At 70.3% G+C, this 55924-nt stretch carries 54 protein-coding genes and 2 pseudogenes (1 of these 56 cut by a window edge); 7 read left to right on the top strand and 49 right to left on the bottom strand.

The annotated features are described in order from the left end of the window. The 7 genes from ACIRSS_RS05690 to ACIRSS_RS05660 all read right to left on the bottom strand — a co-directional run. Positions 1–510, bottom strand: the 5' portion of a protein-coding gene (locus tag ACIRSS_RS05690; RefSeq protein WP_400890958.1) for an ABC transporter ATP-binding protein. It extends 276 nt beyond the left edge of the window; only the first 510 of its 786 coding nucleotides appear in the window; its start codon is at positions 508–510; its stop codon lies beyond the left edge, outside the window. 129 nt (positions 511–639) lie between these two features. Continuing rightward, entirely contained in the window at positions 640–1557 is a 918-nt protein-coding gene (locus tag ACIRSS_RS05685) for a M48 family metalloprotease (RefSeq protein WP_400890955.1), read from the bottom strand. Next, on the bottom strand, positions 1554–1925 hold the full coding sequence (locus ACIRSS_RS05680) for a BlaI/MecI/CopY family transcriptional regulator (protein WP_400890953.1): 372 nt from the start codon (positions 1923–1925) through the stop codon (positions 1554–1556). The genes ACIRSS_RS05685 and ACIRSS_RS05680 overlap by 4 nt, the downstream gene beginning before the upstream one ends. 61 nt (positions 1926–1986) lie before the next feature. Further along, positions 1987–3183, bottom strand: coding sequence for an MFS transporter (locus tag ACIRSS_RS05675; RefSeq protein ID WP_400890951.1), 1197 nt, complete (start codon positions 3181–3183; stop codon positions 1987–1989). Then, positions 3180–3821 (bottom strand): DedA family protein, encoded by a 642-nt coding sequence (locus ACIRSS_RS05670; protein WP_400890949.1) that lies wholly within the window; start codon positions 3819–3821, stop codon positions 3180–3182. The genes ACIRSS_RS05675 and ACIRSS_RS05670 overlap by 4 nt, the downstream gene beginning before the upstream one ends. A gap of 1 nt (position 3822) precedes the next feature. Beyond that, a complete protein-coding gene (locus tag ACIRSS_RS05665; protein ID WP_400890947.1) occupies positions 3823–4431 on the bottom strand; it encodes a phosphatase PAP2 family protein in 609 nt (202 codons plus the stop codon). A gap of 13 nt (positions 4432–4444) precedes the next feature. After that, positions 4445–4990 carry a Chromate resistance protein ChrB gene (locus ACIRSS_RS05660; RefSeq protein ID WP_400890945.1) on the bottom strand — a complete coding sequence of 182 codons (546 nt, stop codon included), beginning with the start codon at positions 4988–4990 and terminating at the stop codon, positions 4445–4447. Between the two features lie 55 nt (positions 4991–5045). On the opposite strand from ACIRSS_RS05660, the gene ACIRSS_RS05655 reads away from it, so the two are divergent. Then, positions 5046–5717: a hypothetical protein gene (locus ACIRSS_RS05655; protein WP_400890942.1), complete on the top strand. Its 672-nt coding sequence runs from the start codon at positions 5046–5048 to the stop codon at positions 5715–5717. Positions 5718–5869: 152 nt separating this feature from the next. On the opposite strand, the gene ACIRSS_RS05650 is transcribed toward ACIRSS_RS05655, so the two are convergent. The 7 genes from ACIRSS_RS05650 to ACIRSS_RS05620 are packed head-to-tail and all read right to left on the bottom strand — an operon-like array spanning position 5870 to position 15495. Next, the gene (locus ACIRSS_RS05650) at positions 5870–7681 is read right to left on the bottom strand and encodes an acyclic terpene utilization AtuA family protein (RefSeq protein WP_400890940.1); all 1812 of its coding nucleotides are present in this window, start codon (positions 7679–7681) and stop codon (positions 5870–5872) included. After that, positions 7678–8469 (bottom strand): TIGR03084 family metal-binding protein, encoded by a 792-nt coding sequence (locus ACIRSS_RS05645; protein WP_400890938.1) that lies wholly within the window; start codon positions 8467–8469, stop codon positions 7678–7680. The genes ACIRSS_RS05650 and ACIRSS_RS05645 overlap by 4 nt, the downstream gene beginning before the upstream one ends. A 1-nt stretch (position 8470) precedes the next feature. Further along, the gene (locus ACIRSS_RS05640) at positions 8471–9214 is read right to left on the bottom strand and encodes an enoyl-CoA hydratase/isomerase family protein (RefSeq protein WP_400890935.1); all 744 of its coding nucleotides are present in this window, start codon (positions 9212–9214) and stop codon (positions 8471–8473) included. Continuing rightward, a complete protein-coding gene (locus ACIRSS_RS05635; RefSeq protein WP_400890933.1) occupies positions 9211–11169 on the bottom strand; it encodes an acetyl/propionyl/methylcrotonyl-CoA carboxylase subunit alpha in 1959 nt (652 codons plus the stop codon). Before ACIRSS_RS05635 ends, ACIRSS_RS05640 begins: the two co-directional genes overlap by 4 nt. Positions 11170–11174: 5 nt before the next feature. Beyond that, complete coding sequence (locus ACIRSS_RS05630; RefSeq protein ID WP_400890930.1) at positions 11175–12773, bottom strand: acyl-CoA carboxylase subunit beta; 1599 nt, start codon at positions 12771–12773, stop codon at positions 11175–11177. After that, positions 12770–14335 carry an AMP-binding protein gene (locus ACIRSS_RS05625; protein WP_400890927.1) on the bottom strand — a complete coding sequence of 522 codons (1566 nt, stop codon included), beginning with the start codon at positions 14333–14335 and terminating at the stop codon, positions 12770–12772. The genes ACIRSS_RS05630 and ACIRSS_RS05625 overlap by 4 nt, the downstream gene beginning before the upstream one ends. Positions 14336–14343: 8 nt before the next feature. Further along, positions 14344–15495 (bottom strand): acyl-CoA dehydrogenase family protein, encoded by a 1152-nt coding sequence (locus ACIRSS_RS05620; RefSeq protein WP_400890924.1) that lies wholly within the window; start codon positions 15493–15495, stop codon positions 14344–14346. A 69-nt stretch (positions 15496–15564) separates the two neighbouring features. Between ACIRSS_RS05620 and ACIRSS_RS05615 the strand changes: the two genes are divergently transcribed. After that, positions 15565–16185, top strand: a complete 621-nt coding sequence (locus ACIRSS_RS05615) for a TetR/AcrR family transcriptional regulator (RefSeq protein WP_400890922.1) — start codon at positions 15565–15567, stop codon at positions 16183–16185. Positions 16186–16256: 71 nt separating this feature from the next. Beyond that, a complete protein-coding gene (locus ACIRSS_RS05610) occupies positions 16257–17921 on the top strand; it encodes a class I adenylate-forming enzyme family protein (RefSeq protein WP_400890919.1) in 1665 nt (554 codons plus the stop codon). 546 nt (positions 17922–18467) lie between these two features. Here the strand turns inward: ACIRSS_RS05610 and ACIRSS_RS05605 are convergent. The 5 genes from ACIRSS_RS05605 to ACIRSS_RS05585 form a co-directional block, all read right to left on the bottom strand. Continuing rightward, a complete protein-coding gene (locus ACIRSS_RS05605) occupies positions 18468–19301 on the bottom strand; it encodes a mycofactocin-coupled SDR family oxidoreductase (RefSeq protein ID WP_400890917.1) in 834 nt (277 codons plus the stop codon). An 83-nt stretch (positions 19302–19384) separates the two neighbouring features. Continuing rightward, a complete protein-coding gene (locus ACIRSS_RS05600; protein WP_400890914.1) occupies positions 19385–20278 on the bottom strand; it encodes an SMP-30/gluconolactonase/LRE family protein in 894 nt (297 codons plus the stop codon). An 86-nt stretch (positions 20279–20364) separates the two neighbouring features. Next, positions 20365–20892 carry a flavin reductase family protein gene (locus ACIRSS_RS05595; RefSeq protein ID WP_400890911.1) on the bottom strand — a complete coding sequence of 176 codons (528 nt, stop codon included), beginning with the start codon at positions 20890–20892 and terminating at the stop codon, positions 20365–20367. Next, on the bottom strand, positions 20889–21797 hold the full coding sequence (locus ACIRSS_RS05590; RefSeq protein ID WP_400890909.1) for an alpha/beta hydrolase: 909 nt from the start codon (positions 21795–21797) through the stop codon (positions 20889–20891). The genes ACIRSS_RS05595 and ACIRSS_RS05590 overlap by 4 nt, the downstream gene beginning before the upstream one ends. A 5-nt stretch (positions 21798–21802) precedes the next feature. Further along, on the bottom strand, positions 21803–22870 hold the full coding sequence (locus tag ACIRSS_RS05585) for an LLM class flavin-dependent oxidoreductase (protein ID WP_400890906.1): 1068 nt from the start codon (positions 22868–22870) through the stop codon (positions 21803–21805). 199 nt (positions 22871–23069) lie between these two features. On the opposite strand from ACIRSS_RS05585, the gene ACIRSS_RS05580 reads away from it, so the two are divergent. Both ACIRSS_RS05580 and ACIRSS_RS05575 read left to right on the top strand, forming a co-directional pair. Continuing rightward, positions 23070–23843 carry a 3-hydroxybutyrate dehydrogenase gene (locus tag ACIRSS_RS05580; protein WP_400890903.1) on the top strand — a complete coding sequence of 258 codons (774 nt, stop codon included), beginning with the start codon at positions 23070–23072 and terminating at the stop codon, positions 23841–23843. Positions 23844–23886: 43 nt separating this feature from the next. Continuing rightward, complete coding sequence (locus ACIRSS_RS05575) at positions 23887–24738, top strand: alpha/beta fold hydrolase (protein WP_400890900.1); 852 nt, start codon at positions 23887–23889, stop codon at positions 24736–24738. A gap of 114 nt (positions 24739–24852) precedes the next feature. Here ACIRSS_RS05575 and ACIRSS_RS05570 read toward each other — a convergent pair whose 3' ends face one another. The 4 genes from ACIRSS_RS05570 to ACIRSS_RS05555 form a co-directional block, all read right to left on the bottom strand. Next, the gene (locus ACIRSS_RS05570) at positions 24853–26718 is read right to left on the bottom strand and encodes a sigma-54-dependent Fis family transcriptional regulator (protein ID WP_400890897.1); all 1866 of its coding nucleotides are present in this window, start codon (positions 26716–26718) and stop codon (positions 24853–24855) included. A 100-nt stretch (positions 26719–26818) separates the two neighbouring features. Next, positions 26819–28759, bottom strand: a complete 1941-nt coding sequence (locus ACIRSS_RS05565; RefSeq protein ID WP_400890894.1) for a propionyl-CoA synthetase — start codon at positions 28757–28759, stop codon at positions 26819–26821. A gap of 94 nt (positions 28760–28853) precedes the next feature. Beyond that, positions 28854–29129: a hypothetical protein gene (locus ACIRSS_RS05560; RefSeq protein WP_400890891.1), complete on the bottom strand. Its 276-nt coding sequence runs from the start codon at positions 29127–29129 to the stop codon at positions 28854–28856. Between the two features lie 505 nt (positions 29130–29634). Beyond that, complete coding sequence (locus ACIRSS_RS05555; RefSeq protein ID WP_400890888.1) at positions 29635–30618, bottom strand: MDR family oxidoreductase; 984 nt, start codon at positions 30616–30618, stop codon at positions 29635–29637. Positions 30619–31290: 672 nt separating this feature from the next. On the opposite strand from ACIRSS_RS05555, the gene ACIRSS_RS05550 reads away from it, so the two are divergent. Then, positions 31291–32562 (top strand): bifunctional 3,4-dihydroxy-2-butanone-4-phosphate synthase/GTP cyclohydrolase II, encoded by a 1272-nt coding sequence (locus ACIRSS_RS05550; protein ID WP_400890885.1) that lies wholly within the window; start codon positions 31291–31293, stop codon positions 32560–32562. Positions 32563–32737: 175 nt separating this feature from the next. Here ACIRSS_RS05550 and ACIRSS_RS05545 read toward each other — a convergent pair. The 12 genes and pseudogenes from ACIRSS_RS05545 to ACIRSS_RS05490 form a co-directional block, all read right to left on the bottom strand. Beyond that, a pseudogene (locus tag ACIRSS_RS05545) lies at positions 32738–32879 on the bottom strand (IS701 family transposase); the annotation flags it as partial. Positions 32880–33235: 356 nt separating this feature from the next. After that, positions 33236–33499: an SDR family NAD(P)-dependent oxidoreductase gene (locus ACIRSS_RS05540; RefSeq protein ID WP_400890882.1), complete on the bottom strand. Its 264-nt coding sequence runs from the start codon at positions 33497–33499 to the stop codon at positions 33236–33238. A 207-nt stretch (positions 33500–33706) separates the two neighbouring features. Continuing rightward, positions 33707–34813 (bottom strand): AraC family transcriptional regulator, encoded by a 1107-nt coding sequence (locus ACIRSS_RS05535; protein ID WP_400890879.1) that lies wholly within the window; start codon positions 34811–34813, stop codon positions 33707–33709. 316 nt (positions 34814–35129) lie between these two features. Further along, positions 35130–35363, bottom strand: coding sequence for a hypothetical protein (locus tag ACIRSS_RS05530; protein WP_400890876.1), 234 nt, complete (start codon positions 35361–35363; stop codon positions 35130–35132). 155 nt (positions 35364–35518) lie between these two features. Continuing rightward, a pseudogene (locus ACIRSS_RS05525) lies at positions 35519–35974 on the bottom strand (3,4-dihydroxy-2-butanone-4-phosphate synthase); the annotation flags it as partial. Next, a complete protein-coding gene (locus tag ACIRSS_RS05520) occupies positions 35868–36365 on the bottom strand; it encodes a flavin reductase family protein (RefSeq protein WP_400890873.1) in 498 nt (165 codons plus the stop codon). The pseudogene ACIRSS_RS05525 and the gene ACIRSS_RS05520, both read right to left, overlap by 107 nt. A 108-nt stretch (positions 36366–36473) precedes the next feature. Next, positions 36474–37235 (bottom strand): 2-keto-4-pentenoate hydratase, encoded by a 762-nt coding sequence (locus ACIRSS_RS05515; RefSeq protein ID WP_400890870.1) that lies wholly within the window; start codon positions 37233–37235, stop codon positions 36474–36476. Then, entirely contained in the window at positions 37232–37591 is a 360-nt protein-coding gene (locus ACIRSS_RS05510) for a hypothetical protein (protein ID WP_400890867.1), read from the bottom strand. Before ACIRSS_RS05510 ends, ACIRSS_RS05515 begins: the two co-directional genes overlap by 4 nt. Before the next feature lie 84 nt (positions 37592–37675). Further along, the gene (locus tag ACIRSS_RS05505; RefSeq protein WP_400890864.1) at positions 37676–38506 is read right to left on the bottom strand and encodes an alpha/beta fold hydrolase; all 831 of its coding nucleotides are present in this window, start codon (positions 38504–38506) and stop codon (positions 37676–37678) included. Positions 38507–38523: 17 nt separating this feature from the next. Beyond that, on the bottom strand, positions 38524–39276 hold the full coding sequence (locus ACIRSS_RS05500) for a dienelactone hydrolase family protein (protein ID WP_400890861.1): 753 nt from the start codon (positions 39274–39276) through the stop codon (positions 38524–38526). Positions 39277–39281: 5 nt separating this feature from the next. Then, entirely contained in the window at positions 39282–40235 is a 954-nt protein-coding gene (locus tag ACIRSS_RS05495) for a 3-carboxyethylcatechol 2,3-dioxygenase (protein WP_400890858.1), read from the bottom strand. A 2-nt stretch (positions 40236–40237) separates the two neighbouring features. Continuing rightward, a complete protein-coding gene (locus ACIRSS_RS05490; protein ID WP_400890855.1) occupies positions 40238–41323 on the bottom strand; it encodes an LLM class flavin-dependent oxidoreductase in 1086 nt (361 codons plus the stop codon). Positions 41324–41340: 17 nt separating this feature from the next. Here ACIRSS_RS05490 and ACIRSS_RS05485 point away from each other — a divergent pair, with 17 nt between their 5' ends. Then, positions 41341–41790, top strand: a complete 450-nt coding sequence (locus ACIRSS_RS05485; RefSeq protein WP_400893389.1) for a GGDEF domain-containing protein — start codon at positions 41341–41343, stop codon at positions 41788–41790. A 318-nt stretch (positions 41791–42108) separates the two neighbouring features. Here ACIRSS_RS05485 and ACIRSS_RS05480 read toward each other — a convergent pair whose 3' ends face one another. From ACIRSS_RS05480 to ACIRSS_RS05415, 14 genes are all read right to left on the bottom strand, one after another. Further along, positions 42109–42513, bottom strand: coding sequence for a hypothetical protein (locus ACIRSS_RS05480; RefSeq protein WP_400890852.1), 405 nt, complete (start codon positions 42511–42513; stop codon positions 42109–42111). A gap of 139 nt (positions 42514–42652) precedes the next feature. Next, a complete protein-coding gene (locus ACIRSS_RS05475) occupies positions 42653–43099 on the bottom strand; it encodes an LLM class flavin-dependent oxidoreductase (RefSeq protein WP_400890849.1) in 447 nt (148 codons plus the stop codon). Beyond that, complete coding sequence (locus tag ACIRSS_RS05470) at positions 43096–43578, bottom strand: (2Fe-2S)-binding protein (protein WP_400890846.1); 483 nt, start codon at positions 43576–43578, stop codon at positions 43096–43098. Before ACIRSS_RS05470 ends, ACIRSS_RS05475 begins: the two co-directional genes overlap by 4 nt. After that, positions 43575–44393, bottom strand: coding sequence for an FAD binding domain-containing protein (locus ACIRSS_RS05465; protein ID WP_400890843.1), 819 nt, complete (start codon positions 44391–44393; stop codon positions 43575–43577). Before ACIRSS_RS05465 ends, ACIRSS_RS05470 begins: the two co-directional genes overlap by 4 nt. Positions 44394–44403: 10 nt before the next feature. Further along, a complete protein-coding gene (locus ACIRSS_RS05460) occupies positions 44404–45129 on the bottom strand; it encodes an enoyl-CoA hydratase (protein ID WP_400890840.1) in 726 nt (241 codons plus the stop codon). After that, on the bottom strand, positions 45126–47459 hold the full coding sequence (locus tag ACIRSS_RS05455; RefSeq protein ID WP_400890837.1) for a xanthine dehydrogenase family protein molybdopterin-binding subunit: 2334 nt from the start codon (positions 47457–47459) through the stop codon (positions 45126–45128). The genes ACIRSS_RS05460 and ACIRSS_RS05455 overlap by 4 nt, the downstream gene beginning before the upstream one ends. Next, entirely contained in the window at positions 47456–48220 is a 765-nt protein-coding gene (locus ACIRSS_RS05450) for an SDR family NAD(P)-dependent oxidoreductase (protein ID WP_400890834.1), read from the bottom strand. Before ACIRSS_RS05450 ends, ACIRSS_RS05455 begins: the two co-directional genes overlap by 4 nt. 2 nt (positions 48221–48222) lie before the next feature. Further along, positions 48223–49017 carry an MBL fold metallo-hydrolase gene (locus ACIRSS_RS05445; protein ID WP_400890831.1) on the bottom strand — a complete coding sequence of 265 codons (795 nt, stop codon included), beginning with the start codon at positions 49015–49017 and terminating at the stop codon, positions 48223–48225. Beyond that, positions 49014–50126 (bottom strand): zinc-binding dehydrogenase, encoded by a 1113-nt coding sequence (locus ACIRSS_RS05440; protein WP_400890828.1) that lies wholly within the window; start codon positions 50124–50126, stop codon positions 49014–49016. Before ACIRSS_RS05440 ends, ACIRSS_RS05445 begins: the two co-directional genes overlap by 4 nt. Then, positions 50123–51523, bottom strand: coding sequence for an aldehyde dehydrogenase family protein (locus tag ACIRSS_RS05435; RefSeq protein ID WP_400890825.1), 1401 nt, complete (start codon positions 51521–51523; stop codon positions 50123–50125). The genes ACIRSS_RS05440 and ACIRSS_RS05435 overlap by 4 nt, the downstream gene beginning before the upstream one ends. Further along, positions 51520–52248: an SRPBCC family protein gene (locus ACIRSS_RS05430; protein WP_400890822.1), complete on the bottom strand. Its 729-nt coding sequence runs from the start codon at positions 52246–52248 to the stop codon at positions 51520–51522. Before ACIRSS_RS05430 ends, ACIRSS_RS05435 begins: the two co-directional genes overlap by 4 nt. A gap of 75 nt (positions 52249–52323) precedes the next feature. Further along, positions 52324–53868, bottom strand: coding sequence for a class I adenylate-forming enzyme family protein (locus ACIRSS_RS05425; RefSeq protein WP_400890819.1), 1545 nt, complete (start codon positions 53866–53868; stop codon positions 52324–52326). 100 nt (positions 53869–53968) lie between these two features. Beyond that, positions 53969–54577: a TetR/AcrR family transcriptional regulator gene (locus ACIRSS_RS05420; RefSeq protein WP_400890816.1), complete on the bottom strand. Its 609-nt coding sequence runs from the start codon at positions 54575–54577 to the stop codon at positions 53969–53971. 583 nt (positions 54578–55160) lie between these two features. Then, entirely contained in the window at positions 55161–55871 is a 711-nt protein-coding gene (locus tag ACIRSS_RS05415; RefSeq protein WP_400890813.1) for an AMP-binding protein, read from the bottom strand. Positions 55872–55924: the final 53 nt, after the last annotated feature.

Raw genomic sequence — 55924 nt, 5'->3', positions numbered from 1 at the left:
GCGAGCGCAGGCGACGCGCTGCTGCTGGCCGCCGGACAGCTCGGCCGGGCGGTGCGCGAGGCGGTCGGCCAGTCCGACGGTGTCGATCACGTGATCCAGCCACGTCTTGTCCGGGGTGCGGCCGGCGAGGTTCATCGGCAGGGTGATGTTCTCCAGCGCGGTCAGCGTGGGCAGCAGGTTGAACGCCTGGAAGATGAACCCGATCTTGTCCCGCCGCAACCGGGTCAGGCGCTTGTCGGACAGCCGGGTGATCTCGGTGTCCCCGATCCAGACCTCTCCGGCCGTGGTGGTGTCGAGGCCGGCGACGCAGTGCATCAGGGTGGACTTGCCCGAACCCGACGGCCCCATGATCGCGGTGAACCGGCCCCGGTCGAACGCGACGTCCACGGCGTCCAGGGCGGTCACGCGGGTTTCGCCGGAGCCGTAGACCTTGACCAGCCCGGTCGCGCGGGCAGCCGTGGCCGAGCCGATCTCGCCGTCCGCGGACGTTTCCGCTGTCGCTGTACTCACGCACATCCTCCTGGAACGCCGGTGGGGACACCTTGATCTACTACAGATTCAGTAGTAGCAAACTCTACTACTCATCGTGTAGTAGAAGGCGGCCGGGTGTCCCGGAGCCGTGCGTGAGCCGTGCGGTAGCTAGTCGTGCTGCTGGGAGATGTCGGCGTGGGCGAACAGCTCCCGGCCGCGCTCGGAGACCAGCGCACTGCCGCCGGCCAGAACCAGCAGCAGCACGGCGAGCAGCACCACGTGGCGCAGACGCCGTTCGGGCGCGGGTTCCAGCAGGGCGGCGACCCGGTCGGGCACGTTCCCGCCGACCGCCGAGGGCGTGGGTGCGGGTGCGGGCGGGAATCGCCGGCGGAGCAGGGCAGCCCGGCCGACCGCGCGGGCCACCAGCCTCCGGTCGGCGACCTCCGCGGCGGCGTCTTCGTCGGCCCAGCGCTCCACGGCATGGGCCACCGTCCGCGCGGTCGGGGTGAGGAGCGGGTTCGCGGCGGCGGCGAGATCCGCCGCCAGGATCCACCAGGCGTGCCGGTGGATCACGTGGGAGCGTTCGTGAGCCAGCACCACCTGCCGCTGCCGGCGGTCCAGCGCACGGAGCAGCCCGGTGGTGACCACGATCCGGGCGCGCCAGCCGGCGGTGGCGAACGCATCGGGCCGGTCGTCGTCGAGGACGATCAGCGTGCCGCCGCGGTGATCCCGGCAGGCCGCCTGAACCCGGGTGAACGCCACCACCCGGCGCACGAGCAGGACGATCGCCCGGCCGGCCGCGTACAGCACGAGCAGCCCGCAGACCACCGCGATCACCGCGGGCACCGGGTCGGCGTCCCGGACCACCTGCGCGGACCACCGGCCCGCCTCGGCGATCTGCGGGACCTGCCCGATCAGCGTGAACGCCGCGATACCCAGCACCGCTCCCGTCGCCATCGCCACGGCCACCGCGGCCGGAACCAGCACGCGGGTGGCCATGGCGGGCGGAAGCCGCCGGCCCAGCGGCGGTCCCAGGACAGCGACCAGCACCGCCACCGCCAGCACGAGCACGCCCGCGCCGATCACCGCTCGTCCTCTCTTTCCGCGCGGTGCAGCAGCGAGGCCAGCAGCTGCTCGTCCTCGTCGGTCAGCTCGCCCATGAACCGGGTCAGCACTCCCGCCCGATCGCCCTCGCTGTCGAGCAGCTGCCGCATCCGGTGCGCGGTCACCGCGGTCGGATCGGCGACCTGGTAGGCGTAGGCACGACCGGCCCGTTGCCGGGTCAGGGCCCCTTTGTCGTACAGCCGGGCCAGCACGGTCATCACCGTCGTGTAGGCCAGGTTCGCACCCATCTCGGCGCGCACCTCGGCCGGAGTCAACGGCCTTGCGGCGGCGGCCAGCGCCCTCAGCACGTCCTGCTCCAGGCTGCCCGGTGTCTTGCGATGCCCTGCCACGAGGCCGCCCCTCTTCCCTCGACTACTACATGAACGGTAGTACATCGCGGTCAAGGGACGGTCATGCGCGCGCCCCGTTTCCCGCGGTCCGCGCGCCGAGCACGGCCAGAGCAGCGACGACGAGCAGCGCGGCCAGGCCGAGGAACCCGGTGCCGAGGGTGGCCGCGGTGGCGATCGCGCCGACCAGCAGCGGGCCGCCGGCGTCGCCGAGTTCCCGGCCGACCTCGGCGGCGCCCATGGTCTGCCCGAGCCGTTCTTGCGGGGTGACGGCGGCGAGGTGGGCGAACCCGAGCGGCGTCGCCAGCCCCACCCCCGCTCCGATCGCCACCGCTGCCACGAGCACCCCGGCGGCCCCGGGAACCACGGCGGCCAGCGCCATCCCGGCGGCGGCGAGGGCAAGCCCGCCGGCCATGCCGATCCCGTCGCGCAGCCGTCCGGCGTCGCGGGCTCGTCCGGACCACGGCTGCACCAGCGCCGAGCAGAGCGCCAGCAGCGAAACGGCCGCGCCGGTCACCAGCGGGGTCAGGCCGGCGGCGGCGCCCGTCACCGGCAGGAAGCCCACCCCGACCGCCAGCGCCGCGGTCGTGGCGGCGAGCGTCGCGGTCGGGCGCAGGAAGGCCGGCGCGGTCAGGCGGCGGGCCAGATCCAGCACGGTCTGGCGCGTGCGCGGCAGCGGGGGCGCCGCGGGTACGACCACCGCGGCCCAGCCGGTGACCGCCAGCGCGAGCACGGCGAGGGTGCCGAACAACAGCGGGAATCCGCCGAGGGTGATCAGGATGCCGCCAAGCAGCGGGCCGGCCGTGTAGCCGACGCTCTTCCACGCACCGTAGCCGCCGAAGGCGCGTCCCTGCCGTTTCGCCGGGGACAACCGGGCGACGAGCACGCCGGCGGCCGGGGAGAACGCCGCCGCGGCCGCGCCCTGGCCCAGCCGGGCCAGTCCCACCGCGGCCGGGTTCCCGGCGAGGACGAACGCGGCGGACGCGACGGTGAACGCGAGCAGCCCGCCCAGCAGCACCGGCCGGGGCCCGATCCGGTCGGCCAGCGACCCGAAGACCGGTTTCAGGATCACCTCGGCGCCGTCGTACACCGCGAGCAGCAGGCCGAGGGTGAGCAGCGAGGCGTGTTCGCCGTGGGTGTACGCGCCGAGGCTGGCGGCGATGCTGTGCGCGCCGAACGCCGTCACGAACCCCGCCGCGTACAACGGCCGCAGCGCGGCGGCCGATCCGGCCGTGGTGTGCTCGGAAGACTCGGTGCTCACCCGCGCGGTTCCTCTCCGGTACGCCGGCGCCGCAGCAGGTGCCGGACGATCAGCGCGGCCAGCCCCACCGCGATCGCGATCAGGACGTAGAGCTGGTAGCGGTGGATCTGCTCGTAGATGACTGTGATGTGGGTGCCGGCGAGATCGCCCAGCGCGGCCCAGACACCGACCCACAGCGCGGCCCCGATCGCGTTGAACGCGAGGAACCGCCGCCACGGCATCCCGGTGACACCGGCGATGATCCCGTTGGCCTGCCGCAGTCCCTCGACAAACCGGGCGACCACGACGATCTTCCCGCCGTGGCGGGTGAAGAACCGCTCTGCCGTGTCGAGGCGTCGTTCGGTCAGGAAGACGTAGCGGCCGAACCGCAGCACCAGCCGGCGGCCACCGAACCGGCCGATCGCGTACCCGATGTTGTCGCCGGCGATCGCCGCGGCGATCGCGACCAGGACGACGGCTGCGATGTCGAGGTGGCCCGCGCCGGCGTAGACCGCGGCGGCGATCAGCACCGTCTCACCGGGTGCCGGGACACCGAAGTCCTCCAGCACGATGAGCCCGGCGACCGCCAGGTAACCGTAGTGGTCCAGCAGCGGCGCCAGGCTTCCCAGCACCCCCGGCAGCTCCGGTGTGGCGGTCATGTCAGCCCGACACCGGGACGACCGGACGTGGTGCGCTGGTCAGCACCGGCCGCAGCGGGGTGCGCTCGACCCGTTCGACCAGCCACACCAGCACGCGGCGGACCAGCCAGAACCCGGCCAGGCTGACCGCGGCACCCACCACGAGCCCGGCTACCACGTCCTGGGGGTAGTGCGCGGCGATGTACACGCGCGAGAAGGCCATCACCGCCGCGGCGAGAGCCGCGAGCACACCGAGTCGCCGATCGACCAGGAACAGCCCGGCGGCGACCGCGCCGGCCATCACCGCGTGATCGCTCGGGAACGACGGATCAAGGCTGCGCTGCGCGAGAACGACGATGTTCGGCAGCGTCGTGTACGGACGGGGTTCTCCCACGAGCGCGGAGAGCGGCTGGTTGACGCCCAGTGCGAGCAGCATGCCCAGCGGCGCCCACAGTGCCGCCGCCACCCGGACCGGGTTCGCTTGACGGCGCGCCGACCACCACCCGGCCAGCAGCAAGGCGGCGAACAACACCAGACCGTACGTGGCGTAGGTGGAGACGATCGTGTGCAGCCACGGGGTCGTCCGCACGAAATCGTTGATCAAGAGGAACAGCTGGGTATCGGCGTTCATGTCGACTCTCGGCTCACATCTGGTGCAGGGCTTGGAAAACCAGCTCGGTGTACTCGGCGAGCCGGTCGGCGCAGTGTTTGAGCTGAACCTCGGCCTCGGCCGCCGACGGAGCGCCGAACACGTCGCGGACCTTCAGCTCCCGATGCCAGCGGCGCAGCCGCTCCAGGCTCTGCTCCTCCTCTTCCAGTTCGGCCATGGTGAACTTCTCGACGCGGATCTCCTTGTCGATCTCGGCGTCGAACTTGCCGCAATCGGCCAGGAACTCACGCCATTCGTCCTCGCGATCGGCGGTGAACAGCTCCTCCAGCCGCGCGCCGTCGCGGTCGCTGCGCCCGGCCGCGTCGAGCACCACCACCTCACCGTCGCCGCGCTCGGCGAGGGCGACCACCCGGTGCAGGCCCTCGGCGAACCCGGGCACGTCCGGCACCGTCCAGGTGCCCTGGCCGAGCGACAGAGCCCCGATCCGGCGCAGCTCCCGCCACACCGCGACCCGATGCCGCGACGGCGCCGCCGGCACCCGCACCACCAGCACCTGCCACTTGCCCGATCTCTCCGCCACGAGCGTCAGTGTATCACCTGTTACATTCCACCTTGTGCGAACGAAAGGGAGTGAGATGGGAACCCGTCCCCTGTCGCGGCGGACACTGCTCGGCGCCGCCGCCGGATCGACGGCTTTGCTGGCCGGCGGCTGCGGTAACGCTCAGCAGGTCCAGCCCGCCGCGCTACCGCCCGCACCGGCGAGCGGCGCCCTGATCATGATCATCAGGCACGCCGAGAAGCCGGCGGGCTCAGGCGCACCACGAGGCATCGACGCCGAAGGCAACGCCGACCCGCATTCCCTGACGATCGGCGGCGGGACCCGCGCGGGCGCACTGGTGGAACTGTTCGCCCCCGGCGCCGGGAGCGTCCGCCGCGGCCTCGCCCGTCCCACGGCGATCTACGCCGCCGGCGGCACCGGCGGGGAAGGCCAGCGCCCCCGCGAAACCGTCAGCCCCCTGGCGGCGCGGCTCGGCCTCCCGGTCACCACCACCTTCGCCAAAGGAGGCGAGGCCGCGTTGGCGGCGGAAGTCACCCGCCGCGGCGGCGTCACCTTGATCAGCTGGCAACACGAAGAAATCCCCGCGCTGGCCGCGGCGGTCGGGACGATCGATCCCGCGCCGCCCAAGAGCTGGCCGGACAACAGATTCGACGTCGTGTGGGTCCTGGCGCCAACCGGGGCGGGCTGGTCTTTCGCCCAAGTCCCCCAGCTGCTCCTTGCGGGCGACAGCGCGGATCCGATCGGCTGAACAAGACGCTCATAATCCGGCCGGACTTCGAGGGCTGCTCGGCGAACCGATCAGCGTCGCGTTTCCGGCGGCACGGCACCAGGCCGCAGCAGCCGCTCGCCGGCTGCGCCTTGCGCGGATCGATCCGGGCCGAGCACGCGACCAGTGTGTCGTCACCGACTGGCGATTCGTCCATCAGGGCATGCCCGACGAGGCGATCGCCGACACCGGCGGAGGAGGTCCTCCGGCACGTCGACCGCACGACTGCGCAGGTACTCACCAAGACCCTTGGCCTGCGGATCCGGACGGACCGACGCCGCGACGCCCGCGCCGAGGAGCCCGACCACCACGAAGTTGAGCGCGCGCAGGTTCGGCAGTTCGAAGCGCCGGACTTCGAGCGCGGCCGCTTCGGGCAGCAGCGCCCGGAATCGGTCTTCGTCCAGGTGGTGCCGGAGCCAGTCGTACTCCTCGTCGGTCCGGGTCCAGAGCCCGATGTTCGCGTTGCCGCCCTTGTCGCCGGACCGGGCGCCGGCCACCTCGCCCAACGGCACCCTGCGGGTCGGGCCGTCGTACACCCGGGGTTCGGCCGCGACGGAGTGCGTCACGATCGGCACCGGCCCGGACGGCGGGTGCGGGATCACCCGCCGGGTGCCGTCGGGCAGGGTCACGCGGTGCTCGACCTCGGTGGCCGGAACCAGCGTCGGCCAGTAGACGCCGAATCCACTCTCTGCGGACGGCGGGGTCGTCGTGTGGAACCCCGGGTAGCCGCCGAGCGCCAGCTCCATCGTCGTGTTCGAGAAGCGCCGGCCCACCTTCGCCTTGTCCGGGTCTTTGACCGTGACCCGCAGGTGGGCGGTGGCTTCGGCGTTCACGGGCGCGTCCGGGTGGTCGAACCGCAACAGCGTCACGTCGACCTCGGCGAACTGCTCCCTGCCGCCCAGCAGCTCGAACAGTTGCTGCTCGGCCCACGCGGCCTTCTCCTCGATCCGCGTGCCGGTGAGCACCAGCGTCATCGTGTTCCGGTAGCCGCCGTCGTGGTTGAGGGCCACCTTCAGCCGGTCGCCGGGCGCGCTGCCGCGGGTGCCGCTGATCCGCACGCGGTCGGGCCCGATCTGGTCGAGCCGCACGGTGTCGAAGTGCGCGACCGCGTCGGGTCCGGCGTAGGCCGGTTCGGCGATCTCGTACAGCAGCTGCGCGGTGACCGTGCCGACCGAGACCAGGCCGCCGCTGTCGTCGTGCTTGGTGATCACGCTCGAGCCGTCGGCCTCGACCTCGGCGATCGGGAAGCCCGGGTAGCGGCGGTCGGTGATCTCTTCGAAGAAGGCGTAGTTCCCGCCGGTGGCCTGCGGGCCGCACTCGATCACGTGCCCCGCGGCCATCGCGCCCGCGATCGCGTCGAAGTCCGTGGACGCCCAGCCGTGCCACCAGGCCGCCGGGCCGACCACCAGCGACGCGTCAGTGACGCGGCCGGTGACGACGACGTCGGCCTCGGCCGCCAGCGCTTCGGCGATGCCCCAGCCACCTAGGTAGGCGTTGGCCGTCACCGGGGCCACCCCGGCCTCGGCGAGCTTGCGCCCGGTGTCGAGGTGGGCCAGGTCGTGTCCGGCCGCCCGCAGCTCCCCGAGCCGGTCGACGAGGTCGTCGCCGTCCACGTGGGCGATCTTCGGGTGCAGGCCCAGCCGTTCGGCGAGCGCGCCGATCTCGGCGGCCAGCCCCGGCGGGTTCAGGCCGCCGGCGTTGGAGACGATCCGGATGCCGCGGTCCAGGCAGGTGCCGAGAACCTCCTCGAGCTGGCCGAGGAACGTCTTGGCGTAGCCCGCGGACGGGTCCTTCCGCCGGGCTTTCCAGAGGATCAGCATGGTCAGCTCGGCGAGGTAGTCGCCGGTAAGGACGTCGATCGGGCCGCCCGCGACCATCTCCCTCGCCGCGGCGAAGCGGTCGCCGTAGAACCCGGAGCAGTTCGCGATCCGGACCGGGCGGCTCATGCGTGGCTCCGTTCGCGGCCGGGCCCGGGCGCTCCGGCGAAGGCCTGCGCGATCCCGATCCACTCGTGGGCCACCGGTCCGGTCACGACGAGCCCGGTGTCGTCGACGTGGCGGCGCTGGGTGACCGCCAGGCAGAAGTCGAGCGCGGTGCCTTCGACGCGGTCGGCGGCGTCCGCGTCACCCCAGGTCCACAGTGGACCGGACGGGGCGCGCAGCTCCACGCGGATCGGCGTCGTCGGCACCGCACGGCCGTTGAGCCGGAAGCTGAACGCGGTCGTCGAGACGCCGAGGTGGGCGACGTGCCGCAACCGGTCGGTGGGTGTGCGCCGCACGCCGAGGGCGTCGGCGATGTCCTGGCCGTGCGCCCAGGTTTCCATGATCCGCGCGGTGACCGAAGAGGCCACGCTCATGTCGGGGCCGTACCACGGCAGGCGGGCCCGCGGGTCGCGCCCGCGGAACGCCGTGACGAACGCGGCACGGGCCCGCGTGAACCACGCCCGGGCCTCGTCCGCGGTCAGCCCCGCGTGCTGCGCGGCGACGCGGTCGGGGAAGTCCGTGCCGCCGGCCATCAGCGCCGACGCCGCCTGCCCGAAACCCTCGGGGTCGACGGCGGCTCGCGTCGCGGCTTCGTCGAAGAACGCGAGATGCGTGACCTGGTCCCGGATGGTCCACCCGGCCGCGGGCGTCGGCCGGGCGATCCCGCCGTCGTCCAGCGAGCCGATCATCGCTTCGACGTCGGCGGCTTCCGCCAGCAGGTCGTCGAGGAGCGCGTCCAGGGAGACGGCCATGTCAGCGTCCTTCCCACACGGGCCGGCGCTTCTCGCGAAACGCCGCCGGGCCTTCCTGCGCGTCCCTCGAGCGGTACACCGGGGCCCAGATCTCCTCGGCGCGCTCGTAGACGTCGGCGCGGGACAGATAAGCGGTCCGCTTGGCCGCGCGTACCGAGAGCGGCGCGTTGGCCGCGATCCGCTCGGCGAGCGCCTGCGTCCGGGACCGCAGCTCGGCCGCCGGGACGACGTCGTTGACCAGCCCGACCTCCCGCGCCCGGTGCGCGTCGACCGGGTCGCCGGTCAGCAGGATCTCCATGGCGATCCGCGGTGGCACCAGCCAGGACAGCGGGGCCGCCCACGGCGCGCCCCGGCCCACCTTCACCTCGGTCACCGCGAACCGCGCGTGTTCGGCCGCGACGACGAGGTCGCACTGCTGGGCCAGCAGGAACCCACCGGCGTAGGCGACGCCGTTGACGGCGGCGATCGTGGGCTTCGGCACGTCGATGTTCCGGCCGAACTGCGGCAGGAAGTCCGGCGGCGGTACTTCGAGGGCCGTCTCGGCCATCTCCTTGAGGTCACCGCCGGCGCAGAACGCCTTGTCGCCGGCCCCGGTCAGCACGAGCACCGCGGCCGACTCGTCGGCGACGAACCGCCGGGTGCCCGCCCACAGGCCGTCCCGGACCTCTTTGGACAGTGCGTTGCGCGCTTCGGGACGGTCGATCGTCAGCCAGGCGACCCCGTTGCGGACCTCGTAGGAAATCACTCCTCCACCACCGCCAGCACCTGGCCGGTGTCGACCTGGTCGCCTTGGCGCACCCGCAGTTCGGCGACCGAGCCGTCGATCGGCGCGGTGACGGTGTGCTCCATCTTCATCGCCTCCAGGACCACCAGCGCCTGCCCGGCCACGACGCGGTCCCCGGCGTCGACGAGGACCCGCACCACGGCGCCGGGCATCGCGGCGAGCAGCGACCCGGCGGCCGCGGCGGCGTCCGGGTCGGCGAAGCGCGGGACTTCGGCCAGCGCCGCCGACCCGTCCGGTCCGTCCACATAGGACGTTCCGGCGCGGGTGTGCACCCGGTAAGCGCGGTGGACGCCGTCGATCTCCAGCTCGACGAGGTCGGGATCGGCGGAGATCAGCCGCACCGACTCGCCGAGCGGCATGCCGTCGACCGTGAGCCGGAGACCGGTCCGGCGGACCGAGTAGGCGACGTCCAGGGTTTCGCCGCCGCTGAGGTAGGCGACCCGTTGCGGGACCCCGCCGACGTTGCGCCAGCCGGAGGGCATCTCGGGCACCACCCGCGCGTCCCGGCGGTGGCGGGCCTGCCGGGCCAGCGCCGCCGCGGCCGCCTGCCGGGCGCCGCCACCTTCGGACGCGCCGAGGGCGACGGGGTCGTGCCGGGTCAGGTATCCCGTGTCCGTGTGGCCGGCCAGGAACTCCGGCTCGCCCAGAATGCCGACGAGGAGGTCCCGGTTCGTGGTCACGCCGTGGAGTTCGGCGTGCCGCAACGCGCGGGCCAGGGTTCGGGCGGCTTCGCGGCGGGTGCGGCCGTGGGCGATCACCTTGGCGAGCATCGGGTCGTAGTGCGGGCCGACCACCGAGCCGTCGACGACCCCGGAGTCGACCCGGACGCCGCGCGGCCCGGGTACGCGGAACCGGTGCAGCGTCCCGGTGGCGGGCAGGAAGCCGGCCGGGACGTCCTCGGCGTAGAGCCGGACCTCGATGGCGTGCCCGTCGATCCGCGCCCCGGTGACCTCGGGTGGCAGCGGCTCCCCCTCGGCGACGCGCAGCTGCAGTTCGACCAGGTCCAGGCCGGTGACCAGCTCGGTCACCGGGTGCTCGACCTGCAGGCGCGTGTTGACCTCCAGGAAGAAGAACCGGCCGTCCGCGTCCAGGACGAACTCGACGGTGCCGGCACCGGTGTAGCCGATCGCCTTCCCGGCGGCGACGGCCGCGGCGCCGAGCTCGGCGCGCAGGGCGTCGTCGACCGCCGGGGACGGGCATTCCTCGACGATCTTCTGGTAGCGGCGCTGGATCGAGCACTCGCGCTCGAACAGGTGCACCACTTCCCCGTGCGTGTCCCCGAGGATCTGGACCTCGACGTGCCGCGGGTCGACGACGAACCGTTCGAGGAACACCGTTCCGTCACCGAACGCCGACGCGGCTTCGCGGCGGGCACCCTCGACGGCCTCGGCGAGCGCGGCGGAGTCGTGGACGACGCGCATGCCCCGGCCGCCGCCGCCGAACGCGGCCTTCACGAGCACCGGGAAGCCGATGGACGCGGCCACCGCGGCGAGGTCGGTGTCGTCGGTGACGGTCGCCCCCGGCAGGACCGGGACCCCGGCGGCGTCCATCAGGGCCTTGGCTTCGATCTTCGACCCCATCGAGGCGATGGCCTCCGGAGGAGGGCCGACGAACGTCAGCCCGGCCGCGGCGCAGTCGCGGGCGAACCCCGCGTTCTCCGACAGGAACCCGTACCCGGGGTGGACCGCCTCGGCGCCGGTGGCCCGCGCTGCGGCGATGACGAGATCGCCGCGGAGGTACGTCTCGGCCGGGGATGAACCGGGGAGCCGGACGGCCTCGTCGGCGAGCCGGGCGAAGGGCGCTCCCGCGTCCGGGTCGGAGTACACGGCGACGGTGGCGATGCCGAGGTCGTGCGCGGTGCGCATGACCCGCGCGGCGATCTCCCCGCGGTTGGCGACCAGCAGTTTCGTGATCATCGGCCTCACATCCGGAAGACGCCGAAGCCACGCCGGCCCTCGACGCGGTTGGAGTGGACGGCGGACAGCGACATCCCCAGCACGTCGCGGGTGTCGCGGGGGTCGACGATGCCGTCGTCGTAGAGCCGCGCGGTGACGGCGAAGGCGTGCGACTCGCTTTCGATCTGGCTCTCGATCGCCGCCGTGCGCTTCCGGTCGGCTTCTTCGTCGAACTCACGGCCCTGCGAGGCCGCCGAAGCGCGCCCGACGATCGACATCACCCCGGCGAGCTGGGCCGCGCCCATCACCGCGAGCTTCGCGCCGGGCCACGCGAACATCAGCCGCGGGTCGTAGGCCCGGCCGGACATGCCGTAGTTGCCCGCGCCGAACGAAGACGCCATGTTGACCGTCAGGTGCGGCACCGTGCTGTTGGTGACGGCGTTGATCATCTTGGCGCCGTCCTTGATGATCCCGCCCTGCTCGTACCGCGTGCCGACCATGTAGCCGGTCGTGTTCTGCAGGAACACCAGCGGCACGTCGGTCTGGTTGGCGAGCAGGATGAACTCGCTGGCCTTCTTCGCCTCCTCGCTGAACAGCACGCCGCGGTGGTTGGCGAGCACGCCGACCGGATACCCGTGGATGCTCGCCCAGCCGGTGACCAGCGAGGTGCCGTAGAGCGGCTTGTACTCGTCGAAGTCGGAGCCGTCGACGGTACGGGCGAGGATCTCGCGCGGGTCGAAGGGCACCTTGGTGTCCGGCGGCACGATGCCGAGGATCTCCTCGGGGTCGTAGCGCGGCGGCTCGGGATTCCGGCGGGGAGCCGGGCCGAGCTTGCGCCAGTTGATCCGGGAGATGACCCGCCGGCCCAGCCGGATCGCGTCGAGCTCGTCCACCGCGAAGTAGTCCGAGAGGCCCGAGACGCGGGAATGCATCTCCGCGCCGCCGAGGGACTCGTCGTCGGCTTCCTCCCCGGTGGCCATCTTTACCAGGGGCGGACCGCCGAGGAACACCTTGGCTTGGCGGTCGACGAGCACCGCGTAGTCGCACATGCCGGGCACGTACGCGCCGCCCGCCGTCGAGTTGCCGAACACGATCGCCAGCGTCGGGACGCCCATCGAGGACAGCTCGGTCAGCTCGTGGAAGATCCGCCCGGCGGGCACGAACAGGTCGGCCTGCGTGGGCAGGTCGGCGCCGCCGGACTCGACGAGGTTGATCACCGGGAGCCGGTTGACGCGCGCGATCTCCAACGCGCGCAACGTCTTCCGCAGTGAGTACGGGTTCATCGCCCCGCCGCGGACGGTCGGGTCGTGGCCGATGACCACACACTCCACATCGGACACCACGCCGATGCCGGTGAGCACCGAGGCGCCGACCGTGAAGTCGGTGCCCCACGCGGCGAGCGCGGAGAGCTCGAGGAACGGGCTGTCCGGGTCGAGCAGCAGCTCGAGCCGTTCGCGGACCGGGAGCTTCCCGCGGTCGCGGTGCCGCTGGACGTAACGCTCGCCCCCACCTCCGATGGCCAGCTCCAGCTGCTCCTCCAGCCGGTCCAGGGCTTCCAGCTGCGCTTTGCGGTTGCTCGCGTAGCTCTCGGCGGAGACGTCGAGCAGGGACTTGAGGACGGTCATGCGGTTCCCCCGTAGTGCCCGGCGTGCCGCTCCCGGACCAGGTTCTTCTGGATCTTCCCCGTCGAAGTGCGCGGCAGCTCGTCGGCGACGATCACGGCCTTGGGGACCTTGTAGCCGTCGAGCCGGTCCTTCAGCCGCAGCCGCAGGTCGTCGGCGTCGATCCGCTCCCCCGGCTTCGGCACGACCACCGCCGTGATGGCCTCGGTCCACCGTTCGTGGGGCAGTCCGACCACGACGACCTCGGCGACGTTCGGCTCGGCGTCGTAGACCGCGCGCTCGACCTCGATCGAGGCGACGTTCTCACCGCCGGTCTTGATGACGTCCTTGTACCGGTCGGCGAACCACAGCACCCCGTCCGGCCCGAACCACCCGACGTCACCGGAGTGGAACCAGCCGTGCCGGAAGGCCTCCGCCGTCGCCTCGGGGTTGCGCAGGTACTCCTGCATGGTCGACGGCGCCCGGTAGACGATCTCGCCCTGCTCGCCGCGCGGCAGCAGGCTCCCGTCCGGGTCCATGATCCCGACCTGGACGCCGGTCAGCGGCGTGCCGACCGCGCCGACGTGCGAAAGCTGGTGCTCGGGCCGGAACAACGTCGTGATCGGGCTCATCTCGGTCTGGCCGAACAACAGCGCGAAGTCGCAGCGGAAGCCGTCGAGGCACGCTTTGATCTGCGCTTCGGGCATCGGAGCCATCGCGTAGACCGCGCGCCGCAACGAGGAGAGGTCGCGGCCGGCGAAGGACGGGTGCTCGAGGGCCGCGCGGTACATCATCGGCAGGCCGAAGACCTGGGTGATCCGCTCGCGTTCGATCGTGGCCAGGAACCGCTCCGGATCGAACCCGCGGTGGACGAAGATCGTCGCACCGACGACGACCGCGGGCGTGCAGAAAGCGTTCAGCTGCGCGGTGTGGAACATCGGCATCATCGCGATGAACCGGTCCGCGGCGGACCAGCCGGAGTCGAGCGCGGCCGACATCGACTCCAGGTGGATCGCCAGGTGCGTCCCGACGACACCCTTCGGGGCCGCCGTGGTGCCCGATGTGTACAAATAGGACAGTGGGGCACGGTCCTCGACGACGACTTCGGGCGAGGTCGTGTCGTCGGCGAGCACGTCGTCGAACTCGAGCCCGTCAGCCTCACCGCCGGTGCCGGGCGCGAGGATCACGTCGGCCACCGCGGGCACCTGCGCCACCGCGGGCGCGATGGCGCCGGCAAGCTGGCGCTCCACGACGATGCCGCGAGCCTGCGAATGGCCGAGCACGTAGGCGACTTCGTCGCCGCGCCAGCCCAGGTTGATCGGGACGCAGACGAGCCCGAGCTTCGCGCAGGCGTAGTAGACGGCGAGGAACTCGGCGCTGTTGGCCGAGGCGAGGGCGAGCACGTCACCGGTGGCGTAGCCGCGGGCGGTGAGGCCGTGGGCGAGCCGGTTGACCCACGCGTCGAACTCGCCGTAGGTCCAGCGGCGGTCGCCGTCCACGACCGCCAGGGTTTCCGGCCGGGCGAACGCGACGCGGGTCAGCGCGTCACCGACGTTGACCCGGTGGACGAGGTTGTGGTCCGTCATCAGTCCTCCTAATAGGACCGGGGCAGCCCGAGGCTGTGCTGCGCGACGAAGTTGAGGATCATTTCGCGGTTCACCGGGGCGATCCGGAGCAACCGGGCCAGCCCCCAGTACGGCAGCAGCCCGAAGTCCGCCGAGACGCCGTTGCCGCCGTGGGTCTGGATCGCGGCGTCGACGGCGGCCAGCGCGGCCTCCGCGGCGGCGTACTTGGCCATGTTCGACGCTTCGCCCGCGGGCAGCCCGCGGTCGTGCAGGGCGGCCGCGCGGTGCGTCATCAGGGCGGCCAGCTCGGTTTCGATCTTCGCCTTGGCGAGGCTGTGGGCGACTCCTTGGTGCGCGCCGATCGGCCGGTCCCACACCGTGCGGTCCTTCGCGTACCGGCTCGCGACGTCGAGGGCGTAGCGCGCGATGCCGACGCAGAGCGCGGCGCCGGTGATGCGTTCGGGGTTGAGGCCGTGGAAGACCTGCCGGAACCCCGCGCCTTCGTCGCCGACGAGCGCCGTCGAGGGCAGCCGCACGCCGTCGAAGCGCAGGGTGAACTGCTTCTCCGGGAGCATGACGTCGACCGGCAGCGGCGTCACCGTGAGGCCGGGCGCGTCCACCGGCACCAGGAACAGCGAGAGCCGGGCCGTGCCGTCGGGATCGCGTCCGGTGCGGGCCACGAGCAGCAGCGCGTCGGCGGTGTCGACGCCGGAGATGTAGTACTTCTCGCCGTCGACCACCCACTCGTCGCCGTCGCGGCGGCCGGTGGTGGCCAGTTTGTGGGTGTTGGAACCGGCGTCGGGCTCGGTGATGGCGAAGACGACCTTCCGACGGCCGCTCGCCAGGCCCGGGAGCCACTCCTTGCGCTGCTCCGGCGTGCCGAACTCGGTGAGCACCTCGGCTGAAATCGCTTCGGTGACCAGCAGGAGCAGGATCGGCGCGCCCTGCGCCGCGCTTTCTTCGATGACGACGGTCAGCTCGGCCAGGCCGCCGCCGCCCCCGCCGTACTCCTCGGGGATGTTGACGCCGATGAACCCCGCGTCGCCCAGCGCGTGCCACAGCTCCGTGCATTCCCGGCCTTCGCGGGCGTGCTCGACGTAGTAGCGGCCGCCGAAGGGCGCCGCGACGGCGGCCACCGCGGCCCGGAGGTCACGGGTCTCATCGCTCTCGAGCACGTCCACACCGACGCTCCTTAGTGATTTGCTATTCACTAATAGCGCACCGTAGCGCCCGTCTGCGAGGATGACAAGATGACGGCACCCTCACCGGCCACGCGCCGCAAGCGCGACCCCGAACGGCGGGAGCGGATCCTGACCGCCGCCGCCGAGCTCACCGCCCGGCGGGGGTTCCACGCGATCGGCATGGCCGACATCGGGGCGGAGGCCGGCATCGTCGGCTCCGGCGTCTACCGGCACTTCGAGAACAAGGACGCCATCCTGGTCGCGCTGCTCGACCGCGTGATGGGCCGCCTGCAGGACGGGGCCGCGGCGATCCTCGCGGCCGGGCCGGACGACCGGACCGCCCTGTCCGGCCTGATCCGGGACCACGTCCGGGTCGCCATCGAAGACCGCACCGTGCTCGCGGTCTACCACCGCGAGATCCACAACCTCCCCGAAGACGAGCGGCGACGGCTGCGGAGGCTGCAGCGCCACTACATCGAGGACTGGGTCCACGTGCTCGCCCCGCTGCGGCCCGAGCTCGCCGACGGCGAGCTGCGGCTGGCCGTGCACGCCGCGATCGGCGCGGTGCAGTCCACGCTCTTCTTCCGCAGCGGACTCGCGCCCGAGCGGCTCGCCGAACTGCTGGACGAGATGGCGCACGCCTGCCTGGGCGTCTCAGGGGCACCGACGACGTCAGTGAATGGCGAATAACTATCTTCTTGCGTCGGTGACCTGGGTCACGGCATGCTGGTCGGCGGGATCGACGGCGAAGGAGCATCGGCATGACCGCGACCGAGCACACCGCAACCCAGATCGACGTCGAGACGCTGCGCGGCCGCCGCGCTGTGCACCGCTGGGAGCGGACGTCGATCGGCGACGTCTTCGAACGCCTCACCTGGAGCCGCCCGGACCAGGTCGCGCTCGCCTCGGCCGACGGTGCCCACGGTGAAAAGCGATTCGCGACGGTCACCTACCGGCAGGCCGACGAGGCCGCCAACCAGCTCGCCCACGCGCTGGCCGCGGCGGGCCTGGCTCCCGGCGACCGCGTGCTGCTGTTCTGCGAGAACACCGTCGAGGCGTTCCTGGCCAAGATCGGGATCGCCAAGGCGGGCATGGTCGCCGTCCCGCTGAACCCGGGCCTCGCCCCCGACGTCCTCGCCCACCTCGTCCGCCTGACCGAGCCACGGCTGGCGATCGTCGACGCGGAACTCTGGCCACGGCTGGAAGGCGTCACGGACCTGCGCGTCGGCGCCACCATCACGGTCGGCGGCGGCCCGGTCGCGGGCAGCCCCGCGTTCGGCGACTTCCTCGACGGGCAGCCGAAGTCCGAGCCGGACGTCGAGATCCACGGCGACGACATCTTCCAGCTGCTGTTCACGTCCGGCACCACCGCGCTGCCGAAGGGCGTGATGCTGTCGCACAGCTACGTCCACCTGGCCGGGCTCAACTTCGCGCTCTCGCTCACGCGCGGCCTGCGCCACGAGGCCGACCTGCGAGTCTGCACGTTCCTGCCGATGATCTACCACGTCGGCGACGCGCTGTTCACGTACTCGACGTTCTTCGCCGGCGGCACGCTCACGCTCGGCCGCCGTCCCGCTCCCCGCCCGGTCGCCGCGGCGCTCGCCCGGTCCGGCGCCACCGCGGTCTGGGCCGGCTCGCCGCAGTTCGTGGCCGCGCTGGCCGACGAGTTCGACGCGAACCCGGACCTGGACCTGACTTCGCTGACGGCGCTCGTCTACGGCTGGGGCGCCCTGTCCCCGGCACTCATGCGGCGGCTCGAAGCCCGGACCGCGCCGGGGTTCGTCGCGGTCGGGATCTTCGGCCAGACCGAAGCCATCGCCTGCCACCGGTTCTGGCCGAGCGCGTGGCCCGAGGTGCACGCCCGCACGGCGCCCGCGATGAACTACGTCGGTGTGCCGAGCGGCCTGCTCGCCTCGGACGTCGTCGACGAAGTCGGCGAGCCGGTCCGCGGCACGCCGGGTGAAGCGGTCTACCGGTCACCGGTGATGACCGCGGGCTACTACCGCGACGCCGCCGCGACCCGGGAAGCCTTCCGCGACGGGTGGTTCCACTCCGGCGACTCGGCGGTGGTGGACGACGACGGCCTGCGCGTGATGGTCGACCGCTACAAGGACATCGTGAAGACCGGCGGGGAGAACGTCTCCAGCATGCGCGTCGAAGCGGTGCTGCACGAACACCCGGCGGTCCTGCGGGCGGCCGTGATCGGCCTGCCGCACGAGCACTGGGGCGAGGCGGTCACGGCCGTCGTCGTCCCGCGGCCGGGCACCGAACCCGTCGAGGCCGAGCTGATTTCGTACTGCCGCGAACGCCTCGCGGGCTACGAGACCCCGAAAGCGATCGTCCTAGCCGAAGCACTCCCCGAAACCGTCGGCGGCAAGATCCTCAAGTACAAGCTCCGCGCCCGGCACGCGGAGCTGTACCGCTAGCCGGGCCCGCTGAGGACTTTCCCGCCCACGGTCGCGCCGCGGATCACGGGCTCGGCATCCGCGTCCGGCGATAGCTCAGCCGGCACTCCTCGGCCAGGGTGGCTGCGACGACCAGGCCCCACATGACCTCCGCCGCCGGTTCCGGTTGCTGCGCGAAGGCACGCAGGCCAGGCCGCGGTGTGATTCAGCCGGCCCGAGGAAGCCCGCGGCCTGGGTCGATTCGGCCGGCCAACCGCCAGCCGCGACTCACGTCTCAGGCTCGGCGCGCGCTGCATTGCCGATGGGTAGCCACGGGAAGCATCACGCGACATGAATGGGAGGCCCCGCCGGCCGGTCGGCGGAGACCACCCCGTCGAACTCATGCCCGCGCGCCGTCAGCAACGCCATGCCCGCACCGCAGCAGCGCCTCACGGGTGTCGCCGTGCTCACGGACCACCTTGGGCGCCCGCCTGCGGGACACGGACTGTGACAAGCACGCGCCCTTCGATCAGTAGAACGCACCCAGAGCCGGGCGCGCACGCGCCGTCCGAGGAGCATCGCCTCGGGTCAGAGCAAAGAACTGCCAGCGTCGACGACGAGGGCCGTCCCGGTGATGAAGCGAGCCTCGTCGCTGGCCAAGAAGAGAACGGCATTGGAGATATCGATCGACTCGACCCAAGGCACCGGCAGGAGCTGCAGGCGACTGGACGCTTCAGCGAACTCCTCCCCGGTGGCGCCAGGCTTGCCGGCGAAGAGGTCATAGATAGGTTGGTTGTGGATCATGTCGGTGTCAACCTGAGTGGGGTGGACGCTGTTGACCCTGATGCTCTCCGGCGCCAACTCGATCGCCAACGTGCGGGTCAGACCGACCACCGCATGTTTCGCCGACACGTAGTGCGCCATGTTGGCGTAGCCGCGGATTCCCGCGACCGAGCTGGTCAGGATGATCGAGCCTCCGTTGCCGCCGGCCTTGAGGTGCGGAATCGCCGCCTTGACCGTGTGCCAGACCCCGGTGAGGTTGATGTCGATCATCGTGCGCCACTCATCCTCGGTCAGGACGTCCGTCGCCGTCGGGGTGCCGACGACCCCCGCGTTCGCGCTGACGATGTCCAACGCTCCCAGTTCGGCGACCCCTTGCTCGAGGGCGGACCGCAGCGCGTCGTAGTCACGAACATCCGCCGTCTGCGCCACGATCCGACGCCCCAGTTTTTCGACCTGCCGTGCGGTCTCGGCGAGGTCGTCCGGTGTCGTAGCGCTACTCACCTCGTACGGCACCGGCTCACAGATGTCGACGGCGATGATGTCAGCGCCCTCCTGTGCAAGCCTCAGTGCATGTGACCGGCCCTGCCCACGTGCGGCTCCGGTGATGAAGGCGACCTTGCCTTCGACCCTTCCAGTCATCTTTGACTCCTGTGTTGCAGTGGGTTTGCTTCGCCCGTCCAAGGGCGCTGGGGATGTATTTCCGCGGCCGGGCCGGAATGAGATCAGGGGCGGCCGCCGTGCGGCACGCTGACGCGCGTCGCGAGCACCTGCGACTCCCGGGCGGCGCTGCGCGCTGCCGGATCGAAGTCGGGCGCCGTGCACAGGAACAGCGTCCGGCCGTCATCGCCGCCGAGCATGCAGGCGAACACCCCACTGTCGGCCTGGACCTCGTCGATCACCGCACCGCCCTCCCGGACCCGGATTGCCTTGCCGTGCAGGGCGTCTGCGATCCATAGGGCGCCCTCGGCGTCCAGGCAGCCGCCGTCCGGGGCCACGTCCGCGCCGGTGATCATCGTGACGATGTCGTCGCCGGCCGGCACGTCGCCGAACTTGGCCCAGACGCGACGGTTCCGCAGGTCGCCGTGGGCGTCGATGTCGAAAGCGGAGACCCGGTTGCCGAGGGTCTCATTGACCAGGAGCACGCCGTCGTCGGTTACCACGGCGCCGTTGGGGAACCACAGGTCGTCGGCGACCTGCTCGACGCCTCCCTCGGCATCGACCCGGATCAGGTTGGTGGTGGCAGGCTTCGCTCCGCCGGCGAGGTCGAAGCCGAAGTTGCCGACGTACGCCCGTCCGCGGCTGTCGACGACCATGTCGTTGAGGTTGCCGCCGGGGACGTGCTCGCTCAGGTCGGCGTGCACCACCACGTTGCCGGCCGGCTCCCGGCGCAGAATGCGGTGATCCTGCGCTGAGACCACCAGCAGGCGGCCGTCGGGCAGCCAGCCGATGCCACCCGGCTGCTGCGGCACCTCGAGCTCGGTTCGCAAGCCCGAGCCGTCGGCGGCCGCCGAGAGCACCTGGTTGGTGTAGAAGTCCGAAAGCCAGAGACGTCCGTCGTGCCACCGCGGGCACTCCGTGAACGACAAGCCCGAGAGGACCGTTGTCAGTTCCGACATGTTGTTCATTCCTTCCGCGTGCCGCGGGCAGCACGGACTCCGTTGTCAGTGAATGAGCGAGGACGTACGTCCCGTACGGGGGCTGGTCAGCCTCGGGTGGGGCTGACCAGTGGGTCGAGCCGGTGGAACCGCGAGCCGTGGAAGACCAGCGGCTCGGTGTCGCTCGAGGTCGCCATCCGCTCCACACGCAGCAGTACGACGTTGTGGTCGCCGCCGGGCAGCTCGGTTTCGACCGTGCAGTCGAGCCAGGCAGGGGCACCCGAGAGGAACAGCGCCCCGTCCTCGCTGCTCTCGATCTCCAGGTCGGCGAACCTGTCGCCGCGACGCGAGGAGAGCTTGCGCGCCGCGTCGGCGTGCGAGACCCCGAGCACGCTCACCCCGAGCCGGGTGGCCGCCCGCAAGGTGGGCCAGGTCTCGGAGCTGTGCGCGGCGCAGATCGACACCAGCGGCGGGTCGAGGGAGACCGACGTGAACGAGCTGTAAGCCGTGCCGACGGGCTCACCATCGACCAGCGCGCACACCGAGACCACCCCGCTGGGGAAGGCCCCGAACACGCGGCGCAGATCGCTGGTGTCGACCGGCTGCGCGAGCTCGATCTGAAGCGCAGCACTCACGACGCGCCCCACACCGAGGTCAGCCATGCGGCCGCGTTGGCCACAGTCGCGTCAGCCTCGGGAGCCCGACCGACCATGAGGATGTACACGTGCTGCATCCCCTCCGCGAGCTCGGTGGTGACGTCGACGCCTGCGGCCCGCGCCCGCTCGGCCAGTCGCTCGCTGTCGCTCTGCAGCGTTTCCTGGTCGCCATAGGCCACGAAGAGGGGCGGAAGCCCGGTCAGGTCGGCGTGCAGCGGGTTCGCCGCCGGATCAGTGGTGGCGACGTCGCCGAGGTACTGCGCCGCCATGTTCTCAGTGACGGGGCGCTGGACGAAAGCGTCCTTTGCCGCGTTCGACTCGAACGTCTCCCCCACGCACGCCAGGTCGATCCACGGGGAGAAGGCGACGATGCCGGCGGCTCGGGTCTCGCCCTCGTCGCGGAGCCGGAGCGCGAGGGACACGGCCAGGTTGCCGCCGGCGGAGTCGCCCGCCAGGGCGATGCTCTCCCGTGCGTATCCCTGGCCCTCCAGCCACTTCAGCGCGGCAGCCGCGTCATCGAGCGGGGCGGGGAACTGTGCCTCCGGCGCCAGCCGGTAGTCGAGCACCACCACGGGGGCTCCCAGCAGGCGGGCCAGATGGCCGCCGAGCTTGCGGTGCGTGTGCATCGAGCTGCCGATGAAGCCGCCACCGTGGAGGTAGAGGACGGCGCCGGTCGCGGAGCGCCGGGTCGGGGTGCAGAGGATGGCCGGCCGGTCGCCGGCCACCACCTCCTCGTAGGTGACCTGGGTCGGCTCGGCGCTGCGCACCTGCAGCTCGTCGAGCATGCGGCGGATCGTGGCGAGGTCGGCGTCCGGGTTGGCGGCGAGCCGCTCGGTGAAGGAGTTGAAGTGCAGACGCAGGGCGTCCGACTCGGCGCTGGGCACGAGGATCAGAGCTCCTTGAGGGCCGGGATGACCTTCTCGGCGAACAGGCGCATGCTCGCCTCGGCCTTGTCGTGCGGCAAGCCGGCGTAGGCGAAGGCGCAGTTGAGGTGGTAGTCGCCGATGACGGCGCGGCGCGCCTTGACCTTCTCGATGATCTGCTCGGGCGTGCCCCAGGTCTGGGCGTCCACGTACGCCGCGGCCGATGCCTCCTGGCCGGCGTCGCGGATGATCTCGGCCACCGCGCTGTACGACTCATAACCGGCGGTCCCCGAGAAGTGCGTGCCGCCGAACTCGTAGTGCCGCATGACCTGGATGAAGTAGCGCGAGATGTATTCGATGGCGGTCTGCTTGGCCTCCTCCGGGTCCTCGGCGCAGTAGACGAACTCGGTCAGCGTCGGCGCGGGCGCCTCGCGGCCCTGCTTCTGGCGGAAGGCCTCGCGGTACTTCTCGATCAGCGGCGCGTGCTTCTCGATCGGGAACTGTACGAACGTCGCCATGGCGGCGCCGAGCTCGGCCGCCACGTCCAACGAGTCGGGCGACATGGCGATGCAGACCGTACGGTCACGGAACCCGCGCGGCGGAGCGGGAGCGATCGTGGCCTCGGGCTGCGGGAACAACGGACCGTCGCCTGAGATCACGCCGGTGTCGAGGGCGCGCAGCACCATCTCGGCGGACTCGTCGAACCGCTCGCGGGCCTCGTTCATGTCCATGCCGAGCGAGGCGTACTCCATGCGGGACAGGCCCCGCCCCAGGCCGAGGCGGACGCGGCCACCCGCGAGGATGTCGAGCATCGCGACCTTCTCCGCGACGCGGAGGGGTTGCGTCCACCACGGGAGGATGATCGCCGCCGGCACGAGTTCGATCGAGTTGGTGCGCGCCGCGAGGTAGGACAGCAGCTGCACGTTGTCGGGGCACATGGAGTACTCGGCGTCGAAGTGGTGCTCCACGCACCAGATGGCCGAGAAGCCGAGGGGCTCCGCGAGCTCGGCGAGGTGGAGATCCTTGCGGTACAGCTCGGCGTCGCTCTGGTCGGGGTCGGAATTCTGGAACAGGAGTTGGACGCTCGGAATCATTGCGGTGTGCCCTTCCGGTGAACAAGGAATGCGAATTCGGCGAAGTTTCGAGCCGATGTCGCGCTGTTTTCGACTTCTGGAAGCCTGCCACGATGATCGCGCTGCCGGTTGTCGCATTCTGAGACGGAAGTGAGAGCCGCCACGGCAGCTGTAGCGAAGTGCGACAACCGATCTCTGACTTCCTCCATACGCTTCGGCCATGGCAACGCTCCAGGACACACCCGCGCTCGAGGGCCGCGTCGCCGCCGTCACGGGTGCGGCCAGCGGCCTTGGCCGCGCCATCGCCGAGCGGCTGGCCGCTGACGGAGCCCGTGTCATCGCTCTGGACCTCGACCGGGCGGGCGCCGAGCGCGCGGCCGAAGAGGTCGGCGGCGAAGCGCTCGCGGTCGACCTCAGCGATCCCGCAGCGATCGAGGCGCTCGGCCTGCGGGACCGCGCTGTCGACATCCTGATCAACTGCGCCGGCATTCAGCACGTTGCTCCGGTGGAGGAGTTCGAACCCGCGCGCTTCGAACTGATCCACCGGCTCATGCTGCACGCCCCCTTCCTGCTCGCACGCAGCGTCCTACCGGGGATGTACGAGCGGCGCTGGGGCCGGCTGGTGCACGTGACGTCCGCCCACGGCCATCGCGCGTCCGCCTTCAAGTCGGCATACGTAAGCGCCAAGCACGGACTCGAGGGTCTGTCGAAAGTCCTCGCGGTCGAGGGTGCCGAGCGGGGGGTCACCAGCAATACCGTCGCACCGGGGTACGTGCGTACGCCCCTGGTCGAGGGCCAGATCGCCGATCAGGCATCGCGCCACGGGGTGGCCGAGGACCAGGTCGTATCCGACGTGCTGCTGGCTCGGACACCCGTAAAGCGGCTGATCGAACCCGAAGAGGTCGCCGGTCTCGTCGGCTTCCTGTGCGGCCCTGGCACCGACTCGATCAACGGCGCCTCCTATGTCCTCGACGGCGGCTGGACCGCGACCTGAGGGCTCCGTCCGCCGACCGCGCCAGCCGTACGAGAGGAACCCGATGACCGGCAGCGACGCCAGCAACCCTGAGATCGGGACAACGCTCGACGCCGGCGGGACAGCGACGAACGTGCACGACGTCGCGCCGACCCACGGCCGGCCGGTGGCGGGCACCGTCCTGCTGCTGCACGGGTCTGGGCCCGGCGCCACGGCGTGGGGCACGTGGCGCCCCACGATCCCCGCCCTGGCGAGCGGCCTGCGCGTCGTGGCTCCCGACATCCCGGGCTTCGGTGACACGCAGCGTCCCGCCGACGGGGTCTACACACCGTCGCACTGGGTCGAGCACCTCGTCGCGCTGCTCGACGCCCTCGGGCTGGACCGGGTCAGCGTCGTGGGAAACAGCTTCGGCGGCGCGCTGGCCCTCCGCCTGGCCACCGAGCACCCCGACCGTGTCGACAGGCTCGCCCTCATGGGCAGTGCCGGACTATCGCTCCCCGTCACGCCGAGCCTGGGGAAAGTGTGGGGCTACCGGCCATCGTTCGACGCCATGCGCGGCCTGGTCGACCTGCTCGCCCACGACACCTCCCTCGTCACCGACGACCTGGTTCGGCTGCGATTCGAGGCGTCAACCCTTCCGGGTCGGCAGGAGGCGTACGAGCAGATGTTCCCCCACCCCCACCAGGAGGTGCTGGATCGCCTGGCGGTGCCGGAGGAGCGCATCGCCACGCTGCCACACGAGACGCTGGTGATCCATGGTCGCGAGGACAGCGTGATCCCGCTGAGCTCGGCTGTCCGGCTCCTGGAGCTCATCGGGCGCGCCGAACTGCACGTCTTCGGCCAGTGCGGCCACTGGACGCAGTTCGAGCACCCCGAGCGCTTCAACACGCTGCTCTCGGCCTTCTTGAATCGCTAGTCAGCGCGCGGTCCGGCGATATCGAAGAATGGTCGCATTGGACTATTCCGGTTTGACTGGATATCCCCCGGTGAATAGTGGGCGCAGCGTTGCGGATAACGTGCACTTGTCGGATCAGTAGGTGCTGGCCGAGAGATCCAGACCCAGCGCGCGGATCTTGCGGTACAACGTGGAGCGCGCGATGCCGAGCGCCAATGCCGCCTGGTGCTTGTTGCCCCCCGCCTCTCGCAGCGCCCGAACGATCGTCTGCGCCTCGATCTGTTCCAGCGTGGCCAGTTGGCGTCGCGCGGCGCGCGCGACGCACTCCGGCGGGAGGTCGGCGGTGCCGATCCGGCCGGCGGAGCGGCCAGTGAGCGTACGACGCACCAATGCCCGCAGGGAGGCCAGGTTGCCCGGCCAGTCGAGCCGGGTCAGTGCCTGCACCGCCTCCGGGGACCACGTGACGGGCAGTCCGCCGCGCGCCGCCTCCGCGGAGAAGCGGGCCAGCAGATCAGGGAAGTCGTCGGGGCGCTCGCGCAGCGGCGGCACCTCGAGGACCGACTCGAAGGAGTCGAGCAGCGGGTTGTGGACGGCCGGCTCACCGGCACCGATGCGGGCGGTCGCCAGCACTCGGGCCGGCGGCGTGCGCCGCACCGCAGCCAGGGTCGCAAGCGCAGCCGAAGGCGAGAGCAAGTCGGCGTGGCGTACGACCAGAGCGGTGTCGGGGTCCCCGAGTTGCGAGGCCACCAGGCCGCACCAGCCGTCGTCGCCGAGTGTGACGGCCTCGACGGCGTCGACGACACGGACGTCCGGCAGGTCCTGCAGCGCCCGAGCCACCGCCAATCGGCCCGTGCCGGGCTCGCCCAGCACGAGCACAGCCTCGGGACCGTTGCGCACGGACGCCGCCCGGCGGCACAGCGCCCGCCACTTCTCGCTGCGTCCGACCAGACCCGGCAACGCGGCCGGGGCGTCGGCAACGGGCAGACCGACGGGGGCAGGCCCAAGGCTCCCCGCGGCCGCGGAGTCCTCAGCGGCGGATCCGGAGGAGCCCTGCGCGAGCGCGGTCGCGGGCCGCTGCGCCCGGGCTGTCGGGTCCCTGCGCAGGATCAGGATGGCGCCGGCATCGGCGTCGTCATGGGCCAGTGGGCGACAGTCCACCTTGAGCACCTGACCGTCGGGCAGGGTCAGGCTGCTCGGGCCGCGGTCGCCTTCGCGCAGGCTGCGCCGTGCGTGCTCCCACAGCAGGGTCTGGTCGACGCCGCCGAGCAGGCGGGCCGCCGCCGCGTTGGTGATGATGGTCGTGACGTCGAGGGCGACGATCGGGTGGCGTATGTCGCGGTTGTAGGTCGTGTAGGCGTCGAAGAGCCGTTGCTCGCGTTCCGAGGCGCGGAGCAAGAGCGCCTCCTGGACGGCCATCACCAGCTCCGTGACCCACGAGAGCATGAGCGGGGTGGTGTCGGCGACGCGGCAGATGAGCGAGACACTGCCCAGCAGGACCCGGCGCACCGGGTGGAAGATCGGGGCGCTCGCGCAGCTGTACTGCTTGAACAGCTCCGAGAAGTGCTCTGGACCCCGAATCAGTTCCGGGCTGCCGGTGAGCAACGTGACCAGCCCGGTCGTGCCGACCGTGGACTCGTCCATCATGAACCCGGCCGCCACGCCCTTGGCGTCCAGGCCGGCGGCCATATCGGCGTCGCGCACCCAGCGCCGCAGCAGTCGGCCCTCACGGTCGGTGAGCACCAGCGCACAGGCACTCTGGTCGAGCGCGGCGGCGCGCTTCTCGACGATCCGAGTGACCATACGCGGCAGATATCCGTCGAACTCCACCTCGGCCAGTGGCGCCGGAGAGACGGCCTCGGGCGCCAGGCCCTGCAAGCGCGAGCGGCGCCATGACTCGTACACAGTGGGCCGCAGGTCCACCGCCGCGCCGACCCGTGCATCCAGCGCGTTGGAGAAGACGTCGTCGCGCGCCCTGCTGGCGGTGCGCAGCCAGTCATTCATCCCACGGCCTCCAGACTCCAATGTCCAGTGTCCAGTCGGGGGTGCGGTCGACGGCTCGGGCCGCCGGGTGCCACCCCGCGCTTACGCGATGTTACCTACGTCACTGCGCGTCGGATTGTCGCGTAACGAGACACTTCGCGGCTGCCGAGCGGCTCCCGAGGACACCTCGGGGCCGCAGGACGGCGGCCACGGCGTCCAGCGCCGAAGGGTCGTCGATTGTCGCCGGCACTGCCTCGTCGTTCCCGGCAGCGATGCCCCGCATCGTGCGGCGCAGGATCTTGCCCGAGCGGGTCTTGGGCAGGGCCTCAACGACGGCGACGTCGCGGAACGCCGCAACCGGTCCGATCTCACGGCGCACGGAGGCGACCAGCTCGTCGCGCAGCACGCCCTCTTCGATCCGAACGCCGGCTTTGAGTACGACCAAGCCGCGCGGGACCTGTCCTTTGAGGCCATCGTGAACACCGATCACGGCGCACTCGGCGACCGCAGGGTGGGCGGCGAGCACCTCCTCCATGGCGCCGGTGGAGAGCCGGTGACCGGCGACGTTGATGACGTCGTCCATACGCCCCATGACGAACAGGTAGCCGTCCTCGTCAAAGTAGCCCGAGTCCCCGGTGAGGTAGCTGCCCGGGTAAGTGCTCAGGTACGAGTCGATGTAGCGTTCGTCGTCGTTCCACAGCGTCAGCAGCGCGCCCGGCGGCAGCGGCAGGCGGATCACGATCGCGCCCTCGGTTCCCGTCGGGACGGGCTCACCGCCCTCGTCGACGACGTGGACGTCGAAGCCCGGCACCGGCACCGTCGCGGAGCCGGCCTTCACCGGCATCGGCTCGATTCCGCGCAGGTTCGCCGCGATAGCCCACCCGGTCTCGGTCTGCCACCAGTGGTCGAGCACGGGCACGTCCAGCAGGTCGTTGGCCCAGCGCAGGGTCTCGGGGTCGAGCCGCTCTCCAGCCACGAACAGCGTGGTGAAGCGCGACAGGTCGTGGCCCGCCAGTAGCGCACCGTACGGGTCCTCCCGCTTGATCACGCGCAGCGCCGTCGGCGCGGTGAAGAGCGCCTTCACCCGGTGCTCGGCGATCACGCGCCAGAACGCACCAGCGTCGGGCGTCCCGACCGGTTTGCCCTCGTAGACCACCGTGGTCGCCCCGACGAGTAACGGTGCGTACACGATGTAGGAGTGGCCGACGACCCAACCGATGTCGGAGGCGGCCCACCACACGTCCCCCACGCGGATGTCGTAGACGTGGCGCATCGACCAGGCCAGGGCGACCGCGTGACCGCCGTTGTCGCGGACCACGCCCTTGGGCTGCCCGGTCGTGCCGGAGGTGTAGAGGATGTAGAGCGGGTCACCGGAGGCCACCGGCACGGGGTCTGCCGGCTCGGCTGCGGCCATCAGCTCCACCCAGTCGCGGTCGCGGGGCGTGAGCTGCGCGCGGGACTGCTCGCGCTGCAGCACCACGACGCTCTCCGGCTGGTGACGGGTCGTACGTAGCGCCTCGTCGATGATCGGTTTGTACTCCACGAGCCGGTTCGGCTCGATGCCGCAGGACGCGGTGACAACGATCTTCGGCTCGGAGTCGTCGATCCGAACGGCCAGCTCCTTCGGCGCGAACCCGCCGAAAACCACGGAGTGGACCGCGCCCAGCCGGGCACAGGCGAGCATGGCGATCACCGCCTCCGGCACCATCGGCATGTAGACGACGACACGGTCGCCCTTGACCACGCCGAGGCCGGCCAAGGCACCGGCGCACCGGGCGACCTCGTCGCGCAGATCGGCATAGGTGTACGTACGGCTCGACCCCGTCACCGGCGAGTCGTAGACGAGCGCGGCCACGCCGCCCCGGCCGGCCTCCACGTGCCGGTCCAGCGCGTTGTAAGAGGTGTTGAGCTCCCCGTCGGGGAACCAGCCGTAGAACGGCGCCCGCTCCGCGTCCAGCGCGGTTGTGGGCGGACGGTGCCAGCTGATGGCCTCCGCAGCCTCAAGCCAGAAGCCGCTGGGGTCGCGCCGGCTGCGCTCAAGGACCGCCCGATACTCACCCATGCATCGTCTCCGTTCGATAATTCGATGGATACTTCAGCTCCATCCGGAAGCTGCGCAGCCGCAGGGCCGAGTGGCCGCCGCTGCGCAACGGGTCTCAAGCCGCTGATGGGCCCACCTGAATCATGTCCACGCCATCGGCGGTAAGCGTCGCCGTGACCAGATCGCCGACGCCTCCGGGCCTGGCAGGGCAGATCAAGCCGAGGTGGTGGAGCGAATGCGCCGTGGCTTGATCGCAGCAGGCGAGGCCATCGATGAAGAGGTCGGGTTCACACCCGAGCACCATCCGCACCCGCCCGGCGGCGACTGCTCGCAGGATTGCCTGTGCTCGATAGGTGGCCGCAAGTGGCGGAACCGGCTGCTTCGTGGACATCGTTGTTCCTCGGGTACCGGAGGCTGTCCTCTCTCGGACGGGGCCGCTGCTGTAAGTAGACGCTGCTTGTGACCGCTGCTGCTGTCGCAAATCGCGACAGGGTCATTTATCTGAGGGTGATACGGCTGCAGCGGTCGCGGGAGCGGAGAGCCCGCTCCTTCATCGCATCAGCTGCGGACTCCAACTCCCACACCCTGGATGGGGATGAGCCGGCAATACCCTTGGAGAATTCAGGGCAACGGATGTCGGCGGCCGTCATCAGAAGCCAAGCCCAGCCAGGGTGAACCCGAACAGGGTGGCACTGACGCAGGCCAGCTGCTGATCGACGGCGCGGCCCCTATCGCGTCGACGTTCACGAGGATGCAGTACAAGGCGCCCCGCGGGACCTCGAGGTGATCGCCATGCTCCCCACGACCTCGGCTGGGGGCAACCAGAAGTTCGCCTCCGCGACGAGGCCTGAGCCGAGCTGGAGTCGCGTGTCCAGGGGGTCAGGCGACCCCGCTCGTCAGCGGGTCACATCGACGATCACCCGGCCGCGGACCCGCCCGGCGAGCAGCTCGTCGGCGGTCGCGATCGCCTCGCTGAGTCCGATGTCATGGCTGATCTCCTCGAGATGAGCGCGGTCGAGCTCCCGGCTCAGTCGCTGCCAGGCCGTGACGCGCGTGTCGTAGGGCTGGGTGACGCTGTTGATGCCGAGCAGGCTCACGCCGCGCAGGATGAACGGTGCCACGGTGGCCGGCAGGTCCATCCCCTGCGCCATGCCGCAGGCCGCCACGGCGCCCTCGGCCCTCGTGCCGGCGCAGACGTTGGCGAGGGTGTGGCTGCCGACGGAATCGATTGCTGCGACCCACCGCTCCTTGGCGAGCGGACGACCCGGCTCGGAGAGTTCGGCGCGGTCGAGGATGCTGGTCGCCCCCAGTTGCCGCAGATAGTCGCTCTCCTCCGGGCGGCCGGTCGCGGCGACCACCGAGTAGCCGTGGCGGTTCAGCAGCGAGATCGCGAAGCTGCCCACCCCTCCGTTGGCGCCCGTCACCAGCACGTCGCCGTCGCCCGGCGTCAGGCCGTGCCGCTCCAGCGCCATGAGGCAGAGCATCGCCGTGTAGCCAGCCGTGCCGATCGCCATCGCCTGCTGCTCGCTGAGGCCGTCCGGCAACGGCACCAGCCAGTCGCCCCGCAGTCGGGCGCGCTGCGCGAGCCCGCCCCAGTGGGTCTCCCCCACACCCCAGCCGTTGAGCACGACGCGGTCACCGGCAGAGTACGACGGGTGGTCGCTCGACTCGACGACACCGGCGAGGTCGATGCCGGGCACCATGGGGAACCGCCGCACGACGGGCCCCTTGCCGGTGATGGCCAGGCCGTCCTTGTAGTTGAGGGTGCTGTAGGCGACGCGGACAGTCACGTCGCCCTCGGGCAGGTCGTGCTCGGACAGGTCGCGCAGCTCGCTGCGGTAGCCGGACTCGTCTTTGTCGGTCACGATCGCGGTGAACATCGGTGCTCCTCGGGTTGTGGGTTGGCGGGTCGGTGACTAATTGGGGCGGCGGCGCGCGCCAGGAGCTCACCGCGGTCAGATTCGCCGGAGACACAGCACGCGCGTCCTACCGCCGAGATCACCGAGCGTGCCTCGTCGATGCTGAAGCCTTGCAATGCAACGGGATGCTCTTGCGCGCCTGTGCACGTGAGGAGGGCTTTGGCGCCTTGGGCCGGCCGTGATAGGCCACGTGCTACGGGCGACCGCCGTGAGGCACGTTCACCCGAACCGTCAGTAGCTGCGACTCGTCGACGATGTCACCGCCTTCCTTCACACGAATCACGCTGCCGCCCAAAGCATCGGCGATCCACAACGCTCCTCTCATTGCGTTGCATTGCCGAGCTACCGAGTTGTGGAGTCGGCAGGTTACGGCCCGGAAGTATTGCACGTCCGAGCCGGTGCGAGTTGTAGCAACCTGCGACAATCTCCATGTTCCGGCAGCTTCCCGGTGTAGCGCATCGCTACACCGTCGACGCAAAGTCAGCCCTTAGTATCGGTGTTCGAGGATTTCGAACGACTGGTGTCCGACTGGCTCCTTCAGTTCGCAGAGCGGATGGCTGACGGCGATTTGCGGATAGCGCATTCGGTCCACCGCTCTTAGCCTCCGATGACAAGCACTAGCAAGGAGTTTCGATGCCGACCTCCTCAGACACGCCCAGGGACGGGATCGCCCCTCTCGCGTCCACCAGCGCCGTCCAAACGGCTGTCGCCGCCATCGCGGCGGGTCGCATCGTCGTAGTCGTGGACGATGACGATCGCGAGAACGAGGGCGACCTGGTTGTGTCCGCCGCGACCGTGACACCCGAGCAGATCGCGTTCATGGTCAGGCATACCACCGGAATCCTGTGCGTTCCGATGACGCCAGAGCGCGCAGGACAGCTCCGCCTGCCGCAGATGGTCACCGACAACACCGAGTCACATGCCACGGCATTCACCATCACCACCGACCATGTTGACAGCGGTACAGGTGTCTCGGCTGCCGACCGAGCGCGGACCGTGCGCGCGCTCGCGGATACCACCACCCGGCCGGAAGACCTTCGGCGGCCCGGACACATCTTTCCGCTGCAGGCGCGGGACGGTGGAGTGCTGGTTCGAGGCGGACACACCGAGGCCGCGGTCGACCTGATGAAACTGGCCGGCCAGGTTCCCGTCGCGGTGATAGGCGAGATCGTCGCGCCCGACGGCTCGATGTCGCGCGGAGAACAGCTGCGGGCGTTCGCCGAGAAACACGAGCTTCCGATCCTGGCCATCGCCGATCTCGTGCGATTCCGACGTGCCACGGAGCGGATGGTCGAACCCGTCGCGACTTCGACGCTGCCCACCGTGTTCGGCGAGTTCCGGGCCGTGGCCTACCGATCGACACTCGATGGTTCAGAACACCTCGCCATCGTGCTCGGTGACGTCGCGGCAGCGGGCCGCTCGCCGGAAGGAGCGCTCGTCCGCGTCCACAGCGAATGCCTGACGGGCGACATCATCGGCTCGCTACGGTGCGACTGTGGTGCACAGCTCGAGCATGCTCTCCGGGCGATCTCCGCCGAAGGGAGCGGTGCAGTCATCTACATGCGCGGCCACGAGGGGCGTGGCATTGGCCTGGCACACAAGATCCGCGCCTATGCTCTGCAGGAACGAGGTTTCGACACCGTCGAGGCCAACACAGCGCAAGGATTGCCCGTAGACTCGCGCAGCTATGGCACCGGCGCACAGATTCTGGCCGACCTCGGCATCCGCAGGCTTCGGCTCATCACGAACAACCCCGCCAAGTACAGCGGTCTTGATGGCCACGGTCTCGAGATAATCGAGCGGGTCGCGGTGCCCTTCGCCGAGAACCCGCGAAACATGCGCTACCTACGCACCAAACAAGAGCGTATGGGACATCTTCGCGCCTCTGGGCAGCACGCGTGGTGAGCGATGACCGGACGTCCGGCCATGTGATATCTACATGTGGCCACCCGGAAACGGCTGATCGCCCCCGCCGAGGTCGCGCGACATGAGCGGATCAGCGCGGATGCCCATCCCGAGGCTTCGCGCCACGGCCGATCCCCACACTGGCGCCGCGCGGCGCGGGCGACGTACTCCGGGGGCGGTTCAGCAGCCGGTGGATGCGATCGGACCCCGCGTGCGCGGCCTCTTCCGTCAGCCTCCAGCCGTAGTTCGCACCAGCGAGCTGCCAGCCCTCGCACTTTGGCAAGTGCAGACTGATGCGGCTCCTCCCGGTTGAACCGGCATGACCACACTGACGACCGAGCTGGCAACCGGTCTATCAGTGCTTCGCTCAGCGGAGCCGGGACCGGGGCTGGGCCCGGCTCCATCCCGTGCTTCTGACGAACTCGGGCCCACGCCGAGTCGGGCATCACTTCAAAAGAACAGGCCTTCGACTGCCAGAGGGTTGAGAGGTCGGCCTCGTTGTCCGCGGGCTACACAGGGCCCGGGGCGTCACTGCAACCCGTTGATGAGCCCGAAGACCTCTTCGTATTCATCGCTGCGCTCGGCATAGCGCTGGAGCTTCACGTGGTCAACAAGGATCTCATGGGCTCGGGCTGGCTCTCCAGTAGAGCGATGACGTTGTCTGCGAAGCTATCTACGGGGATCGCGCGCGGGTTGCGGGCGTGTCTGCGAGGCCTGTGCGGACTACTGGCGGAACCAGCTCGATGACCCGGACGGATGTGTCTGCGTACTGGACGCGGATTGCCTCGGAGAGGGCGTGGATCGCGGCCTTGGTCGCAGAGTATGTGGCTGTGCGTGCCGGCGGGACGGAAGCGAGACCAGAGGAGACGTTGACGATGGTTCGGCGGGGCGGCCTTGAAGCTGTTCGGTGAAAGCGGCTATCAGCCGAATGGGCCAAGATTTACGTTGACCGTGTCCTCGGCTACCATGATTCCGGCCATGTTGACGAGGGTGTCAAGGTCTGGGTATTCGGTGATCACCTGAGTGACGGCCTGGGTGATGGTCTTCGGGTTGCAGTGTCGATGTGGGCGACGCCGAATCCCTCTTCCCGTAGCTCCTCGAGAAGTGCATGCTGTCCTTCAGTTCGAGCCTCCCGGGTCGATCGTCAAGCTCGCCGCACGTCGTAACCGTTGCCGAGTTCACCTTCAAACCAGGGCGGTCGCGACACCACGAATTCGAGTCCTCGGCGTCCGCGCCGCAGTGTGTGCGACGGTGGCTCCCCGTACCGCTCCTGATAAGCAGCGCCGAACCGGCCGAGGTGGCCGAACCCCCAGCGGAGCGCCACCGCGGACACGGTGAGGGCGTCAGGGTCCCCGTTGATCAGGTCATTCCGTGCGCGGGCGAGCCTGACCTGCCGAAGGTACGTCATCGGCGGTATGCCGAACTCCCGGACGAACGCCTTCTCGAGTGCTCGCAGGCTCATACAGGCGATCCTCGCGATGTCAGCCGCGCTGACGAGCTGCATGGGGTCGTCTTCGATCACGTCGACGACCCGCTGGATGGCGGCGGGAAGGCACGAGCCCCGGTCTTCGTCGAGCTTGTCCGAGTAGTTGTGAGGTTGCGACATGAGCAGTGCCGACCGGACCAGTTGTCCCAGGTGCGATGCCATGACCGGATGCTGCTGAGCGAGTTGGCTCGGCTGTCCGACGTCGTCTTGCAGGAGGCGCAGCACACGGGCGAAGTCGGCGCCTCGCCCCTTGGTGAGGTCCAGCTTGTCGCCGAACTCGATCGGCTCGACAACCCTTCTGCCGAGGATGGCGGCCAGATCGTCCTCCAGGTCGGCGCGGTCGATCCGCATCGCCATCAACGTACTGTCGTCGGTCCAGCGTTCGAACCGCCAAGGCGCGCTGGGCGACAGCACAGCAGCAGTGGTACGGGAAACGGATGCGGACCGGCGGCCCGAAACCACATCGACAGATCCCGATGGCGCGTAGCAGAACACGTAGAACGACGGCGGCGGCACTTCCAGCCGGACGTCGGAACTGAACTTGCTGTACCCGATCCTGAGCCGCTCGGCGTTCAGGACCCGCAAGCTGAATCCGAATCGGCCTCTTTCGACCGCCGTGATGTGGTGCGGTGCGTACACACTGGTGAGGAAGACGCGGGCCTCATCGAGGTCGTCGGTGCGCAGGAGGCTTCCCGAAGTGGCTCGTTGTCCCTTCGCGATCTGTCCTGCAAGCGCGTAGCCCTCGGACGTGTGCCTCGACGTCATCGTCGAGTACCTCCCACTTGCCTTCGGGTAGCACAACCTGGTCTTCACCGACCGGTACAGATGGTCGGTGATCGCCCTTCCACAAGATGATAGTGCGTTGCGACAATGGCGACAGTCCGGAAATCGAACCGCATCAGCCGAAGTTCGACGCTACGAGGCGCCGTCAGATTCTGTCCCGCGAGGACGGTGAGGTCGGGCCGGGCAAGCTGCGGCGCCGTCGGCGGCCCAGTGAGCAGCCGGACGGATCGGTACTCGAGGTCGGCCTTCGCGGGTAGACCAGCGCACATCACCCTCGTGGGTGGTAACGGCCGCCGATTCACCGAACACACCGAACGTCGTCGCAGTCCGTAGTCATGAGGAGGTCGCCGGGCACACACTCGGCGCGCACCGCCACGAGCGGCACACTCGTCCGCAGACGTCCGACCAAGGCGATGTGCTCGGCGCCGGTGACCTCGTCGCGGTATCCGACGACGTCGGACGGGCCGTGCTCGGTCGCAGCCGAGCGTTGGTGACGCGGTAACGCGTCCTCGCTCCCATCGCCGAAGTACAACCGGTGCTCAACGCGCTCCGCAGGTGGACGACACGTGGGTGGTGCAGAGCCGCGAGCAGGACGGTGTCCCCTCGCTGGCCCTCCCCACGCCGTCGCCGACCAGCCGGGGAGTCAACGCCACTGGCGGAAGCCCGGGCCGCAGGCCGGATCAGCGAGCACCCGTGCATTGCGCGCGGGTCGGTCGCGCTGATACCGGTGATGATGCCGTGTTCCGCGTCAACCGAGACGGTATAAACAGGACTTCGTGGATGCTGGTTGTCCGGACCACGGGGGACGGCGAGCGCGCCGGCGCGCTCGGGCGGAAGGGGCGTGCAGAGTCTCCCCGACGTGTGGCGGACCGTCCGTGTGGTCCACCGCAGCTCGGCCAGTGCCGCAAGGATGACGACGTCGTAACCGCTCTCGCTGTCATTACCGCCGCCGACGAGAACCGGGCGTCCGGCGCGCAATGGGTCCACGGCGTGAGCCACTCGGTCGTCAGCGAGACGGCGGCGGGCTGGGCGGATATCAAGACGCCAATGTGGACAGTGCGTGAAGCCGGCTGCCGTGGAAGACCAACGGGGCGACCTCTTCGTGTGGCTGCATAGCCTCCACGCGAAGCAGCACCAGGTCATGGTCCCCCGCACTGATGACCGTGTCGATCGAACAGTCCAGCCAGGCGGCCGCGCCGCGCAGGAGTACCGAACCCTCGTCGGTCGCGGTGTAGTCGATGCCAGCGAACCGGTCCCCCGTCTTCGAGGCGATCTGCCGGCAGGCCCGGCTATGCGTCGTCCCGAGCACCGACAGCCCCAGCCGGGGACGGTCGGCCAGAAGTGGCCAGGTCGTGGAGGTGTGCTGCACGCATACAGATACCAGCGGCGGGTTGATCGAGACGGCGACGAACGAACTCGCGACAATACCGATCGGAGCGGCGTCGCGCAGCGCGCACACGGCTACCACGCCACTGGGAAAGGTGCCGTAGACGCGCCGCAGTGGGTCAGCCTCGTCTGGGTCGGGGATGATCAACGCGGGCCTCCTGTCACGGCCGCAGGGTCCAGTCTCAAGGCTCACCGTGGCACGGCGCGGTGCACCGACGGTCTCGACCGGTGGCATTGTTTCCTCCTCGTCAGCGGTTCAGCGGCAGCCGAGCTCCAGCGAGCCCAGCCGATCGACCGCGGCTGTGACGACATCACCGGGCGCGACCGGAACCGCGGCGGTGAGGCCGCCCGAAAACACGATCTCGCCGGCACGAAGCCCTTCCCCCATCGCCGAGAGCTGACGTGCGAGCCACGCGACGGCAGCGGCCGGATGGCCGAGCGCGGCCGCGCCGGATGCGGTCGCCACGACCGATCCGTTCTTCGCCAGCACCACACCCACCAGGCGAAGGTCGATGTCCAGTGGATTCACCGGTGCTCCGACGACATACCGCGCGGCCGAGGCGTTGTCCGCTACGGCGTCGACGATCGTGAACTCGTAGTCGGCGTAACGGGAGTCGAGCACCTCGATCCCCACCGCGACGGCTTTTGACGCAGCGAGCACCTCCGCCGCAGTCACGTGCGGGCCATCGAGGTCACGGCCCAGGGTGAACACGATCTCCGGCTCGCAACGCGGATGGATGAGCGCCGAGGTGTCAAGCTGCTCACCCAGGTCGACCGCGGTGGCGGCGCCGAGGAACCCGTAGATCGGCTCAGTGAGGCCCACTTGCGCTTGCTTGGCGCGCGAGGTCACGCCGAGCTTCCACCCCGCCAGCGGGCCGGCAGCCGAGCGCAGCTCGCGCTGCACGAGGTAAGCCGTGGCGAGATCGAGCTCGGGGTGTTCGATCGATAGCTGAGTGATCACCCTGCGGTCTGTGACCGCTTTATCCAGCTTCGCGGCAAGCTCGCTCACGCTGATCATGCGGCCCTCACAATCATTGCGCCCAAGCGGTCGAACTCGGCCCGGAACACATCTCCCGCGGCCATCGGGACGATCGCATGCAGCGCGCCCGTCAGGGTCAGTTGCCCGGGCTCGAGTGCGACCCCGTTCTCGCCCAGGGCATTCGGCAGCCAATCGTGGCACACGGTCGACGCGAGCACGGGCTCATGATCGGGATTGTTCACGCCGATCAACTTCTCTCCCGGCGCGGACGTGGTCCCGACCTGGTAGTCGGTGATCCGGTCACCGGCGGCGTCCAGCAGGCCGATCACCTCGCGTTGCACCGCATACCTTTCTGTCATCCCGAGCCCCGGGTCGTTGTCGGTGAGCGACGGCACAGCATCCTCGATTCTGGTGACGGACAGACCATCCGGTACACGATCGGTCGCGGGCGGCCACAATGGATCTTGGCGTTCCTCGGCCTACGCCGCTGCCAGGAACTCGCGGATCAGGGCGCTGAGCCGGGCCGGCACCTCGAACTGCAGTAGATGCCCGCAATCGGCGAACAGGTGCAGGTCCGCACGGGGAAGATGCTCAGCCAGGAAGAGCCCTGCAGCGGGCGAGATCGTCCTGTCGTCCTTCCCGTGAACCGCCAGGACCGCGTGCGGTATGGCGGCGAGCACCGACTCGTCGTAGACCGGCGCGGGCTCGCCGGCGGCCATGGCGGCCTCGAACGACCGCCGCACCTCCGGGCTGATCGCGACTGCGAAACGCTTCCTGACGTAGTCGTCGATGCCGCGAACACCGCCTCGAGACAGCTGCGCGGTGACGAGCGCGTGCATCGCCTCCTCACTCGGGCTCTCGTAGAAGGCGGTGAGCGATCCGAGCTTGGCTTTGACCGGAGTTCCACCCGCGCCCATCAGGACGATCCGCCCGAGCCGCTCGGGTGCGTGCACGGCCAGTTCGAGCGCCACACGGGCACCGTAGGAGTGTCCTGCCACGTGAACCCGATCCAGGCCGAGCTCGTCCAGTAGCCGGAGCACTGCGTCGACGCGCCGCCTGAACCACGGTCCCGGACCAGGGGGCAGGGTTTCCGGATGACTGCTGTGTCCGAATCCCACCAGATCGGGCATGATGCACCGGTACGTCGCGATGCCGGGCAGCAGCGGTCGGAAACTCAGCGCTCCCGTCGCACCCGGTCCAGTCCCGTGCAGGAGCAGCAGCGGTTCGCCACCGGGGTCTCCCGCCGTCGCGACGTGCGTCGTGTCGGCGCCGGTGGCCCGGTCCTCCGTCTGTACGGCAGCAAGCTCCACAGATCGCATGATCGGCGCTACCCCTTCCCCAGGGTTCGCTGGAACAGCTCGAGCGTGCGGTCCCACGAAACGGACGCCGCATGCTGTTGATAGGCCGGCAACTGCGGGAACATGAAGCCATGATCGGCGCCGTCGAAGATCTCGACCGTCGCTTTCACCGAGGGCCTGCCCAGCTCGTCCCGCAGCGGCTTGTTCAGCTCGAGCGGGGAGAGCTTGTCGGCCGCCCCGAGTCCGACGAACAGCTCGGCGGAGATCTTCCCGACGCTCCGATGGGGCGAATCCGGGTCGTCCGTGACGCAGTTCGACGGATGCAACGCCGAGCCTGCCGCGAACCCCGCGGGGTCGGAGGCGAGCAGCCGCAGCGTGAAGCGCGCGCCCATGCAGAACCCCATGGCGGCCTTGGCGTTCATGTCGGCGGCGGGGTTCTTCGCGGTGACCTCCAGCATCGCCGCCGTGTCGGCAAGCACCATCTCATCACCGAGCGAGGTGACCGCTGCCATCAGCCGATCGAATTCCGGTGATCCCGGTCCTTGACCGATACCGGCCAGGTCGAAGGAAATCTGATGACCGAGCCGGTGGTAGAGATCCGGCAGAACCACGTAATAGCCGGCACGGGCCAGTTTGCGGCTGACGTCGTGGATGTCGTCACGCAGCCCCGGTCCGTCGTGGTAAACGATGATCACGGGAAACGGGCCACTGTCGTCGGGATGGCGAACCGTGACCGTCATCGGCCCGTCTTCGGTCAGTACGGCTTCTTCTTTCTCCACCATTTCGCTCACCTGGTCGTTTCTCGTGGTCGTGCCGTGGTCACCGCGAAACCGATAATCCATTCGGGGACCGGTTGGTAGAATGAAGAGTCGGTCCGGTAAGGTCCTGCGGTTTGCAGCGCGGCATGGGCGGCGATCCACGAACGCACTTCGTGAATCGAGCTGCCGCCCTGCTTGCCGAGCCACTCGACGCTCATCGCGTCGAACCAGGACAGATCGCCCTTCTCGAACTGCCGTAGGATCTGCTCGTCGAGATCAGGGTTGAGTGGCAGAAGTGAGGACTCACCGCGCGCGAAGGCTTGGCCGGCCTCGAACACCGCCTCCTCACGCGCCTCCTGCTCAGCGGGTGTTCGACGTTTGTCCACGATGTAGGCGACAGCTTCCGGTGGAGACTGGCGCAGCCGCGGGACCGGCACATCGTGTGACAATCCGCCCGAGCCGACCAGCAGGACCTTCTGATCCAGCGCCCGGACGAACTCGCCCACCGCCGCGCCGAGGCGCCGGATCCGGCGCAGAGGGCCCAGCGGCTCGGCGACCGAGTTGATGAAGACAGGGATAACCGGTTTGGCCGTGCTCGAGCCGAACAGGTTCTCCAGCGGCTGGGAAATGCCGTGATCGACGACCATTTTCTCCGACATGGCCACGTCGAGATCCGCCGCCAGCAGATGGACGACCAGATCGTCGGCGAGTGCTTGTGGCACGTCGAGCTCACCGGGACCGGTGTTGTAGTCACCGATGGCCGTTGCCGACAACCCGACGCAGAACGGTGGCATGAGTTCATACCGGAAGCCCTGATAATGATCAGGGCCGAAGATGACGACCAGGTCCGGGTCGAAAGCTTCCACAAACCGCCGCGCTTCCCGGAGAGCGCCGTCGACCCGCTGTACGACCGACTCGCCCGGGTCGCCCGACCCCAACAACGGCGTGTGCGACATGCAGCACAAAGCCAGCTCGGACGTCATGCCTACACCTTTAGCGAACGCAATGCGGGTACCACGTGCTCGCCGAAAAGCTGGTAGGAGCGCATCGTCTGCTCCTTGGTGAGGGTGCCGAACGAACCCCAGTTGAGGAAGTTCCCGCAGCCGATCTGCTCCATCTGGCTCACGATCTGGTCGCGAACCGTCTCCGGCCTCCCCACGCAGATCGCCCCGATGTCGATGAGAGCGTCGAACGACACGTCCTCCCCGGCGAACGGGCGGAAGAAGGACTGATAGTGCTCGTAGCCGGCGGGCACGTTGTCGAGATCGTGGAACACGGCCGCTTCCTTGAACGCCGCGAACAGCGCGTCGAAGGCGGGCTCGGCGACATCGCGCGCCTCCTGTTCGGAGTCCGCGATGAACACGTTGCGGCACACGCCCATGTCGGTGGGTTCAGCTTCACGACCGGCTTCCGCAGCCGCCTTCTTGTACTGCTCGAAGATCGTCCGCATGTTCTCGGTCGGCGAGAAGACCGAGGTGAACCGGAAGCCCTGCCGGGCCGCCCAGCTCACTGTCTGCGGGCTCAGCGCAGTAACCCAGATCGGCAGCGCCGACCGCAGGGGCCGCGGCCAGAGACTCACGTTGTCGTAGTTGTAGAACTCGCCCTTGAAGGTAAAAGTGTGTTCCTTCCAAGCGGATTGGATGAGCGCGACGGACTCCTCGAACCGGGCGCGCGTCTCCTCCATCTTGACGCCTTCGCGAATGAACTCGGGCTCGTCCACTCCACGTCCCAGGCCGACCTCGAGTCGACCGCCGGTGAGGTAGTCGAGCATCGCGCCCTCTTCAGCGAGCCGGCGCGGATTGTGGAACGCGGTGATGTTCGCCATCACCCCGATGTTCATCCGGCTGGTCCGCTGAGCCAGGGTCGCCACGAGCAGGTTGGGCGAGGGGCTGATGCTGTACGGCGTGAAGTGGTGCTCGGAGAAGAAGACCCCATCGAACCCCAGGTCTTCGGCACCGACCCACGATTCCAGCTTCCAGTCGTAGAGATCCTTGCACAACTGCGGGTCGAACTTCGCAGGGTCCGGATCGTACGGGTAGCTGAAAATCTCAAAGAGCCAAGACTTGACCACTTGATTCTCCGTCCACTCTGACAGCCGGCCTGTGTCCGCGTCACGGCTCACCACCGGATTCGGTCCCGATCACGTTAGGGCGGAGTGCCACCGTCCGACGAGCCGTTCTTCGCTCAGGTCTGTCCACTTTTCGCACCGGTCGCGCGCAGAATCGAAGGCGCAGCAGCGGGCGCGCCACCGGACGCGGTGGCTCAAACCAGGCCATCCAGGCCGTTGCCGGCCTCGTCCAAGCCGAAGTCCGCTCCTGGGACCTGGTAGCCCGTTGGGGCGGCGACGAACTTGCCGTCATGGGGACCGACTTCGGACATCAGCAGCTACTCGATGTCGCCGAACGCATCCGGTCCCGGCTCGCCGGCACACCGATCACCCTGACCGCCACCAGCGACGGCAAGCAGCACACCCTGCCCGGCGTGACGACGCCCATGGGCGTCGCCTTCTTCCCCTGGCCGGCGGACTGTCCCCGGTGACGCGGCGACGTCGTGTGCTGCAGTGAGCCCGGCGAGCTCGGCCGCCCGGCGGCCACGGTCGCGATCGGCGACGGGCCGCCGTGCCACGTCGTCGCGGCGGCCGGCCCGTAAATCGTGCACCCGGCGTTGCTCGGTCCGGGACCGCCGCCTCGGGTAAGGCTGCAGGTGTCCTGGGAACGGACCGCGAAACGTCGCGCCGCTGCTGGCAGCCACCGTCGACTCGGATCCACAGTGGACGGTCGAGGTGATCCCGAAGACCTCGGTGGGCAAGCTCGACAAGATGACCATGCGGGCTCGGCAGACAGCCGAAACAGCTCTTCAGGACAGGTGCGCGCCCGCGATGCTCAGGGCGTAACCGCCGTACTGCTCCGCGACGTCGGCAGCGGACAGTTTCCCGTCCTCCCGGAACCACCGGGCGATGCTCACGCACATCTCCCGGGTCGCGAACGAGGCCAGAGCCGGCGAGTCGACCCGGAAAGCGTGCTCATGCTCTCGGCGCCGGTTCTGCGGGTGGCTGCGGTGGGGCTCGTCGAGCGAATCCGTGTCGCGGTTCACCACCAAGGCCTCACGACGGTGAGTCGCGTGCCGGTAGGCGTAGACCCGGGTGGCCTCGCGTAGCCGCGTCTCCCAGTCGCCGTCGGCGGTCGCGCGGTGGAACTCCTCGAGTACTGTCGCCGTGGTCTCGTCCACGATCGCGCGCAGCAAGTCCTGTTTGGACCGCATGTGGTTGTACAGGCTGGGGTGCGGATGCCGAGGCACTCGGCGATCTGGCTCAGGGCAGCGCCGCGGAATCCGCGCTCGGCGAAGAGGGTCAGGGCGACGTCGAGCACCACACTCTCGTTCACGACCGGGCGGAGGTCGGTCACGGCGTCACCGCGGCGAGCCAGGCGGACGCCTCGTCCACGGTCCGAAGCCGTTTCGTCAACTGTGTCACCACATCGTCGGCGTCCGCCACGAGCACCGGAATCCCCGGCACCCGCGCATGCACCTCTTCGATCACCCTTTCGGCCGCAGCCAGGTCACTGTAGGGGCCGTCGCCGCCGGAAAACGGCCCGACGCCGAGGATGAAGCGGCCGTCGCTGAGGTAGTGGAGGGTTTCGGCGGCGTCCGCCACGAGCGGTGCGTCGCGGGAGGTGGTCATACAGCAGACGCGGACCCGCTTGGTCAGGACGGCCGCGGCGGCGCAGGACGTGAAGTCCTCTTCGAAGAAGATCGTGTCGCAGCCCGCTTCGTCGAGTACTTCGCAGGTGCGCCGCAGCTCGGCCGCGGGCCGGTCGCGCAGCCGCAGCACGACGCCGCGGCGGGTCACGCCGGCTCCGGACCGGTGGCCAGCTCGTTCGCCGCGGCCTCGACAGCGTCGATGATGCCCGCGTAGCCGGTGCAGCGGCAGATGTTGCCCGACAGCTCTTCGCGGATCCGTGCCCGGCACGGCCGCTCCTCGCGGTTGAGCAGGTCGAGCGCGGACATCAGCATGCCCGGGGTGCAGAAGCCGCACTGCAGCCCGTGGTGGGTCGAAAACGCTTCCTGCAGCGGGTGCAGGGTGCCGTCCGGCCCGGCCATGCCCTCGATCGTGGTGACCGACGATCCTTCCGCCTGGACGGCGAACATGAGGCACGCACGCACCGGCTCGCCGTCGACCAGGACCGTGCACGCGCCGCAGACTCCGTGCTCGCAGCCGACGTGGGTGCCGGTGAGCCCCAGGTCCTCGCGAAGAGCGTCGGCCAGGGTGCGCCGCGGTTCGACGTCGACGTCCTGGCGATCGCCGTTGACCGTGAATTCGACCTTCATGCTGCGACACGCTCCTTCTCCTGGACGAGGGCACGGCGGACGAATTCCGCCGTCATCGCGCGCCGGTAATCGGCCGAGGCGTGGATGTCGGAGCTCGGTGACGTGGCGGCCGCGGCCGCCGCGGCGGCCTGCTCCACCGGTGCGCCCGCGTCGAGCAGCTGTTCGGCTTCCTCCACGCGCAGCGGGACGCTGCCGACCCCGCCGACCGCGATCCGCCAGCGCCCGCCGACCTCGGCGGCGGCGACCGTGACCAGTCCGAAGTCGCCGTGCCGGCGGGAGAACTCCGCGAATCCCCACCGCTGGGGCAGCGGCATGTCGACGGCGGTGACCAGCTCGTCCTCGGCGAGCGTGGTTTCGAGGGCGCCGGTGCAGAACTCCGCCGCGGAGCTGGTGCGGGTGCCGCGCGGGCCGGCGATGTGGATGGTGGCTTCCAGCGCCGCGGCGACCACCGGCAGCTCGGCGGCGGGGTCTGCGTGGGCGATGCTGCCGCCGCTGGTGCCCCGGGAGCGGATCGCCGTGTGCCCGATCCACCGGGCGGCTTCGGCCAGCATCGGGTGCCCGGTCTGCTCGACCAGGCGGGCGTGGCGGACCAGCGCCCCGATCCGGACGGCACCGTCGACGGGCACGATCGTGGACAGGCCGGGGATCCGGTTGATGTCCACGAGCACCTTGGGCCGGGCCATGCGCAGCGCCAGCACGGGCGCCAGGCTCTGCCCGCCGGCGATGATCTTGCCGTCGCCGGCCGCGTCGGCCAGTGCCTGCACGGCGTCCCGGACGCTGGTGGCCCGGTGGTAGTCGAACGGTGCGGGTTTCATGACGGACCTTTCAGCGCCCTTGGAACCACGGGGCGCGCTTTTCGGCGTGGGCACGCCGGCTTTCGGCGAAATCCTCACTGCTCCAGCAGGATTCGAAGAGTTCGTCCAGCCGCGGCTCCTGCGGCTGCGGCTCGAACAGCGACTCCAGCGCGGTTTTGGCGTACTGCAGCGACAACGGTGCGAAGTCCGCGATCTCGCGGGCCCACGTCATCGCGTCGGAGACCGGCCCGAGCCGGTCCGCCAAGCCGCACGCGTGCGCTCGCCCGGCGTCGAGCCGGTCGGCGCCCAGCAGCATCGCCCGCGCCGGTCCCCCGCCCGAGAGCAGCGCGAGCCGCCGGACGGTCCAGGGGTCCACGGCGAGGCCGTTGCGCGCGGTCGGGACGGCGAAGACCGCGGTGCTGTCGGCCACGCGCAGATCGCAGGCGATCGCGAGCTGCGTGCCGGCGCCGATGGCGGGGCCGTTGACCGCCGCGATCACCGGCACCGGCGCGGCGGTGATCGCGCGCAGCGCGGCGTAGAGCGCCGTGCGGAAGCCGTCGCCGTAGACGCCGCGGAGGTCGGCGCCGGCGCAGAAGCTGGTGCCGGAGCCCGTCACGACGATCGCCCGGGCCGTGCCGGCGAGCTTCTCGACCGCGGCACGCAGCGCGTCGAGGTGTTCGACGTCGAGCGCGTTGCGCTTTCCGTGGCGGTCGAGCACGATCAGGCCGACACCGTCCTGGTCCTCGGTGGTGATCATCGCAGGGCCTCCCAGACCGTGGCGGGTGTCAAGGGCAGGTGGGTGATCCGGACGCCGAGGGCGTCGGCGATGGCCCCGGCCAGCACCGCGTTCGGGCCGAGGGTGCCGCCCTCCCCCACCCCGCGGACGCCCAGCGGGTTGTCCGCGGGATGGGACACGTGGTCGATGACGAGGTCCGGGATCTCGGCGCTGGTGGGCATCAGGTAGTCCATCAGCGTGCCGGTGGACAGGTTCCCGGCCTCGTCGTAGATCAGGTGCTCGTACAGCGCGCCCCCGAGGCCCTGGGCGATGGACCCGGCGATCTGTCCCTCGACGATCTGCGGGTTGATCACCGTCCCGGCGTCCTCGACGCAGACCCACTTGAGGATCTTCAGCGCGCCCGTCGCCCGGTCGACCTCGACGACCGCCGCCTGCGCGCCGGCCGCGAACGCGCCGCGGACCGGGTCGTAGAACTCCGTGGCCTCCAGCCCGGGCTCGATGCCCTTCGGCAGCCGGTTGGACTCGAGGTAGGCGACCCGGGCCACTTCGGCCAGTGTTCCGAGCGGCTTCGGGTCGCCCGTGACCCGGATTTCGCCGGCGACGACTTCCAGGTCGTCCCGGCCGACCTCGTACAGCTCGCTCGCCAGCCTGAGGATCTTCTCGCGGACGGTGTGGCCGGCACGGTGTGCCGCGCCACCGCCGATGACCGCCTGGCGGGACGAGAACGCCCCGAAGCCCCACAGGGATTCGTTGGTGTCCCCGATGCGCACCTCGACGTCGTCGAACGGCACGCCCACGGCGTCGGCGACGATCTGCGCGACGGTCGTCTCCAGGCCTTGGCCCTGTGAGGTCACCCCGGACAGGACGGTCACCCGGCCGTCGGGGTCGATCCGGACCGTGCACGCGTCGTGGCCGGTGCGGAACGGCATCCGCGGGCCCGCGGACGCGGCCCGGCCGAGGCCGGTGAGCTCGTTGTAGCAGGCCATCCCGAGCCCGATCGGGTTCTCGCCCGCCTCACGCCGACGCCGTTGCTCGGCGAGGAAGTCCTCGTGACCGATCGTCGTGATCGCCTTTTCCAGGCACTCGCCGTACCAGCCGGAGTCGTCGACCAACCGCGACGGCATCCGGTACGGGATCTCGGCCGGCGTCACCAGGTTGCGCCGCCGGATGTCCAAACTCGACAGTCCCAGCCGGCCCGCGGCGTCGTCGAGGAGGGTCTCCATCGCGAAGACGCTCGCGGGCCGGGCCACCCCGCGGTAGGGCCCCGACGGCGACGTGTTGGTCGCGACCCCGCGGACGGTGCAGCGGTAGTGCTGCAACCGGTACGGCCCGGACAGGAGCCCGCCGGCCATCAGCGGCTCGATCCCCGCCGTCCAGGGGTAGACCGAGTACGCCCCCACGTTGCAGGTCACGTCGGCGTCCAGGGCGACCAGGGTGCCGTCGGCGGAAAACCCGGCCCGCACCAGGTACCGGTGGTCGCGGGCGTGGGTCGCGGCGAGCAGGTGCTCGGCGCGGTCTTCGACCCACTTCACCGGAACACCGGGCATCTGCTGGGCGACCAGGCACACGGCGACGTCCTCGGGGTAGAGGACGGCCTTCACGCCGAAGCCGCCGCCGACGTCGGGCGCGATGACGCGGATGGTGCCCTCGGGGACGCCGAGGAGTTCGGCGAGCATGTTCCGCGCGATGTGGGGCACCTGGGTCCCGGACCAGAACGTGAGGCGCTCGCCGTCCCAGACCGCGGCCCCGGCCCGGCATTCCATCGGGTTGCCGGCGTGCCGGTTGGTGATCAGCTCGCGTTCGACCACGATGTCCGCCCCCGCCAAGGCGTCCGGCACCGCACCGGTGTCGAAGGTGCGCTCCAGCAGGATGTTGTTCGGCGCGTCGGCGTGCAGCGGCTCGGCCGGCTCCGCCCAAGCGGTGACCGTGGCCGGCAACGGCTCGTAGTCCACGTCGATCAGCTCGAGCGCGTCCTCGGCCTGGTACCGGTCGTCGCCCACCACGACGGCGACCGGCTCACCGGCGAACCGCACCTTCTCCCGGGCCAGGATCGGCTGTTCGGTCTCCACATAGGACGGGAGCGCCGACTGGGCGCGCAGGCCGATCGCGGCGAAGGCGGGGTGGTCGCCGCTGAACACCGCCCGGGCCGCGCCCTCGGCGGCGGAGGTGTCGACCGACTTGATCCGGGCGTGGCCGTAGGGGCTGCGCAAGAAGGCGATGTGGCGCATTCTCGGCAGCTGCAGGTCGGAGACGTACCGGCCGCGTCCGGTGATGAGCCGGGCGTCTTCCTTGCGGCGGACGGTCCGGCCGACTGCGGGCTCGGCCTCGTGGGTCTGCTCGGGTGCCGTCATGGCATCGTGTATCCGCCGTTGACCGACACGATCTGTCCCGTGGTCCAGGACGAAAGCGGCGAGGCCAACAGCAGGACGGTCGGGGTGATGTCCTCCGGCGTGCCCAGGCGGCGCAAGGGGTACGCGGCGAGGATCTTCTTCATCTTGGCTTCGTCGGCGTTGCCGGTGTGGGCGTCGAGGCTCTGGGTCCGCACCAGCGCGATCGAGACGGCGTTCGCGCGGATCTGGTGCCGCGCGAGCTCCTTGGCCAGTGACTTGGTGAGGCCGACGGTGGTCGAGCGGGTGGTCGCGGTGACCAGCAGCCGCGATTCGCCGACCCGGCCGGAGTCGCCCATCAGGCTGACGATCGAGCCGCCGCCGTTCTCGGCCATCTGCCGGGCCACGGCCTGGGTGACGCGCAGCGTGCCCGCCACCGTGACCCCGATCTGCGGTGCCCAGTCCTCTTCGGTGGTCTCGAGGAACGGCTTGCTCTGGGTCGCGGCCGCGTTGTTGACCAGCACGTCGATCGGGCCCAGCTGCTCGGCGACCTCGGCGACCGCACGCGTCACGGACTCGCCGTCCTGCAGGTTCGCGCCCACGGCGATCGCCTTGACGCCCAGGGCGGCCGCTTCCTTGGCGCCCTCTTCCGCGCCGTCGGCCGAGGAGTTGTAGTGGAAGGCGACGTTGGCGCCTTCGCCGGCGAAGGCGACTCCGATCGCGCGCCCCAGGCCCTGCCCGGCACCGGTGACGAGGACGTTCTTGCCGCGGAGCTTGAGATCCATGCTCATTCCTTTTCGAGTGGGGTGAAGCGGCGCTCGCCGTCCACGGTGATCAGCCGGCCGGGAGGGAAGTGCGCGGCGGCGAGGAGGTCGGGCCGGTCGGTGACGTCCCGGACGAGGTCCGCGCGGACCTCGCGCGCGGCCACCGGGTCGAGGTCGAACACCGCTTCCCACGCCGGGTCGGTCAGTTCGACCGGGGCGTGCGCGACGTCGCCGAGCAGCAGCGCCCGCTCGCCCTCGCTCGACACGACGTAGACCGCGGTTCCCGGGGTGTGCCCGGGCAGGTGGCGGACGTCGAACCCCGGCGCGAGGGTGGTGTCGTGCTCGAACGTTTCCAGGTGCTCGGTGAGCGGGGAGAGCTTGCGCACCGCGCCCGGGTCGGCGTCGGGGCTCTCCACGAAGTGGGCCCAGTCGGCCCGGTGGACGCGGTAGGTCGCCTCCGGGAACACGACCTGGCCCTTCTTCGTGGCCCACCCGACGTGGTCGAAGTGCAGGTGGGTGAACACGACGTCGGTGACGTCCCAGGGATCGACGCCGAGGGCGCGCAGGCTCTCCAGGAACTGCCCGCCGTGGTACTTGTCGTTGTCGATCGTCCCGACGCCGGCGTCGACCAGGATGACCCGGTCGCCGGTCCGGACGAGGAACCCACCGAGTTCGAGGCGCAGCCGGCCCGCGTCGTCGAGCAGGTGCTCGTGGCACGACCAGGCGTCGGAAACCCCGGGACGGGTGAGCACTTCGCGGGCGGGTTCCTGGCCGTAGCCGTCGTAGACGGGTTCGACGGTCAGCGCGCCGACCTTCATCGGGTGCCCTCCGGCACGACGAGGGTGCGGATTCCCTTGCCCGCGGACATCTCCGTGAGGGCGGCCTCCACATCGGACAGTTTGCCGTGGCCGGTGACCATGGCCGCCAGGTCGAGCCGCCCGTCCCGGATGTGGTCGAAGTAGCGCGGCAGGTCCTGCTCGGCGTTCAGCGAGCCGGCGACGCACCCGACGAGGGTGCGCGCGAAGTGGAACAGCTCGAGTGCGCTGAAGCCGACCTGGTCGTCCTTGCCGCCGATGCCGACGACGCACGCGGTGCCGCCGCGCCGGGTCATGCCCCAGGCGTCGCGGATCGTGCGAGCGGAGCCGACGCAGTCGAAGGCGAAGTCGACGCCCTGCTTGCCGGTGAGCGCGCGGACGGCCTTCTTCGTCTCGTCGTCGGCCGGCACGAAGTGGTGCGCCCCGAGCCGGGCGGCCAGGCTTGCTTTGTCGGGGTTGCGGTCGACGGCGATGATGTTCGTGGCGCCGGCGAGCCGGGCGCCTTGGACCGCGGCCAGGCCGACGCCGCCGAGGCCGACGACCAGCACCGACGAGCCGGGCGTGACCGCGGCGGTCTTGGTGACCGCGCCGACGCCGGTGGTGATGGCGCAGCCCAGCAGTGCCGCGTCGGCGGTGCTGATGTCGTCGGGGACCTTGACCGCGGCCGCGGCCGGGACGACGGTCTGCTCGGCGAAGGAGCCGACGGTCAGCCCCGGGTAGACCGGTTCTCCGGCGGAGTCCAGCGCGTAGGGCTCGGCGCCGCGGGCCGAGCCGTTGACGCACAGGTGCGGCTCGTCGCGGGCGCAGCTGACGCAGTGCCCGCACGGGGTGATCCACAGCAGGATGACGCGGTCGCCTTCGCGCAGATCCGTGACGCCCGAGCCGGTCTCGACGACGGTTCCGCAGGCTTCGTGTCCCAGCACCGCGGGCAGCTGCTGGGCGAGCACGCCGCGGGCGAGGGAAAGGTCCGAGTGGCACACCCCGGTCGCGTCGATGCGGACCCGGATGTCGCCCTCCCCCACGTCGCGCAGCCGGATGCGTTCGACCTCCATCGGCTGGTCCGGCGAGCGCAGCACCAGCGCGTCGACCTCGACCTGGTATCCGTCCGTCACAGCTGCACCGCCTTGATCTCGAGGACGTCTTCGATACCGAAGTCGCCGATTTCCCGGCCGATGCCGGACTGCTTGTAGCCGCCGAAGGGCGCGCGCGGGTTGAACGGCGCCGCGTTGACGTCGATCTGGCCGGTGCGGATCCGGGCCGCCCAGTCGAGCGCGCGGTCGGTGTCCTCGAGCCACAGCGCGCCGCCGAGCCCGTAGATCGAGTCGTTGGCCAGCTCGATCGCGTGGTCGTCGGACTCGGCCGACAGGATCGACAGGACGGGGCCGAAGATCTCTTCCTGCGCGAGCCGCGACGCCGGGTTGACCTCGCTGAACACCGCCGGGGTGACGAAGTACCCCTTGTCGGGCAGCGGGAGGTTCTCGGTGACGAGCTTGGCGCCCTGCGGCTCGAGGAAGCTCTGCACTTCCTTGCGCTGCCCCGCGGAGATCAGCGGGCCGAGCCGCTGTCCGGGCACGTACTTCGCCGCCGCCGCGGCGGCCAGCTCCTCCACCTGCGCCAGCCGGGCGGCCGGGACGATGAGCCGGGACAGCGCGGTGCAGGTCTGCCCGCCGTTGAGGAAGCAGTTCGCGACGGTCACCTTGACCGCCTTCGCCAGCAGGTCGTCGGACACGTCCGACAGCACGACGCTCGCGGACTTCCCGCCGAGTTCGAGGGTGACGCCCTTGACGGTCTCGGCCGCCGCCGCGGCGACCTGCCGGCCCACCGGGGTGGAACCGGTGAAGGACACGTGGTCGACGCCGGGATGGCGGGACAGCAGGTCCCCGACCACCCGGCCGCCTCCGGTGACGAGGTTGAGCACGCCGGGCGGGAAACCGGCGGCCTGGAAGGCGCGTGCCAGCTCGAAAGCCGCGAGCGGGGTCAGGGCGGCGGGCTTGAGCACGACCGTGCAGCCGGCCGCGATCGCCGGCACGACCTTGACGATCACCTGGTGCAGCGGGAGGTTCCACGGCGTGATCGCGGCGACCACCCCCACCGGTTCGCGCAGGATCACCGAGTTGTCGCGGTTCTGGCGGAAGGGGAACTCCTCCAGCGCGTCGGCGGTGCGGGCGATGACCGCGAGCGGCACGTCCACGTGCAGCTTCCGCGCCACCGGCGGCGGCGAGCCCTGCTCACGGGTGATGAGGCCGGCGAAGACGTCGGCCCGCTCGGCGATGACGTCGTGCAGGCGGCGCAGCGCGGCGGCGCGGTCCCGCACGGAAGTCGCGGCCCACCTCGGGAACGCGGCGCGTGCGGCCTCGACCGCCTGCTCGACGTCGGACTCCGTGCCCTGGGTCACCACGCCGGTGACCTCTTCGGTGGCCGGGTTGTCGACCTCGCTGTCCTCGCCGTGCCCGGCGACCCAGTCGCCGCCGATGTAGAGGGCGGGTTCGCGGATCAGCTCGTCGGTCATCGGACGGTCTCCTCGGGGTTGGCCCGGCCGGCCAGGACCGGGAACGACAGGTTGAGCACGACGGGCGGGCCGGCCGGCGCCGGTCCCGGGCGGCCACCGCCGCGGCCGCGGTTGCGGAAGAGCAGGATCCCGGCCAGCAGGGCCACCAGGCCGCCGACCACCGGCAGGGCGCGCTTGGCGATGAGGCCGCCCATGCTGGAGAACACGTCGAGAGCTTCGACTTCGGAGTCATCGCTCGTGGGCATCGCCCGGGCGGCCGGCGGGCCGTCGGTGGACGCGGCGCCGGGGGCGAACTCGGCCTCCAGCCGCCGCACGAACTGCCCGATCAGCTTGTTGGTGACGTCGGAGATGACCCCGCGGCCGAACTGGGCCACCCGGCCGGACAGGTCGAGCTGGGTGCGGACGTCGACCTTGGTGCCCGATCCCTGCCCGGTCAGGCTCATCGTCACCGTCGCCGCGGCGTTGCCCTGACCGCCCGCGTCCTTGCCCTCGGCGCGGACCACCGCGCGGTGCGCATTGTCGTCCTTCTCGGCGAACCGCGCGGTGCCGCGGTACTGCGCGGAGACCGGACCGACCTTGATCTTCACCGAGCCGCGGTACACGTCGTCCTCGACGCCTTGGAGCGAAGCCCCCGGCAGGCAGGGCGCGACGCGCGGCAGATCGGTCAGCACCTTCCACGCGTCGTCGACGGGCAGGTTCACGGTGAAGGTGTTGGAGAGCTCCACAGGCACCACCTTACTAATTAACGTTAGTTTGTAGGCTACGGGCAGCGTGCCGCCGGGGTCAACGGCACCCGCGTCTCACCCGGCGGGCGCCGTCAGCTGCTTCTGCAGCAGGAAGCGCTGGATCTTCCCGGAACCGGTGCGAGGAATCGCCTCGACCTCGAGGACCTCGGCCGGGATCTTGAACTTGGAGAGCTCACGGGCACAGCCGCCCAGCAGGGCGTCGACGTCCAGCTTCCCCGGCTCTTCCGCGACGACGAACGCCACCGGCACCTCGCCCAGGTCCGGGTGCTCGCGCGCCACCACGGCCGCGTCGCGGACCTGCTCGGACTTCAGCAGCACGGCCTCGACCTCCGCGGGGTAGATGTTCTCCCCACCCCGGATGATCAGCTCCTTGGTCCGGCCGCTGATGGTCACGAACCCGTTGGGGTCACGCCGTCCGAGGTCTCCCGTGCGGTACCAGCCGTGGTGCAGCACTTCGGCGGTCGCGTCGGCGCGGTTGTGGTACCCGCGCATGACGTTCGGCCCGCTCACCCACAGCTCGCCCTCCTCGTCCACGCCGACGTCCTCGCCGGTCACCGGATCCACCAGGCGCACGCCGACCCCGGGCATCGGGAGCCCGCACGAACCCAGCACGCGCCCGCCGTCGACGGTGTTCATGGTGACCATCGTCGAGGTTTCGGTGATGCCGTAGCCCTCCAGCAGCTTGACCCCGAACACCGCCTCGAACTCGGCGTTGAGGGCGGCCGGCAGGATCGCCCCGGCCGAAAGGCACAGCCGCAGGCCGCCGGGGTCGACGGCGCGCTCCCGCGCGGCGTGCACGAGGTACTGGAACATGGTCGGCACCCCGGGCAGGATGGTGAACTTCTCCTGCGCCAGGAGGTCGAACACCCGGCCCGGCGAGAACTTGGTCATGATGCGCTCGGTCGCCCCCGTCGCGAACACGCCGAGCACGCACAGGACCAGTGCGTAGGAATGGAACAGCGGCAACGGGCACAGCACTTCGTCCCGTTCGGACAGCCCCGCGATCGGCGCCCAGCAGGCCGCCACCACCCACAGGCACGAGCGCTGGGTCAGCAGCACGCCTTTCGGCCGGCCGGTGGTGCCGGACGTGTAGAGCATCCAGGCGACCTCGTCCAGGCCGAGGTCGTCCCGCGGCGGCCCGGCAGGCTCGGAGGTCGCAAGTTCCTCATAGGACCGCACGTCATCGACCCGGCCGGGGCGGACCACCAGCACCGTCGCTCCCCGGGTGCGGGCCAGCTCGCGCGCGTGCGCCACGTGGGCCCGGTCCGTGATGATCACCGACGCGCCGGAGTCGAGGAACATGTACTCGATCTCGGCGGGCGCGGCGTCGGCGTTCACGCAGACCCCGACCAGCGAGGCCCGGGTCGTCATGAGGTAGGCCTCGGCGATGTCGGCGCCGTTGTCCAGGTAGATCAGCACCCGGTCGCCCCGGGCAGCGCCGGCGGCAACGAGATGACCGGCCACCCGGCGGGTGCGTTCGGCGAGCTCCCGGTAGCCGACCGATCGGCGGTCGTCGCGGAAAACGATCTTGTCCCCGAACCGCTCGGCTTGCTCGGCGAGCAACTGCGGCACGGGACGGATCAGCTCGACTTTGAGCATGAACACTCCTGACGTTACTAACTAATGCTCGTTAGTTTTGTGAGGGTAGCGCCGACCTCGTGCGCGCACAAGGGTCAGTCGTGACGCCCGGAGTCCCCGGTCAGTTCAGGCCGGCGATGCGGAGCGCGTAGCGGCTGTAGGTTTCGGCGACCGCCTCGGCGGACCGCGGCCCGTCCTCGCGGAACCAGCGGGCGATGCTCACGCACATCTCGAGGATGCCGAAGGCGGCCAAGGTGGGCTCCTCCTCCGTGAACCGGCCCGCGGCGACACCCTCTTCGATCAGGTCCCGGATGGCGTGGGCATGACGTCGCCGCAGTTCGAGCACTTCCGAGCGCACGGGCTCTTCGAGATTGTCGACGTCCCGGTTGACGATCAGCGCCTCGCGCCGGTGGGTGGCGTGCCGCAGCGCGTAGACGCGCACCGTCCGGCGCAGGCGTTCGACGACGTCGCCCACCCCGTGCACCGCCTGCTCATGCTCCGCCCACACCTGCTCGCTGGTTTCCAGGATGATGTCGCGCAGCAGGTCCTGCTTGGCCTTCATGTGGTTGTACAAGCTCGGCGTGCGGATGCCCAGCGCCTCGGCGATCTGGCTCAGCGCGGTGCCGTGGTAGCCCCGTTCGGCGAACAGGGTCAGCGCGGCGTCCCGGACCGCGCCCGGGCTCACGGTCGTCTTGGCCTCGCCACGCGCCGACGTCTTGGAACTTGCCACCTCACGATGATAGGCACTCGCCGATCACGTTCGGCGACAGCGTCCCCGCAGACGGTCGATGATCAGGTCGATGTCCTCGACCGTCGTGCGACGTCCAACTGGTCTGACACCACGTCGGTGGCGGACGACGGTTCGGCTGCCTCGGCGGCCACCGCACCTTCAATCGTCCCGCTCACGAGAGCACCGAACGTCAGCAGTGCGCAACGATCCACTGAGCGCACAGCAGGCTCTTGTCCTGAAAGGCTTCCCGTCGACGCTGGCGCGCCGCGAACGCTCCGGCGAATGCTCGCTCGAGCGTGAGGCAGCGGCTCGTCAATACACATGCAGAAACCGACAGCCGGCCCAGACGTCACGTCTCCGGTGAGACCTCGCCACCCCGTCGAGGGCGACCGACATCTCACCGGTTGCCGAAGGTTTCGACTGGAGAGAGGCGCCCTCCCCCGTGCCCTCCCCCGAGCCGCGAACCCATGTGCCACCGGGGGTTGATGAGCGGCCGGGGTCCGCCACAACTGTGGGGACTTTTCTGACAATGAATTCGAGTGTCAGATCGTGCGCGGAACGCAGCACTCGACGACGTCCGCCCCTACCGTGCGGCCACGCCGAGCCACGCGTTCGGGAACGCGGCGACAATCCGTGCGACCAGCGGGACGGGCATCTTCTCACCGCCGCCGATGATGAACCGGATCGAGGACGTGTCCCGGCTGGCGAAGTCTGGCAACTGCAGGATCGCGTTCATCATCGCCGAGGCCAGCCAGATGTTCGTCGGGCGCTCGCGTTCGATTGTCGCCACGACCTCCGCCGCATCGAACTTGCGGGTAGTCGCAGCACGCCGTTCACCCGGCGGGGCACCGGGTGCACGGGGTGCTCGCGCAGCTCGTCCGGTAGCGTCTTCTCCGGTGCGTCCTGCCAGGTCACCGGCCGCAGGAACCGGCGGATCGCGGTCGCCCCGACCGAGGTGAACAGGCTGTTGGTGGCGGGCCACGGTCCCCCGTGGTGCTGGGTCCAGCCGACCGCGACGCCCGTCGGGTAGCTGTTGAACACCAGCCGTCCGGCCGTCTCCCGCAGCGAGCCACTGCGGCGAGGTTTCCCGGGCGCCGAGGTGCACTGACGCGGTCAGCGACGCCGGCAGGCGCCCGATCACGGCCGCGAGTTCGTCCTCAGTCCGGTAACGCACGAGCACCGTCGCCGGGCCGAAGTACTCAGCGAGCGCCTGCTCCGACAGGCGGCTCGCCTCGACGGAGACCAGCAACGGAGCCACCCGGAAGCCACCTTGCCCGGCGTCGCCTTCGGCCACTGTGGACACTTCCGGGGCCGCGGAGGCGGCCGGGGCCGGCGAGGTAGGGGGCG

It is taken from the genome of Amycolatopsis sp. NPDC101161, assembly GCF_044768185.1.
Lineage (GTDB): Bacteria > Actinomycetota > Actinomycetes > Mycobacteriales > Pseudonocardiaceae > Amycolatopsis.
This window is presented reverse-complemented; position numbering and strand designations above follow the sequence as displayed.

Bases quoted from the DNA above. Each gene is read 5' to 3' on its own strand.
- ACIRSS_RS05670 (WP_400890949.1), bottom strand. From the start codon at position 3,821: ATGACCGCCACACCGGAGCTGCCGGGGGTGCTGGGAAGCCTGGCGCCG.
- ACIRSS_RS05665 (WP_400890947.1), bottom strand. From the start codon at position 4,431: ATGAACGCCGATACCCAGCTGTTCCTCTTGATCAACGATTTCGTGCGG.
- ACIRSS_RS05655 (WP_400890942.1), top strand. From the start codon at position 5,046: ATGGGAACCCGTCCCCTGTCGCGGCGGACACTGCTCGGCGCCGCCGCC.
- ACIRSS_RS05650 (WP_400890940.1), bottom strand. From the start codon at position 7,681: ATGAGCCGCCCGGTCCGGATCGCGAACTGCTCCGGGTTCTACGGCGAC.
- ACIRSS_RS05645 (WP_400890938.1), bottom strand. From the start codon at position 8,469: ATGGCCGTCTCCCTGGACGCGCTCCTCGACGACCTGCTGGCGGAAGCC.
- ACIRSS_RS05635 (WP_400890933.1), bottom strand. From the start codon at position 11,169: ATGATCACGAAACTGCTGGTCGCCAACCGCGGGGAGATCGCCGCGCGG.
- ACIRSS_RS05630 (WP_400890930.1), bottom strand. From the start codon at position 12,773: ATGACCGTCCTCAAGTCCCTGCTCGACGTCTCCGCCGAGAGCTACGCG.
- ACIRSS_RS05625 (WP_400890927.1), bottom strand. From the start codon at position 14,335: ATGACGGACCACAACCTCGTCCACCGGGTCAACGTCGGTGACGCGCTG.
- ACIRSS_RS05615 (WP_400890922.1), top strand. From the start codon at position 15,565: ATGACGGCACCCTCACCGGCCACGCGCCGCAAGCGCGACCCCGAACGG.
- ACIRSS_RS05610 (WP_400890919.1), top strand. From the start codon at position 16,257: ATGACCGCGACCGAGCACACCGCAACCCAGATCGACGTCGAGACGCTG.
- ACIRSS_RS05605 (WP_400890917.1), bottom strand. From the start codon at position 19,301: ATGACTGGAAGGGTCGAAGGCAAGGTCGCCTTCATCACCGGAGCCGCA.
- ACIRSS_RS05600 (WP_400890914.1), bottom strand. From the start codon at position 20,278: ATGTCGGAACTGACAACGGTCCTCTCGGGCTTGTCGTTCACGGAGTGC.
- ACIRSS_RS05585 (WP_400890906.1), bottom strand. From the start codon at position 22,870: ATGATTCCGAGCGTCCAACTCCTGTTCCAGAATTCCGACCCCGACCAG.
- ACIRSS_RS05580 (WP_400890903.1), top strand. From the start codon at position 23,070: ATGGCAACGCTCCAGGACACACCCGCGCTCGAGGGCCGCGTCGCCGCC.
- ACIRSS_RS05575 (WP_400890900.1), top strand. From the start codon at position 23,887: ATGACCGGCAGCGACGCCAGCAACCCTGAGATCGGGACAACGCTCGAC.
- ACIRSS_RS05570 (WP_400890897.1), bottom strand. From the start codon at position 26,718: ATGAATGACTGGCTGCGCACCGCCAGCAGGGCGCGCGACGACGTCTTC.
- ACIRSS_RS05565 (WP_400890894.1), bottom strand. From the start codon at position 28,759: ATGGGTGAGTATCGGGCGGTCCTTGAGCGCAGCCGGCGCGACCCCAGC.
- ACIRSS_RS05560 (WP_400890891.1), bottom strand. From the start codon at position 29,129: ATGTCCACGAAGCAGCCGGTTCCGCCACTTGCGGCCACCTATCGAGCA.
- ACIRSS_RS05555 (WP_400890888.1), bottom strand. From the start codon at position 30,618: ATGTTCACCGCGATCGTGACCGACAAAGACGAGTCCGGCTACCGCAGC.
- ACIRSS_RS05550 (WP_400890885.1), top strand. From the start codon at position 31,291: ATGCCGACCTCCTCAGACACGCCCAGGGACGGGATCGCCCCTCTCGCG.
- ACIRSS_RS05535 (WP_400890879.1), bottom strand. From the start codon at position 34,813: ATGACGTCGAGGCACACGTCCGAGGGCTACGCGCTTGCAGGACAGATC.
- ACIRSS_RS05515 (WP_400890870.1), bottom strand. From the start codon at position 37,235: ATGATCAGCGTGAGCGAGCTTGCCGCGAAGCTGGATAAAGCGGTCACA.
- ACIRSS_RS05500 (WP_400890861.1), bottom strand. From the start codon at position 39,276: ATGGTGGAGAAAGAAGAAGCCGTACTGACCGAAGACGGGCCGATGACG.
- ACIRSS_RS05495 (WP_400890858.1), bottom strand. From the start codon at position 40,235: ATGACGTCCGAGCTGGCTTTGTGCTGCATGTCGCACACGCCGTTGTTG.
- ACIRSS_RS05480 (WP_400890852.1), bottom strand. From the start codon at position 42,513: ATGCGGTCCAAACAGGACTTGCTGCGCGCGATCGTGGACGAGACCACG.
- ACIRSS_RS05470 (WP_400890846.1), bottom strand. From the start codon at position 43,578: ATGAAGGTCGAATTCACGGTCAACGGCGATCGCCAGGACGTCGACGTC.
- ACIRSS_RS05465 (WP_400890843.1), bottom strand. From the start codon at position 44,393: ATGAAACCCGCACCGTTCGACTACCACCGGGCCACCAGCGTCCGGGAC.
- ACIRSS_RS05460 (WP_400890840.1), bottom strand. From the start codon at position 45,129: ATGATCACCACCGAGGACCAGGACGGTGTCGGCCTGATCGTGCTCGAC.
- ACIRSS_RS05455 (WP_400890837.1), bottom strand. From the start codon at position 47,459: ATGACGGCACCCGAGCAGACCCACGAGGCCGAGCCCGCAGTCGGCCGG.
- ACIRSS_RS05450 (WP_400890834.1), bottom strand. From the start codon at position 48,220: ATGGATCTCAAGCTCCGCGGCAAGAACGTCCTCGTCACCGGTGCCGGG.
- ACIRSS_RS05445 (WP_400890831.1), bottom strand. From the start codon at position 49,017: ATGAAGGTCGGCGCGCTGACCGTCGAACCCGTCTACGACGGCTACGGC.
- ACIRSS_RS05435 (WP_400890825.1), bottom strand. From the start codon at position 51,523: ATGACCGACGAGCTGATCCGCGAACCCGCCCTCTACATCGGCGGCGAC.
- ACIRSS_RS05425 (WP_400890819.1), bottom strand. From the start codon at position 53,868: ATGCTCAAAGTCGAGCTGATCCGTCCCGTGCCGCAGTTGCTCGCCGAG.